The sequence below is a fragment of the Streptomyces sp. NPDC002790 genome (genome assembly GCF_040295505.1).
In the GTDB taxonomy this organism is placed as follows: domain Bacteria; phylum Actinomycetota; class Actinomycetes; order Streptomycetales; family Streptomycetaceae; genus Streptomyces.
In genome coordinates this window covers 1-44,387 of the sequence record NZ_JBEOVM010000050.1, presented here as the reverse complement: position 1 = coordinate 44,387, position 44,387 = coordinate 1, and the positions used below count along the sequence as shown (strand labels likewise).

Sequence of the window (44,387 nt, the reverse complement as noted above, 5' to 3'; positions counted from 1 at the left end):
CCCCCGTGGCCGTAACCACGTCCGCCTCGCCGATCACGATCGCGTCACGACCGCCTCCCGCCCCTTGCCTCCGTCCCGTGTAATCGATTCCAATCCTCCGTGTAATCGATTCCACGTAGCCACAAGGAGGTGGCGCGATGGCCGGTATCAAGGATGTCGCGGCCGCGGCCGGCGTCTCCGTCGCCACGGTGTCTCGCGTTCTGAACAGCCATCCGTCCGTGAGCCCGGACGCCCGCACCCGCGTGCTGGCCGCCGTGGAGTCGCTCGGCTACCGGCCCAACGCGGTGGCCCGCTCACTGCGCACCGCGCAGACCCGCACGCTCGGCCTGGTCATCAGCGACGTGCTGAACCCGTACTTCGGCGAGCTCGCCCGCTCCGTCGAGGAGGAGGCCCGCGGGCTCGGCTACAGCGTGATCATCGGCAACGCCGACGAACGGCCCGAGCTCCAGGACCACCACGTAAGGACCTTGCTCGACCGCCGCATCGACGGGCTGCTCGTCTCCCCCACCGACGGCGCCTCGCCGCTGATGCTCGACGCCGCCCGCGCGGGCACGCCGATGGTCTTCGTCGACCGGTGGATTCCGGGCGTGGACGTCCCCGTCGTGCGGTCCGACGGCCGCGGCGCCGTGCGCGACCTCGTCGCCCACCTGCACGCACTCGGCCACCGCCGGCTCGCCATCATCGCGGGCCCCGCCGTCACCACGACCGGCAGCGAGCGCGTCGACGCCTTCCGTGAGGCCCTCGCCACGTACGCCCTGGAACTCCCCGACGCCTACATAGGGCAGGGCGACTTCCAGGCGGACAGCGGGCGCCGGGTGACCGAGGCCTTCCTCGACCTCGACGAACCGCCACAGGCGGTCTTCGCGGCCGACAACCTCATGGCCCTCGGCGCGCTCGACGCCATCCGCGCGCGCGGCCTGCGCGTCCCGGACGACATCGCGGTCGCCGCGTTCGACGACATCCCGTGGTTCGTGCACACCGATCCGCCCATCACGGCGATCGCCCAGCCGACCAAGGACCTCGGCCGGGCCGCCGTGCGCGCCCTGGTCGACCGCATCGAGGGGCGGGTGCCCGAGTCGGTCACCCTCCCCGCCCACCTCGTCGTACGGCGCTCCTGCGGCGAGACCGGCGAAGCCCCCCACACGCCCACCTCAATGGAGAGGAGCAACGGATGAGCAGCTCCGAAGAGTTGCTGCGTATCGAAGGGATACGGAAGACCTTCCCCGGCGTGGTCGCGCTCGACAGCGTCGACTTCGACCTGTGTCGCGGGGAGGTGCACGTCCTGCTCGGTGAGAACGGGGCCGGAAAGAGCACGCTGATCAAGATGCTCTCCGGTGCCTACACGCCCGACGAGGGCCGTATCACCGTCGGCGGCGAGCAGGTCCGCATCCACGGTGCGCAGGACGCCGAACGGCTCGGGATCGCGACGATCTATCAGGAGTTCAATCTCGTTCCCGATCTGACCGTCGCCGAGAACATCTTCCTGGGGCGCCAGCCGCGCCGCTTCGGTCTCATCGACCGCAAGACGATGGAGAGCGACGCCGAGAAGCTCCTCGCGCGCGTGGGCGTGAATGTCTCGCCACGCGCGCGGGTGCGCGAACTGGGCATCGCCCGGCTCCAGATGGTGGAGATCGCGAAGGCGCTCAGCCTGAACGCGCGCGTGCTCATCATGGACGAGCCGACCGCCGTGCTGACCTCGGAGGAGGTCGAGAAGCTGTTCGTCATCGTGCGGCAGCTGCGCGAGGACGGCGTCGGGGTCGTCTTCATCACGCATCACCTGGAGGAGATCGCCGCTCTCGGTGACCGCGTGACCGTCATCCGGGACGGGCGGAGTGTGGGCCAGGTGCCCGCCTCCACCTCCGAGGACGAGCTCGTCCGCCTCATGGTGGGCCGCTCCATCGACCAGCAGTACCCGCGCGAACGCCCGGCCGGACAGGACACGGCCGGCGCGCTGCTGAAGGTCGAGGGGATGACGCGGGACGGCGTCTTCCACGACGTGAGCTTCGAGGTGCGGGCCGGCGAGGTCGTCGGCATCGCAGGCCTCGTGGGCGCGGGACGCACCGAGGTCGTACGCGCCGTCTTCGGCGCCGATCCGTACGACGCCGGGACCGTCGAGGTCGCCGGGTCGAAGCTCCCCCGGCACGACGTGATCGCCGCGATGGCGGCGGGCGTGGGCCTCGTCCCCGAGGACCGCAAGGGGCAGGGGCTCGTCCTCGACCAGTCGGTGGAGGAGAACCTCGGGCTCGTCACCATGCGGACCGCGACCCGCGCCGGGTTCGTCGACCGGCAGGGCCAGCACGACGCCGCCGAGCGCATCGCGGAGCAACTGGGCGTCCGGATGGCCGGGTTGGGTCAGCACGTGCGCACCCTGTCCGGTGGCAACCAGCAGAAGGTCGTCATCGGCAAATGGCTCCTCGCGGACATCAAGGTGCTGATCCTCGACGAGCCGACGCGCGGCATCGACGTCGGCGCGAAGGTCGAGATCTACCAGCTCATCAACGAGTTGACCGCCGCCGGGCACGCCGTCCTCATGATCTCCAGTGACCTTCCCGAGGTGCTCGGCATGAGCGATCGGGTCCTGGTGATGGCCGGGGGACGTATCGCCGGTGAACTCGCCGCCGACGAAGCAACCCAGGACTCCGTGATGGCGCTCGCCGTCAGCAACCAGCAGCACAGCGCCTTCGAGGAGGAGGGCTCCCGTGACCTCAACAAGCACTGACACGCTCAAGAAGAACCAGGCCAAGAACAGCGGCGGGGGCCTGCTGCGGCTGCTCCTCGACAACGGCGCGCTGACCGCGCTCGTCGTCCTGGTCATCGCCATGTCGCTGATGTCCGGCGACTTCCTGACCACCCAGAACCTGCTGAACGTCGGCGTCCAGGCGGCCGTCACCGCGATCCTCGCGTTCGGTGTCACCTTCGTCATCGTCTCGGCGGGCATCGACCTGTCGGTCGGCTCCGTGGCAGCGCTCTCCGCGACCGTCCTCGCCTGGGCGGCCACCAGCGAGGGCGTGCCGGTCGCGATAGCCGTGCTGCTCGCCGTCGTCACGGGTGTCGCCTGCGGTTTCGTCAACGGACTGCTCATCTCGTACGGCAAGCTCCCGCCGTTCATCGCCACGCTGGCGATGCTGTCGGTCGGTCGCGGTCTGTCGCTGGTGATCTCGCAGGGCTCGCCGATCCCGTTCCCCGGTTCGATCTCCAAGCTCGGTGACACGCTCGGCGGCTGGCTGCCCGTGCCGGTCATCGTGATGATCGTGATCGGGCTGATCACGGCGGTCGTCCTCGGCCGTACGTTCATCGGCCGGTCCATGTACGCGATCGGCGGCAACGAGGAGGCGGCCCGCCTCTCCGGTCTGCGCGTCAAGCGGCAGAAGCTCGTCATCTACGGCCTGTCGGGCCTGTTCGCGGCCGTCGCCGGCATCGTGCTCGCCTCCCGTCTCGCCTCCGCGCAGCCGCAGGCCGCGAACGGCTACGAGCTGGACGCCATCGCCGCCGTCGTCATCGGCGGCGCCTCGCTCGCCGGTGGTACGGGCAAGGCGTCGGGCACGTTCATCGGCGCGCTGATCCTCGCCGTGCTCCGCAACGGCCTCAACCTCCTCTCGGTGTCCGCGTTCTGGCAGCAGGTCGTCATCGGTGTCGTCATCGCGCTCGCCGTGCTGCTCGACACCGCGCGCCGCAAGGCCGGTGCGCAGCCGGCCGCCGCGGGTGCCGGGGCCGGCGGTCCCAAGCAGCGGATGCAGTACGTACTCGCGGCCGTCGTCGCCATCGCGATCGTCGGTGGCCTCGCGGTGTGGAACAACACCGGGGGCTCCGGCGGCAAGAAGGACCTCAAGCTCGGCATGGCCGTGTCCACGCTCAACAACCCGTTCTTCACGGAGATGCGGGCGGGCGCGCAGGCCGAGGCCAAGAAGCAGGGCGTCGAGCTGACCGTCACGGACGCGCAGAACGACGCCTCGCAGCAGGCCAACCAGATGCAGAACTTCACGAGCGAGGGACTCAGCGCCGTCATCGTGAACCCGGTCGACTCCGACGCCGTCGGCCCGTCCGTGCGCACCGCCAACAAGGCCGACATCCCCGTCGTCGCCGCCGACCGCGGCGTCAACAAGGCGAAGGCCGCGACCCTCGTCGCCTCCGACAACGTCGCGGGCGGCAAGCAGGCCGCGAAGGTCATGGCCGACAAGCTGGGCGGCAAGGGGAAGATCGCGGTCCTTCAGGGCCAGGCCGGTACGTCGGCGAGCCGTGAACGCGGGGCCGGCTTCGCCGCCGGGCTCAAGAACTACCCGGGTATCGAGGTCGTCGCCAAGCAGCCCGCGGACTTCGACCGCACCAAGGGCCTGGACGTCATGACGAACATGCTCCAGTCGCACCCCGACGTCGAAGGAGTCTTCGCCGAGAACGACGAGATGGCGCTCGGCGCGATCAAGGCCCTCGGCTCGAAGGCCGGCAAGTCCGTCCCGGTCATCGGCTTCGACGGCACCCCCGACGGCTTCAAGGCCGTCAAGGCGGGCACCCTGTACGCCTCCGTGGCCCAGCAGCCGCGCGAGCTCGGCAGGATGGCCGTGCAGAACGCGATCTCCGCGGCGAAGGACAAGAAGATCTCCTCGGCCGTGAAGGTGCCGGTGAAGGTCGTCACGGCGAAGAACGTCGCCGACTTCAAGTGACGCGAACCACGAGGCGCGCCTCGTACCCTTTGCCGTGATGTACGAAGAAAGGCACAGCATGAACACGTACGACCTCCTTGTCGTGGGGTCGGCCAATGCCGACCTGGTGGTGGGCGTCGACCGGCGGCCGGCCGCGGGCGAGACCGTGCTCGGCTCCGACCTGCGGACCCACCCCGGCGGCAAGGGCGCCAACCAGGCCGTCGCCGCCGCCAAGCTGGGGGCGCGCACGGCGCTGCTCGCGCGCGTCGGCGACGACGGGCACGGCAGGCTGCTGCGCGACTCGATGGAGGCGGCGGGCGTGGACACGTCCGGCCTGCTGGTCGGCGGGGCGCCCACGGGGGTCGCGCTGATCACCGTCGACCCGTCCGGCGACAACTCGATCGTGGTCTCACCGGGCGCGAACGGGCGGCTCACACCCGAGGACGTACGGGCTTCGGGCGGGCTGTTCGCGGGCGCGCGGGTCGTGTCGATGATGCTGGAGATCCCGCTGGACACGGTCGCGGAGGTGGTCCGCAACCTGGCGGACGGCGCCCGCCTCGTCCTCAACCCCTCGCCGCCCGCCGCACTCCCGGACGAGGTGCTCGCGGCCTGCGACCCGCTGATCGTCAACGAGCACGAGGCAAAGGTCATCGCGGGCGAGGACCTCGGCGACGACCCCGAGGACTGGGCGCGGCAGCTGCTCGCGCTCGGCCCGCGCTCGGTCGTCGTCACGCTCGGCTCCGAGGGCGCGCTCGTCGCGGACGCGGCGGGCTCGACGCGGGTCGCCGCGGTGAAGGTGAAGGCCGTCGACACGACCGGCGCCGGTGACGCGTTCACGGCGGCGCTCGCGTGGCGGCTCGGCGCCGGCGAATCGCTCGCCGAGGCCGCCGCCTACGCCGCCAAGGTCGGCGCCACGGCCGTCACCAAGGAGGGCGCACAGGCCTCGTACCCGACGGCGGAGGAGGTCGCCGCGCTGTGAAGAAGGCAGGCATACTCAACCGCCATCTGGCGGGCGCCCTCGCGGAGTTGGGGCACGGCGACGGGGTGCTGATCTGCGACGCGGGCATGCCGATCCCGGCGGGCCCGCGCGTCGTCGACCTCGCCTTCCGGGCCGGTGTCCCGGCCTTCGCGGAGGTGCTCGACGGGCTGCTCGACGAGCTGGTGGTGGAGGCGGCCACGGCGGCCCGCGAGGTCCGGGACGCGAATCCGGACACCGCGGAACTCCTCCAGGACCGGCTGGAGCCCCTCGGCTTCGTCACGCACGAGGAGCTGAAGGCGCTGTCGGCGCACGCGCGCCTCGTGGTCCGCACGGGAGAGGCACGTCCGTACGCGAACGTGCTGCTGCGCTGCGGGGTCTTCTTCTGACGACGAGGGCCATTTGGTCGTGATGCGCTCTTGGCCGTGAAGCGCTGCGAGGGGCCCGGTCCGCGGACCGGGCCCCTCGGGCTTTCCCCCTCCTGCGCCGGAACCTCGATCCCCCCAGATCGCCCCCCCAGGGTGTTCCGACACCCAATACGACACGCGGACCGCGCGAAGGGTTGTACGTGGTTGCGGAGAAAACTTTCTACGCGGCGTGAGCCGTGAACCGCTCCGCCGTCTCCGCCAGCACCTCGCGCCCGTCGCGGGCCCACAGACCGTCGTTGAACAGCTCGACCTCGATGGGCCCCGTGTACCCCTGCGCCTCGACGAGACCGCGCCAGTACCGCATGTCGATCGCGCCGTCGCCGATCTGACCGCGCCCGTTGAGCACGCCCTCCGGCAACGGGGTGGTCCAGTCGGCGAGTTGGAACGTCGCGATACGCCCCTGCGCCCCGGCCCGCGCGATCTGCGCGGGCGCCCGGTCGTCCCACCAGATGTGGTACGTGTCCACGCAGACGCCGACCTGCTCCGCCGGGAAGCGTTCGGCGATGTCCAGGGCCTGCGCGAGCGTCGAGACGACGCAGCGATCGGACGCGTACATCGGGTGCAGCGGCTCGATCGCGAGCCGCACACCGCGCTCGGCCGCGTACGGGGCGAGTTCGACGAGCGCGTCACCGATCCGCTCCCGGGCGCCCACCAGGTCGTACGAACCGGCCGGGAGGCCGCCCGAGACGAGCACCAGGACGTTCGTGCCGAGCGTCACGCACTCGTCGACGGCCCGCTTGTTGTCCTCGATCGCGGCCTTGCGTTCCGTCTCGTCGACCGCGGTGAGGAAGCCGCCGCGGCAGTGTGTGGTGACGTTCAGACCGGCGTCGCGCAGCAGCTTCGCCGCGGCCTCGACGCCGTACTCCTGGACGGGCGCGCGCCAGGTGCCGAGGTTCCGGACACCCAACTCGCCGCAGACAGCGGCCAGTTCAGAGATAGACAGCTGCTTCACCGTCATCTGATTGATGGAGAATCGGGGATCGGCGGTGAAGGGGGTCGGGCCGCTCAAGAGGTCACTCCGTACAGGGCGAGCAGGTTCTTCATTCGGGCCTCGGCGAGTTCCGGCTTCGGGAACAGGCCCAGTTCGTCGGCGAGTTGGTAGGCGCGCGCGAAGTGCGGCAGTGAGCGCGAGGACTGCTGCCCGCCGACCATCGCGAAGTGGTCCTGGTGACCGGAGAGCCAGGCGAGGAACACGACGCCGGTCTTGTAGAAGCGGGTCGGCGCCTGGAACAGATGGCGCGACAACTCGACGGTCGGATGCAGGAGTTGACGGAACCCGTCCACGTCTCCGGTGTCGAGGGTGCGTACCGCCTTCGCGGCGAGCGGGCCCAGCGGGTCGAAGATGCCGAGCAGTGCGTGGCTGAAGCCGCGGTCGTCGCCGGCGATCAGCTCCGGGTAGTTGAAGTCGTCGCCGGTGTAGCAGCGCACGCCGTTCGGGAGGCGGCGGCGGATGTCGATCTCGCGCCGGGCCTCCAGGAGGGAGACCTTGATGCCGTCGACCTTGTCGGAGTGCGCCTTGATGATGTCGACGAAGGTGTCGGTGGCGGTGTCGAGGTCGGACGAGCCCCAGTAGCCCTCCAGGGCAGGGTCGAACATCGGGCCGAGCCAGTGCAGGACGACGGGCTCGGTGGCCTGCCGGAGAAGGTGGCCGTAGACCTCGGCGTACTCCTCGGGCCCGGAGGCCGCGGCGGCGAGCGCCCGTGAGGCCATGAGGATGACCTGGGCGCCGGCCTCTTCGGCGACCGCGAGCTGCTCCTCGTACGCCCTGCGGACCTCGTCGAGACCGGCGCCGGGCGCGAGCTGGTCGGTGCCGACGCCGACCGCGATCCGGCCGCCGACGGTCTTCGCCTCGGCGGCCGAGCGGCGGATCAGCTCGGCGGCGCCCGCCCAGTCCAGGCCCATGCCGCGCTGCGCGGTGTCCATGGCCTCCGCGACGCCGAGGCCGTGCGACCACAGGTGGCGGCGGAAGGCGAGGGTGGCGTCCCAGTCGACGGCGGCCGGGGAGTCCGGGGTGGTGTCGGCGAGCGGGTCGGCGACGACGTGCGCCGCCGAGAACACGACGCGGGACGCGAGCGCGGCGCCGGTGTCGAAGGTGAGGGGCTCGGCGCGCGGCTCGTAGGTCTTCAACTGCCCCGCTGCATCAGGGAGATGGATGGTCACAGCGAGATCTCCGGAACGTCGAGGCGACGGCCCTCAGCCGAGGACTTGAGCCCCAGCTCGGCCATCTGCACGCCGCGCGCGCCGGCCAGCAGGTCCCAGTGGTAGTCGGCGCCCGCGTAGACGTGCCGGAGGAACAGCTCCCACTGGACCTTGAAGCCGTTGTCGAACTCGGTGTTGTCCGGCACTTCCTGCCACTGGTCGCGGAAGGAGTAGGTGGCGGGCAGGTCCGGGTTCCACACGGGCTTGGGGGTCGCGGACCGGTGCTGCACACGGCAGTTGCGAAGCCCCGCGACGGCGGAACCCTCGGTCCCGTCGACCTGGAACTCGACCAGCTCGTCGCGGTTGACGCGCACGTCCCAGCTCGAGTTGATCTGCGCGACGATGCCGCCCTCGATCTCGAAGATGCCGTACGCGGAGTCGTCGGCGGTGGCCTCGTAGGGTTTGCCGTTCTCGTCCCAGCGGGTCGGGACGTGCGTGGCGGCAAGGGCGTTGACGGAGGTCACGCGGCCGAACAGCCCGTTCAGCACGTACTCCCAGTGCGGGAACATGTCGACGACGATGCCGCCGCCGTCCTCCGAGCGGTAGTTCCAGGACGGCCGCTGGGCCTCCTGCCAGTCCCCTTCGAACACCCAGTACCCGAATTCACCCCGCACGGAGAGAATCCGCCCGAAGAACCCGCCGTCGATCAGCCGCTTCAGCTTCAGCAGCCCCGGCAGGAACAACTTGTCCTGCACGACACCGGACTTGACGCCCGCCGCGCGCGCGAGCCGCGCCAGCTCGATGGCGCCCTCCAGGCCCGTGGCGGTCGGCTTCTCGGTGTAGATGTGCTTTCCGGCGGCGATCGCCTTCTTGAGGAAGTCCTCACGCGTGTGGGTCATCGCGGCGTCGAAGAAGATCTCGATGCTGTCGTCGGCGAGCACGGCGTCCACATCGGTGGAGATGTTCGCCGGGTCGAGGCCGTGCTGCTCGGCGATCGCCTTCAGGGCGTGCTCGCGGCGCCCGACGAGGACCGGCTCGGGCCACAGCACCGTGCCGTCACCGAGGTCGAGTCCGCCCTGCTCGCGCAGCGCGAGGATGGAGCGGACGAGGTGCTGGCGGTAGCCCATGCGCCCCGTCACACCGTTCATGGCGATGCGCACCGTCTTGCGTGTCACGTGAGTCCCTTCCTCCGGCCGGCCGGCCACTCGTGCCCCGGTATGGCCGCATACGCGGGGCGGCGCCTGCCGAATCCTTCGTAGCAAGCGCTTTCTATACAAGGAGAAGCTAGCCTCTGGACTGCCGCTCGGACAAGAGCGGATACGAGACCGGGGCCTCGGGAGTGCTACCGCGGGCCCGGGACCCTTCACGGAGGCAGACTCGATGACCGTGACCCTGGCGGATGTGGCCGCCCGCGCGCAGGTGTCCCCCGCCACCGTCTCGCGCGTGCTGAACGGGAACTATCCCGTCGCCACGAGTACGCGCGAGCGGGTGCTCAAGGCCGTGGACGACCTGGACTATGTGCTCAACGGGCCGGCCAGCGCCCTCGCCGCCGCCACCTCCGACCTGGTCGGAGTCCTGGTCAACGACATCGCCGACCCGTTCTTCGGGATCATGGCCTCCGCGGTGCAGTCGGAGATCGTCGGGCCCGGTGGCCGGGCGGGCGGCGAGCGGCTCGCGGTGGTCTGCAACACGGGCGGCGAACCGGAACGCGAACTCACCTACCTGACCCTCCTCCAACGCCAGCGCGCTGCGGCGGTCGTCCTCACCGGCGGGGCGATCGAGAACGAGGCCCATGTCGCGGCCGTGGCAGCCAAGTTGCGACGACTCGCGGAGGCAGGGACGCGGGTGGTGCTGTGCGGCCGACCGCCGGTGCCGGACACCGACGCGGTGGCGCTGACCTTCGACAACCGGGGCGGGGCGCGGGAGTTGACGGAGCATCTGTTGGGGCTGGGCCACCGCAGGATCGGCTACGTCGGCGGCCCCGAGGAACGCACGACGACCCGCCACCGCCTGGAGGGCCACCGCGCGGCCCTCGCCGCGGCGGGGGTGCGCGAGTCGGACGGCCTAGTGGCCCACGGCTCGTACGACCGTACGTCGGGCTACGAGGCGACGGCCGAACTCCTCGCCCGCGAACCAGACTTGACAGCCGTGGTGGCGGCGAACGACAGCGTGGCGCTCGGCGCGTGCGCGGCCCTGCGGGAGGCGGGCCTGCGCATCCCGCAGGACGTCTCGGTGGTCGGCTTCGACGACCTCCCCTTCAGCATCGACGCGGCCCCTCCCCTGACGACCTTCCACCTCCCCCTGGCCGAGGCGGCGGCCCGAGCGGGCCGCATCGCGATGGGCCGCGAGGCGGCGCCCAAGGGGCGGATCGTGGAGGTGGGCGGGGAACTGGTGGTGCGGGGGTCGACGGGTAAGCCGCGTATGTAGGCACGGGCGAGGTGCGAGGGCGTAACGCGCTCCGTACGCCGCCCCCGCGACTGTGTGACTGTGACGGCAAAGCGCGGACATACCGGAGTTCGGCGTCACAGTCGGGTTCGTGGACGGGCGGGCCGCCCCGTCCGGGCGGCGCGGCGCGCGTCGGGCTACCGAGCCGACCGCCGCTCAGGCCACCTTGACGGACACGTCGCCGCGCTGGACGAACACCGCGACCTCGCCGCCGAGCGCCCCGGCGTAGGCGCGCAGCACCTCCAGGCTCTCGACCTGCCCGTGTTGCGTTCCTTGCGCGTCGCCCTCACCGACGGTGAGCGCCCCATCGAGGCGACGGTCATGGTGAAGGCCGGCCATCTCTACGAGGTGCAGTACGAGTTCACCGCGGGGTGGCCCGGTCGCGGCGGCCCGCCAGGCGGCAGCCGAGGCAGTTCGGGTGGCCAGTACGGGCGGTCAAGTCCCGCCGGGTCAAAGGGTGTTGGTCGGCCGGGCGTGGTGTCGGCGGTTTGCCCCAGCCGGTCAGGTGCAGGGCCCACACCGTCAGTGCCGCCAGCGGCAGGGCGGCGAGGCCCAGCCAGATTCCGGGGCGCCAGCCGACGACGCCCGCACCAATGATGGCCGAGCCGAGGGTGGCCACGGCGCAGCCGGTCCAGCCGGCGAGGGTGTGGCCTTCGTCCGTCGTCGCCATGTGTCATGCCTCCAATTCCGCGATCATCGGTATTTATTGAGCGATGACTCAAGAAGAACTCGGGTGGACCGTAGCACTCTTCTTGAGCGCTCGCTCAAGAAGAGCCGATACAGTGGCGGCATGACTGGCGGTACGACTGAGGGCAAGGCCCGGCCGCGCGGACGGCCGCGCACGTTCGATCGCGACGCGGCGCTGGCCGTGGCCGTGCGGCTGTTCTGGGAGCGGGGCTACGAGGCGACCTCGGTGGGCGAACTGACCGCCGCCATGGGCATCCGCCCAGCCAGCCTGTACGCCGCGTTCGGGGACAAGAAGACGCTGTTCAGGGAGGCCGTCGAGGTCTACGGGCGGTCCCCCGTCGGCGCGTTCGTCGGTGTGGCGCTCGCCGAGGAGGCTACGGCGTACGCGGCGTTCGCCCGCATCCTGCGCGAGGCCGCCCGCGTCTACGCGGACCCCTCGCACCCCGCGGGCTGCCTGGCCAACAGCGCCGCGACCAACGTGACGGAGCAGGACGCGGAGGTCGCCGCGTTCCTGCGCGACGTGCGCAACGCCGGAGTCGCCTCCTTCGAGGAGCGGCTGCGCCAGGCACGGGCGGCGGGCGAACTGCCGAAGGACACGGACACGACCGCCCTCGCCTCGTACTTCGCCGCCGTGGTGCAGGGCCTGTCGCAGCGCGCACGGGACGGCGCCGACGCGCGGGAGCTGGCGGGGGCGGCCGAGTTCGCACTGGCGGCGTGGCCGGGAGGCCGGGGCGGCGCCTGACACCGGCCCCGCCACGGCCCCGGCCGCCCCGCGCGGCAGCGTCACACGTGGGGCCTGCCACCCCTCTCCTGCTCCGGGAAGGACTGGTCCGCGCCCGGCAGCGTCGGCTTCGGCAGGGTGGCCACGTCGCCCTTCGCCCGCTCCCACTGCCGCGCCGTGTCGTCGGGGAGTCCGGGAGGCGTGGGGCGGGCGTGAGAGAAGCGGAAGGCGGAGGTGAGGTCGCCGAACGTGTCGCGTCGCCAGTCGGTGACGTTCGGCTCCCGCACACCCGTGAACCGCTCCAGGAACTGCAGCGCCGACGTGTGGTCGAAGGCCTCCGAGGCCACCCAGCCGCCCACCGTCCAGGGCGAGACGATGATCGCGGGGACCCGGAAGCCGCCACCGATGGGCAGGCCCTGGACGAACTCGCCCGCCGTGCCGGCCGGGGGCGTGGGCGGGGCCACGTGGTCGAACAGGCCGTCGTTCTCGTCGTAGTTGAGGATGAAGGCGGTCTTCGCCCAGACCTTCGGATTACTGGCTATCGCCTCTATCTTGCGGGCGACGAAGTCGGCCCCGGCCGCCGGCAGATAGTCCGGGTGCTCGGACTCGTAGGACGTCGGCATGATCCAGCTGACCGCCGGGAGCCGGTCGTTCCGGGCATCGTCCTCAAAGGTCCCCTCGGGTTGCGGGCGCATCCCGCGCTCGTAGAGATCGGAGCCGGGCTTCGCGTCCTTGAAGCTCGCGAACTGCTCCAGCATGTTGCAGCCGTAGTCGTCGTCCTGCTGGTAGACCTTCCAGCTGACACCGGCGGCCTGGAGGCGTTCGGCGTACGTCGTCCAGCGGTAGGGCTGCGGCGCCGTGTTGTTGAGGACCGGGCCGCCCTGCGTCCCGCCCGGGTCGATCGAACCGGTCATCCAGTAGAGGCGATTGGGCCACGTCGGGCCGAAGACGGAACAGAAGTAGTTGTCGCAGATCGTGAACGTCTCCGCGAGCGCGAACTGGAACGGGATGTCCTTACGGGTGTAATAGCCCATCACATAGGGGCCGTTGACGCCGTCGGCCTTGCGGTGGGCCGGCAGCCACTGGTCCATGCTCCCGCCGTTCCAGGCCTCGTGCTGGACCGACCAGGCATGGCTGGTGGAGGGGATGGCCTGAGCGCTGGAGGTGTGCGTGTCCAGGTGGAACGGGAGCAGGTAGCCCTTCGGATTCTCGGCGTCGGGCTGATAGAAGACCGAGCGGCCGGTGCCCAGCTTCCGCGCCTCGGGGTCGTTGAAGCCGCGGACGCCCTTGAGCGTGCCGAAGTAGTGGTCGAAGGAGCGGTTCTCCTGCATCAGCATCACGACGTGCTCGATGTCGCGCAGCGAGCCCTTGCGGGGCGGGCCCGCGGCGACCGCCTTCTGGACGCTGGGCGGAAGGAGGGAGAGTGCGGCGGCGCCGCCGACGGCGCCTGCCGCGGAGCCGAGGAGTCTACGTCGGGTGAGTTCGGCCATGAGTGTCCCCTGGGGTGTGGTGCCGGAAGTCCGGGCATGCCAACGGCCCGCGTGCGACGGGCCGTTGGACCACTGTGCGGCGCGTGGGATGTGGCGCGGAGGAGGCCCGCGATGAACTCGGGGACAACGCCACGGGTGGGCTTGGCCAACCCATGGGCCGTCCTTGAACCGCTATACCTGCCGCATGCACGGACTTGACCGGGAGCCGCCTTCGCGGGGCGCCGCGGACGCCCGGCGCGTGGACGCCTCCCCGCCCCCGGCGTACTGTGGTCAGCACCCCGAACCTCTGACTGAGTCAACTGTCCGAGCAGCGAGGTCGATGACCATGACCGTGCACGACATCCGGTCCTTCAACCGCTTCTACACGAACGTGATCGGCGCGCTCGACTACAGCCGCCATCTGTACGCCCCGTACACCCTCACCGAGTCCCGCGTGCTGTACGAGCTGGCGCACACGGAGAGGGTCGACGTAGCCGATCTGCGCGTCCGACTGAGCCTGGACGCCGGGTACTTGAGCCGCATCCTCAACAAGTTCGAGCGGGACGGGCTCGTCGAGCGCGGCTCGTCCGAGCGGGACTCGCGGCGGCGCCGCATCACCCTCACCGCGCGCGGCCGGAGCACCTCCGAGCTGCTGGAGGAGCGCTCGCGGGAAACCGTGGGCGCGCTCCTCGACACCGTCCCCGCCACCGACCGCGACCGCCTCTCCGACGCGCTGCGCACCGTGCGCGAGGTGCTCGGCGACGGCCGCGCGGCCCCGCACCCCGAGAACGTCCTGCTGCGCGATCCCGGCCCCGGAGACCTGGGCTGGATCGTGGCGCGCAACGGGGCCTTGTACGCCGCCGAGTTCGGCTGGAACGCGGACTACGAGGGCCTGGTCGCCCGCATCGTCGCCGACTTCGCGCAGGACCACGACCCGCACCTGGAGCGGGTGTGGATCGCCGAGCTGGACGGCCGTCCGGTGGGCTGCGTGATGTGCGTACGGGACGAGGCGCCGGGTACCGCGCGGTTGCGGTTGCTGCTCGTCGAGCCGGAGGCGCGGGGGCTCGGCATCGGCGACCGGCTGGTGCGGGCGGTCGCCGATTTCGCGCGGGGCGTCGGCTACCGGGAGCTGGTGCTGTGGACGAACGACGTGCTGAAGTCGGCCCGTTCGATCTACCAGCGGCACGGGTTCGTACTCGTCGGCGAGAAGCCGCACCGCTCGTTCGGAGCGGATCTGATCGGCCAGGACTGGAAAATGACCCTCCATAGGACGGCGGACTGACGGGTAGGGTCCCGCCCATGAAACTGGCGTTCTCCACCCTCGGTGTCCCTGGTCTCCCCCTCGACGACGTGCTCGCGCTCGCCACCGCGCACGGATATCACGGCGTCGAACTGCGCGCGCACCCCGAGGAGCCGGTGCATCCTGGGATCGACCGTGAGCAACGGGCGGACGCCGCCGCCCGGTTCAAGGCCGCCGGGGTGGAGGTCCTGGGTGTGGCCGGGTACGCGCGCGTGGCGGCGCCGAGCGAGGACGGTCCGGTGCTCGACGAGGTGCGGGCCCTGGTGGACCTCGCGCACGACCTGGGCGCCCGGTACGTACGCGTCTTCCCGGGCGGGGGCGATGAGCAGGGACCCGAGGAGGCGGATGCCACGGCGGCGCGGCGGCTGGGCGTGGCCGCCGAGTATGCGGCGGACCGTGGGGTGCAGGTGCTGCTCGAGACGCACGACTCGCATCGCACGGGGGCGGCGGCGTCCCGCGTCCTCGGCCTTGTCGGGCACCGCAACGTGGGGGCGTTGTGGGACGTGATGCACACGTGGCTCGGCGGCGAGCAGCCGGCCTCCTCGTACGCGGCGCTTTCTCCGTACCTCGGATACGTGCAGGTCAAGGACATCGCGGGGCCCGACGACACGGTTCCGCTGGCGCTGGGGGCGGGGGTGCTGCCGCTGGCGGAGTGTGTGGAGGTGCTGAGTCGGGAGGGGTGGGACGGGTGGTTGTGCTGGGAGTACGAGGCGCGGTGGTATCCGGCGGCGGTTCCTCTGTCGGGGTTGCTGGGGGCGGGGCGGGAGCACGTTGCGCGGTTGCTGAACGAGTCGGCCTAGCCCGGGTGTTCATGGCGGCCCCTGTCGCCGACGCCACGGGGCTCCGCCCCGGACCCCGCGCCTCAATCGCCGGCGGGGCTCAAAAGATCGGGGCTCCGCCCCGCACCCCGCTGCTCAATCGCCGCAGGGGCTTAAATTGCCCACCCGGCGCAGGGGAAGGATGTTGCACGGTCGGCGTGAGGGCAGGATGTTGCACGGTCGGCGTGAGGGCAGGGTTTTCCCCGTCTGCCGCAGGGGCTCCATGTGACCCGATTCACCGCCGGGCACGGGTGGCAAAATCAAGCCCCGCCGGCGCTTGAGGCGCGGGGTCCGGGGCGGAGCCCCGTGCGGGTGGGCGGGCCGTGCGGTGGGCCCGACCACGGCAACCCCGTTCACCACCTGCGCACCGATTTCACGAAATCCCCGAATTCCGGGAACCCGGACCCGCATGCTTCCGTCAGAAGGACACGCTGCCGGAGAGTCACCGCAGTGCGGTGTCGGCATCGCTGCTGGCTGCGAACGCTGACGAACCCTCTCCGCCGCCTGCGGCCGGCAGTGTCGCCGCCACCGGTGCGCCCCCTCCAAAGTGCCGGTGGCGGCCCCCTCCCCAAGGGCCCGCCACCCAACTCCCGCACCTACACAGCCTCTTGACTGGCAGTAATTTTCCGGATACTCGTTGCGCGCGGAAGTTATTTTCAGGGTCCGCGCCTCCTCCGGAAGGAGCGATCGTGCCACTGTCCAGACGTACCGTGCTCGCCGCCGCCACCATCGGCACCACGGCGGTCGGCCTCAGCGCCACCACTGCACGGGCCGCGGGTGCCGCGGGGGCCACCCCCGCCTCCGAGCAGGCCCTCAGGAAGATCATCTCCGGGATGTCCCTGGAGGAGAAGGTCGGCCAGCTCTTCGTGATGCGGGTGTACGGCCACTCGGCCACCGCCCCCGACCAGGCCGACATCGACGCCAACCTCGAGGAGATCGGCGTCCGCACCGCCGCCGAGCTCATCGACACGTACAAGCTCGGCGGCATCATCTACTTCGCGTGGGCGCACAACGTCCGCGACCCGCACCAGATAGCCGACCTCAGCAACGGGATACAGAAGGTGGGGCTCCAACAGCCGTCCCGTATACCGCTGTTGATCTCCACCGACCAGGAGCACGGCATCGTCGCCCGCGTCGGCAAGCCCGCCACCCTGCTCCCCGGCGCGATGGCGTTCGGCGCGAGCGGCTCCCGGGAGGACGCGCGCAGGGCAGGGCAGATCGCGGGCGCCGAGCTGCGCGCCATCGGCATCCGGCAGGACTACGCGCCCGACGCCGACGTCAACGTCAACCCGGCCAACCCCGTCATCGGCGTACGCTCCTTCGGCGCGGACCCGAAGGCCGTCGCGGGCCTCGTGGCGGCGCAGGTCAAGGGCTACCAGTCGTCGCACATCGCCTCGACCGCCAAGCACTTCCCCGGACACGGGGACACAGCGACGGACAGCCACACCGGGATCCCGTACATCAGCCACACCCGTGAGCAGTGGGAGCAGTTGGACGCGCCGCCGTTCAAGGCGGCGATCGCGGCCGGCATCGACTCGATCATGACGGCCCACATCGTCGTCCCGGCGCTCGACCCGAGCGAGGACCCGGCGACGCTCTCCCGCCCCATCCTCACCGGCATCCTGCGCGAGCAACTCGGCTACGACGGCGTCGTGGTGACCGACTCGCTCGGCATGCAGGGCGTCCGCGACAAGTACGGCGACGACCGCGTGCCCGTACTGGCCCTCAAGGCCGGCGTCGACCAGCTGCTCAACCCGCCGACGCTGTCCGTCGCCTGGAACGGGGTCCTCGACGCCGTCAGGAGCGGCGAGCTGACCGAGGCGCGGCTCGACGAGTCGATCCTGCGCGTGCTGCGTCTGAAGTCGAAGCTGGGGCTCTTCAAGGAGCCCTACGTCCCTCAGTCGGGCGTCGACCGCACCGTCGGCACCCCCGCGCACCTCGCCACGGCCGACCGGATCGCCGAGCGCACGACGACGCTCCTGGTCAACAAGAAGGGGCTGCTGCCGCTGTCCCGGCGTACGCACAAGAACGTGCTCGTACTCGGCGCCAACCCCGCCTCCCCGTCCCTCAGCGACGGCCCGCCGACCACCGCGATCGGCTCGGCGTTCACCGAACTGGGCTTCACCGCAACGGTGTTGGCGACCGGCACGACGCCCACCCAGGCGACGATCGCGCAGGCCGTCGCGGCGGCGAAGGGCAAGGACGCCGTGGTCATCGGCACGTACAACGTCGCCGCGGGCAGCGCGCAGCAGTCGCTGGTGAACGCGGTGGCGGAGACCGGGGTGCCGGTCGTGACGCTGTCCATGCGCAACCCGTACGACGTCGCCCAACTGGCCGCCGCCGACGCGCATGTGGCGGCGTACTCGTGGATCGATGTCGAACTGCGGGCCGCCGTACGGGTGTTGGCGGGGAAGGCGGACCCGCGCGGGAAGCTGCCGGTGCCCGTACAGAAGGCCGACGACCCTGCGCAGGTCCTCTACCCGATCGGCTACGGGCTGTCGTACTGACCCGTCCGTAGCGGGCGTACGCCGCGATCGGCGCACGCCACCGCCAACTGGCGCAAAGCCCCCCGCACACCTGGCGTGCGCCCGTCGCCACGGGCCACGCTGGGCGGGGACGTCGGGGGGTTTTGCCATGTTTGGGCGGTGGGTCGGTGGGGTGTGCGCGGTGCCGGTACTGGCGCTCACGCTCGTACTCGCGCTCGCCGGGTGTCAGGGCTCCCCGGGCGCTTCCGTTGACCGGCCGTCCTCGCGCGCGTCCTCCGGGTACGGGGCGGTGTTCCTCGCCGTGGACGAGTGCAGTTCGCGCGGGCGCGCGTCGTTCAACGAGGTGCCGTGCCGCAGCGAGCGGGCCGTGGCACGGGTCGTCGCCCGGCACGACGGGGAGACGTCGGACGGGCCCGCGTGCCCCGCCCGCACCGACTTCGTGCTGCACATCAGCGAGAGGCGGCCCGCGGCCGACGAGAACGGCGACGGGGCCGTGGACCGCGGCTACGCCTGCATGCGCAATCTGGCTCCCCCGCACCCCGGCGACCCGGGTCGCGGCGGCGGCCCCCGCACGATCGTCGGCGACTGCCTCACGGCGGCGGGCAAGGGCCAGGTCCGCGAGACGGCCTGCGCAGGCACGGACCGGGACGCCCCGCGGTACCGGGTGCTCACGGCAGTCCTGTCCCGCTCGGCGTGCCCGCCGTCGACCTCGCTCTACGTGACCCTGGGCGGCAGCAAACCGGTGGGCTGCGCGGTCACGGTGTGAGGGCCGCGGCCGAACACCGCAACCGCACCCGGAGCCCCGTTCAGCACAGGATCCAGCCGCTGCGCACCGACTTCGCGCCCACGGAGCCCTTCACTCGGACGCAGCGGTGCCCTGCGTGCACGGTGATCGGGCCCGCGTGCCGGCTGTAGCGGCCCTTGTCGACGACGGCCCGGTTGCCGCGGGCCTGGACGCTCACGGACATGGTGCGGCGGGCGCCGGTGCGCTTGGCGTAGGTGACGGCGCAGACGTAGCCGCTGTTCTTGTAGACGACCGTGCGGCCCGTCTCGAAGTGCAGCGTGCGCGCATTGTGTCCCCCGCACAGCGAGGCGGCCTGAACGCCGGTGACCGTGGGGCCCGCGAGGACCAGCAGGGCCGCGGCGACCAGTACGGACAGGGCCGGCGCGAGCACCCCGCGGGGCGCGCGCGGCGTACGTATGCCGCCTTCACCGAGCCCTCGTCCGCGCACCACAGCCCCTCCCGTCACATCCGCACCAGCGTACTGGTGAACTGACGCACCAGACCGGCCGGCGGTTGCGTGCCTCACGTCGAAGAGCTGACCTCGTCGGCCGCCACCGGCTCCCCCAGGAACGTCCGCCACAGCGCCGCGTACTTCCCGTCCAGTTGCAGCAGTTCGTCGTGCGTGCCGTCCTCCGCGACCCGGCCGTCGTCCATGACGACCACCCGGTCCGCGCGGGCCGCCGTCGTCAGGCGGTGGGCGACGACCAGGGTGGTGCGCTTTCCGGAGATGCGGTCCGTGGCCTGGTTGACCTGGGCCTCGGTGGCGAGGTCGAGGGCGGCGGTCGCCTCGTCGAGCAGGAGGATGTCCGGGTCGACGAGTTCGGCGCGGGCCAGGGCGATCAACTGCCGCTGCCCGGCGGAGAGGTTGCGGCCCCGCTCCGCGACCTCGTGGAGGTAGCCGCCGTCGAGCGTCGCGATCATCTCGTGCGCGCCGACGGCCCGCGCCGCCGCCTCCACCTCGGCGTCGCTCGCGCCGGGCCGGCCGTAGGCGATCGCGTCGCGGACCGTGCCGGGGAAGAGGTAGGCCTCCTGCGGGACGACGCCGAGCCGGTGCCGGTAGCCGGTGAGGTCGAGTTCGCGCAGGTCGATGCCGTCGGCGGTGACCCGGCCCCCCGTCGGGTCGTAGAACCGGGCGACGAGCTTGACGAGGGTCGACTTGCCCGCGCCGGTCTCGCCGACGAACGCGACGGTCTGCCCGGCGGGGATGCGCAGGTCCACATCGCTCAGGGCGACCTCCGGCTTGTCGGCGGACCCGTACGCGAAGTCCACGTCCTCGAAGGCGATCTCGCCGCGCAGCGACGGCACCTCGCGGGGGCGTTCGGCGTTCTTCGTCGACGTCGGCTCGCGCAGCAGTTCCTGGATGCGGCCGAGCGAGACGGTGGCCTGCTGGTAGCCGTCGAAGACCTGGGAGAGCTGCTGCACGGGCGCGAAGAACAGGTCGATGTAGAGGAGATACGCGACCAGTGCGCCCGTCGTCAGGGTGCCCGCGTCGACCCGGTGCGCGCCCACCGCGAGGACGGCCGCGGTCGCCACCGCCGACAGGAGCTGCACGAACGGGAAGTACACGGAGATCAGCCACTGGCCGCGGATCCGCGCCTTGCGGTAACTGGCGCTGCCCGCGGCGAACTTCGCGCTGCCGTCCCGCTCACGCCGGAAGGCCTGCACGATCCGCAGCCCGGCCACCGTCTCCTGGAGGTCGGCGTTCACGACGGAGATCCGCTCGCGCGCCAGCTCGTACGCCTTGACGCTGGAGCGCCGGAAGAAGAACGTCCCGACGATCAGCGGCGGCAGCGTCGCGAAGACGACCAGCGCGAGCTGTACGTCGATCACGAGGAGCGCGACCATGATGCCGAAGAACGTGACGAGGGAGACGAACGCGGTGACGAGCCCGGTTTGCAGGAACGTCGAGAGCGCGTCGACGTCGGTGGTCATGCGGGTCATGATGCGACCCGTCAACTCCCGCTCGTAGAAGTCGAGTCCGAGCCGCTGGAGCTGGGAGAAGATCTTGAGCCGGAGCGAGTAGAGCACTCGCTCGCCGGTACGTCCCGTCATCCGCGTCTCGCCGAACTGCGCGGCCCACTGCACGAGCACGGCGACGAGGCCGAGCCCGGCCGCCGCCCACACCGCGCCGATCGCGAGCTGCGAGACGCCCTCGTCGATGCCGTGCCGGATGAGGATCGGCAGCAGCAGGCCCATGCCCGCGTCGACGGCGACGAGCGCGAGGCTGATCAGCAGCGGCGCCCGGAATCCGCGCAGCAGGCGACGAAGCCCGTACGACTCCTCGGCCGTGACGGCCCGCGTCTCGTCGACGTCGGGGGTGTCGGTGGCCGGTGGCAGCGCGTCGACCTGCGCGAGGAGTTCCGGCGTCGCGGGCGACCCGGCGAGCGCGGCGTCCCGCGGCTCGCGGTCGCCCGTCCACAGCCTGGGGGTGACGCCGCGCTCGGCGTCGAACTCGGCGTCGAGTTCGTCCCGTACGGAGGTGTCCTCCACCGGCTCCCCCGCGACGGGCGGGGTGTGTCCCGGTGACACTCCGCCCAACTCGTCGGGGTCGGTGAGCAGGCGCCGGTACAGCGGCGATCCTGCCTCCAGCTCCTCGTGCGTGCCGATCGCGGCGAGCCGCCCGCCGTCGAGGACGGCGATCCGGTCGGCGAGGCCGAGGGTGGAGCGGCGGTGCGCGATGAGCAGCGTCGTACGGCCCGCCATCACGTGCGCGAGCGCCTCGTGGATCTCGTGCTCGACGCGGGCGTCGACGGCGGACGTCGCGTCGTCGAGGACGAGGAGGCGGGGGTCGGTGAGGATGGCGCGGGCGAGCGCGACGCGCTGGCGCTGGCCGCCGGAGAGGGTGAGGCCGTGTTCGCCGACCGTGGTGTCGTAGCCGTCGGGCAGCGCGCTGATGAAGCCGTGGGCCTGCGCGGCGCGCGCGGCCGTCTCGATCTGCTCCTGCGTCGCGTCCGGGAAGCCGTACGCGATGTTGGCGCCGACGGTGTCGGAGAACAGGAACGAGTCCTCCGGGACGAGCCCGATCGCGGCGCGCAGCGACGCCGTCGTCAGCTCGCGCACGTCGTGCCCGCCGACGAGGACGGCGCCGTGCGTGACGTCGTAGAAGCGCGGGAGCAGCAGCGAGACGGTGGACTTGCCGGAGCCGGACGAGCCGACGACGGCGAGGGTCTCACCGGCCCTGATCCCGAAGGAGAGGCCGTTGAGGACGGGGCGGTCCTCGGCGTCCGCGTACGCGAAGGACACGTCGTCGAACTCGACGGTCGCGGGGGCGTCCGCGGGAAGCTCCTTCGTGCCGTCGGTCAGCGAGGGCTCGGTGTCGATGAGTTCGAGGACGCGCTCGACACCCGCCCGCGCCTGCTGCCCGACGGTGAGGACGACCGCGAGCATCCGTACGGGACCGACGAGCTGGGCGAGGTACGAGGAGAACGCGACGAACGTGCCGAGCGTGACCTCTCCGTGCACGGCGAGCCAGCCGCCGAGGGCCAGCATCGCGACCTGCCCGAGGGCGGGCACGGCCTGGAGCGCGGGGGTGTACTTCGAGTTCAGCCGGACGGTGCGGAGCCGTCCCGCGAAGAGCCTGCGGCCGACCGTCTTGAGCTTCCCGGTCTCCTGCTCCTCCTGCCCGAACCCCTTCACGACGCGGACGCCACTGACGGACCCGTCGACGACCCCGGCCACGGCGGCGGCCTGCGCCTGCGCGTACCAGGTGGCGGGGTGCAGCCGGGTGCGGCTGCGCTTGGCGATGAACCAGATGGCGGGGGCGACGGCGAGCGCGACCAGGGTCAGCGGCGGCGACAGCCACGCCATGATCACCAGGGAGATGAGGAAGAGCAGGACGTTCCCGATGGTCATCGGGAGCATGAAGAGCAGGCCCTGGATCAGCTGGAGGTCACTGGTGGCGCGCCCCACGACCTGCCCGGTCGACAGCTCGTCCTGGCGCCGGCCGTCGAGCCGGGTGATCGACCCGTACATCTCCGTACGCAGGTCGTGCTGGACGTCGAGGGCGAGCCGGCCCCCGTAGTAGCGGCGGACGAACGCGAGGACGTAGACGACGACGGCCGCGCCGATGAGCACGCCCGCCCACGTCGCCATGGACCGGGAGTGGTTCCCGATCACGTCGTCGATGATCACCTTCGTGATCAGCGGGACGAGCGCCATGACGCCCATGCCGCCGAGCGAGGCCCCGAGCGCGAGGACGACGTCCTTGGGATGACGCCATGCGTACCCCGCGAGTCGTTTCGCCCAGCCCCGTTGTTCCGCCACGCTTTCGCCTCCACGTCTCACCTGCTGCTCTGCCGTGAGGGCCAACGCGACCGGGAGCGGATTTCATCCCGCCGCAACAATCCGCGGCGCGATCCGCAGCGAGTAGAACCGGGTGATCTGGTTCGCGCTCTGGTTGTCGTCGCTGGCGAGGAGCAGGCGGAGGGCGCCGTGCGGCCCGCGGCCCGTCACGGTCATCGCCTCGATGTTGTCGAGCAGCGGGTTGGTCTGGGGCTGGTGGGAGGGCGCGCCGAGGGACGGGCAGTCCGCCAGGTCGGCAAGGAGCCTCTTGTGGGCGAGGCGGGTGTCGTCGCCGATGGTGTCGAGGTCCGAGGTGTCGGTGGCGCCGCGGAGATCGGCTTCGTACAGCCGGATCGTGTTGCCGACGCCGCTGGTGAAGCCGCGTTCCAGGACGAGGAGGCGGCCGTCGGGGGCGGCGGTGACCTCGGAGATGCCGAGGTTCGCGTCGGCGCGGTAGCCGTACTGGGCGGCGGGGGTGAAGTGGCCTGTGGGCGTGCGCCGCCAGGTCTGGAGCCGGTTGACGGTGTCGCCGGTGAGCGGGGACTCCATGGAGGCGAGGAGGGTGCGGCCGCCGGGCAGCAGGGTCAGTCCCTCGAACGTGGCGTTGGCGCGGGCCCGGCTCAGCAGCGCGGCCGGGACGGGCAGCCGGTCGAGGATGTGGGCGCCCGAGCGGTCGTAGCGGCGGATCGAGGGCTCGGTCTCGGACGTGACGAGGTACGTGCCGTCACGGTCGACGGCCAGGCCCTCGGAGTCGAGCGCGGCGCCCTTCTCGTCGGCGAGCGGCGCGACGGAGCGGGGCGCGAGCGTCCGCCCGTCCAGGGTGAACAGGGACGAGCGGTCGGAGAGCGCGGCGATCCTTCCGCCCCGGTCGGTGGCGAGCGCGGAGATGTTGCCGACGAAGGTGCCGTCGTACGTCGTCTTGTCGAGGGCGTCGGAGTAGCCGGTGACCGTCACGGACGGGGCGCAATTCCCCGTCGGGGCGGGCGAGTCGGCGTGTGCCGGGGCCGGGAGAGCCGTCAGGGAGGCGGCGGCGGAGAGGGCGACGGTGGCGAGTACGGAGCGTGCTGATCTGCGCGACATGGGGGCACGGTATGGCGTGGGCGGCGACGGCCGGGCGGACTTTCCGTGAACGATGCGGGCATCGGTGCGGGCGTCCCTCGCTGAACGACGAGGTGCTCGGTGACATGCACAGGTGACGCCCAGCCTCATCACAGCCCGCCCCCACCGTGGCCGTGCACCGTGCACTGGTGACCTCCATGACCGATACGCATTCCGACGCACCCGCACCCCCGCCACCGGTGGATCCGCCGGCCGAGCGCCGCACGCCGCGCTGGTCGCTGCCTGCGCTGCTCGCGATCCTCGTGGTCGCCGGGGTGCTGTACTCCTGGAACCTCTCGTCGAACAGCCTCAACAGCTTCTACAGCGCCGCGATCTACAGCGGCACGCAGAGCTGGAAGGCCTGGTTCTTCGGATCCATCGACGCCGGCAACTTCATGACCGTGGACAAGCCGCCGTTCGCCACGATGGTGATGAGCCTGTCCAGCCGGATCTTCGGCTTCGGCACCTGGCAGATGATGCTGCCGCAGGTCGCGGCCGGGCTCGGCTCGATCTGGGTCCTGCACTCCTCCGTGAAGCGGGTGTGGGGCCACGTGGCGGCGACCGTCGCCGCCCTGGTCCTCGCCCTCACCCCGATCACCGTCGCCATCAACCGGGACAACAACCCGGACACCATCCTGGTGCTCCTGATGGTCAGTGGCGCGGCCCTCGCGCTGCGCGCCACCCGCAACGGCAAGCTGCTCCCGCTGCTCGGCTCGGCGGTCTGCTTCGGGCTCGCGTTCAACACCAAGATGCTCCAGGGCTACATCGCGCTGCCGGTCGTCTTCGCCGTGTACCTGTACGCGTCGCAGCTGGGCTGGGCGAAGAAGGCCCGGAACCTGGTGCTCGCGGCGCTCGTCCTCGCGGTCTCCAGCTTCTGGTGGGCGACGGCCGTCTCCCTGATCCCCGCGTCCGAGCGCCCGTACATCGGCGGCTCGACGGACGGCACCGCCTGGGACCTGATCATGGGCTACAACGGCTTCGGCCGGATCCTCGGCGGCGAGGGCAACGGCGGGGGCGGTGGCGGAGGCGGCGGCTTCTCCGGCACAGCGGGCCTTGGCCGGCTCTTCAACGACACGCTCGGCGGCCAGATCTCCTGGCTGATCCCCTTCGCGGCGATCGCGCTGGTCGGCGGCCTGGTGCTGCGCGGCCGCGCCCCGCGCACCGACCTCACCCGCGCGGCTCTCGTGCTGTGGGGCGGCTGGCTGCTCCTGCACTACGTCACCTTCGCCACGGCCGAAGGCACCATGCACCCGTACTACACGACCGCGGTAGCCCCCGGCATCGCGGCGCTGTGCGGCGGTGGCGGCGTGATGCTGTGGCGCGCCTTCCGCGACGACAAGCGGTGGGCGTGGGTGCTGCCGGTCGCGCTCGCGGTGACCGGGATCTGGTCGGCGGTGCTGCTGCGCCGTGCGTCCGGCTGGAACGGCTGGCTGTGGCCGGTGATCGCGCTCGTCATGGCGCTCGCGATCGCGGGTCTGCTCGTCTTCCGTACGTCGACGGGGAGGCGGCTGCGGCTGCTCGCGGTGGCCGTGGCGGCGGCGGTCGTCGCGTCGGTGGCGGGCCCCGCGGCGTACGCCTTCTCGGTGCCGTTCGGGTCCGGAGCGGGCGGCGGCATGGGCGGGTCCAACCCGACGGCCGGGCCTTCGACGGGCGGCGGCATGGGCGGTCCCGGTGGGGGCGGTGGCGGCGGCCGGGGCGGGTTCCCCGGGGGCGGCGAGATGCCCAGCGGCGGCAAGCAAGGCAGCGGTTCGGGCCAGGGCAACGGCGAGATGCCGGGCGGCGGTTCGGGCCAGGGCCGCGGCGAGATGCCGGGCGGCGGCACGCCCCCGCGCGGCAGCGGCGACAGCGGCGGCCCCGGCGGCGGTCAGATGCCCGGCGGTGGCAAGTCCGGCAGCGGCTCGCAGAAGAGCGACGGCACGTCCAGCGGCAAGGGCGGTTCCTCCGGTACCAAGGGCGGCATGCCCGGCGGCGGTGGTGGCGGCATGGGCGGCAATGTCGACAGCTCCATGATCAAGTACCTGGAGAAGCACCAGGACGGCGCCAAGTGGCTGCTCGCGGTGTCCAATTCGCAGTCCGCCGCGTCGGTCATCCTGAGCACCAAGAAGCCCGTCATCTCCATGTGGGGCTTCACGGGCTCCGACGGCGGCATGACCGTCGCCAAGCTCAAGAAGCTGGTCAAGAGCGGTCAGCTGCACTACATCCAGGTCAGCGGAAGCGGCATGGGCGGCGGTGGCATGGGCGGCGGCAACGAAGCCAGCACCGCGGTCAACGCCTGGGTGAAGAAGCACGGCACGGCGGTGAAGTCGAGCGAGTACAGCAAGAGCTCGTCCGACTCCTCCAAGTCCTCCGACTCCCAGTCGCTGTACCGCCTGGACCCGTCCGACGTGAACTGACCCCGCAACTCCACCCACAGCAAGGGCCCCTGACAACCAGTCAGGGGCCCTTGTCGTCACACGATCGACGCTTCGCATTCACCCAATCCATACGTGTTCATGTCACGCTCCGTTCCACCAATCAACCCGCGTAGAACGGACGGACACCCCACATGCCCGGAATCCACATACGCACCGTCGCCCTCACCACCGCGGCCGTACTCGCCGCTTTCGCCCTCCCCGCGGCGACAGCGACGGCGACCCCACCCGCTGCCTCCACCTCCACCGCGTACGACGACACGTACTACCAGGACGCGGAAGGCAAGACCGGCACCGAGCTCAAGAGCGCGCTGCACACGATCATCAGCGACCAGACGAAGCTCTCCTACGACGCCGTCTGGGACGCCCTGAAGACCACCGACCAGGACCCGGCCAACAGCTCCAACGTGATCCTGCTGTACAGCGGCACCTCCCGCGCGAAGTCCGCCAACGGCGGCGACAGCGGCGACTGGAACCGCGAGCACGTCTGGGCCAAGTCGCACGGCGACTTCGGCACCGCGACGGGCCCCGGCACGGATCTGCACCACCTCCGCCCGGAGGACGTCACGGTCAACTCGATCCGCGGCAACAAGGACTTCGACGACGGCGGCAGCGCAGTCGACAACGGCGGCGGCAGCCTCACCGACGACGACTCGTTCGAGCCGCGCGACGCCGTCAAGGGCGACGTGGCGCGCATGATCCTCTACATGGCGGTCCGTTACGAAGGCGACGACTCCTTCGCCGACCTCGAACCCAACGACTCCGTGGACAACGGCAGCGCACCCAACATCGGCAAACTGTCCGTCCTGAAGACCTGGAGCGACGAGGACCCGCCGGACGCCTTCGAGCAGAACCGCAACGAGGTCATCTACGACTCGTACCAGCACAACCGCAACCCGTTCATCGACCACCCGGAGTGGGTCGGGTCGATCTGGTAGGCGCGGTCGTCCGCGTCAGCCCAGATGCGTAGGCGCGAACATCCGCAGCACCGCCGGGAGCACCACCACGCGCGGCCCCGGCGCCGCGAACGCCTCCGCCAGGTCGGCGCCGAGTGTCTCCGGGGTGGTGCGCACCCCGGGGACGCCGAAGGACTCGGCGAGGGCCACGAAGTCGGGGCGGGTCAGTTCCGTCGCGGTGGGCTCGCCGAAGGCGTCCGTCATGTATTCGCGGAGGATGCCGTAGCCGCCGTCGTCGACGATGAGCCAGGTGACGTCGAGGTCGTGCTGGCGGGCCGTGGCGAGTTCCGCGATGGAGTACAGCGCGCCGCCGTCTCCCGACACCGCGAGGACCGGTGTCGTCGGGTCGGCCACCGCCGCGCCGAGCGCCGCCGGGAACCCGTAGCCGAGGCCGCCCGCGCCCTGCGCCGAGTGCATGGCTCCCGGCCACGCGGACCACGCCCAGTACGCGAGGATCGTCATGTCCCAGAAGGACGGGGACGCGGCCGGGAGCGCCTCGCGGACGGACGCCAACACCTGTTGTTCCAGGGTGAGTTCCTGCGCGTCGATACGTTCCCGTACGGCCGCGAGGACCTTGGCCACCCGCTGCGGAGCAGAGTCGTCCGGGCGCTCCGCCACCGTCTCGACCAGCGCCTGGAGCGCGAGCCTGGCATCCGCGTGGATGCCGAGGGCCGGGTGGTTGGACTCCAGCTTTCCGGGGTCGGCCTCGATCTGGATGACGCGGCCGCGGGGCTTGAACGTGTGGTAGTTCGAGGAGAGTTCACCTAGGCCCGAGCCGACGACCAGCAGGACGTCCGCGTCCTCCAGGAAGTCCGTCGTGTGCCGGTCCTCCATCCAGGACTGGAGGGAGAGGGCGTGCTCCCAGGGGAAGGCGCCCTTGCCGCCGAAGGTGGAGACGACGGGGGCGTTGACGCGTTCGGCGAGCGCGCGGAGCTTGCCGGTCGCGTCGGCGCGGACGACGCCGCCGCCCGCGATGATCGCCGGGCGTTCGGCGCGCGCGAGCAGGTCGGCGGCCACGGCGGTGAGTTCGGGCCGCGGGACGAGTTCGCGCGGGGTGGCGTCCACCGCCGTGACGACCGGAAGCGTCGTCTCCGCGAGGAGCACGTCCTGCGGGATCTCCACCCACACCGGGCCGTGCGGGGCGCTCAGCGCCGATTCCCAGGCCGCGGCGATCGCCGACGGGATCTGGGACTGCGTACGCACGGTGTGGACGGACTTGACCACGTCGCGGAACGAGGCCTGCTGGTAACGGAGTTCGTGCAGGTAGCCGTGGCGACCGCCGCCGAGGCCCGCGACCGGGATCTGGCTGCCGATGGCGAGCACGGGGGCCGAGGCGGCCGCCGCCTCCTGGAGCGCGGCGAGCGACATCAGCGAACCGGGCCCGGTGGAGAGGAGCAGCGGCGCCACCTCTCCCGTGACCCGGCCGTACGCGTCCGCCGCGAACCCGGCGTTGTTCTCGACGCGCAGCCCCACGTACCTGAGCGACGACCGGCGCAGCGCGTCGAACATGCCGAGCGCGTGCTGCCCCGGCAGCCCGAAGACGGTCGCCGCGCCGAGACCGTGCAGGGTCTCGACGACGAGGTCACCGCCGTTGCGCCCGGCGGGCGGGTTGAGCGCCGCCGCGATCTGCTCGGGGGTGGGCGTCAGCTCAAGGTCGTGGTCGTGCGTCATGTGTCCAGTGTCTCCGCGGTCCGTGCCGGTATGGTCCGGGTCCTCTGCGTCAGCGACGACTCAAGACCGGCCGGCCTGCTTGTCCGGCTGGGGGTCCGGGGGTTATCCCCCGGGGGAATGCAGCAGGTCGTGGTCGTGCGTCACTTGGTGCCCGTCTCCTTCTGAGCGCGTATGTCTTACGCGCGTGCTTCCGCGATCTGGCGGGACATGATCGTCGTCAGCTCGTACGCGGTGTGCGAGGCGGCGACGGACGTGATCTCCGCGTGGTCGTACGCGGGCGCCACCTCGACGACGTCCGCGGATACCAGGTTGCACGAAGAAAGGCCGCGGAGGATCTCCAGGAGCTCGCGGGAGGTCATGCCGCCCGCCTCCGGCGTACCCGTGCCGGGCGCGTGGGCCGGGTCGAGGCAGTCGATGTCGATGGAGATGTACAGCGGGCGGTCGCCGATGCGCTGGCGGAGCTGGTCGGCGACCTCGTCGGCGCCGCGCCGGTAGACGTCGGCGGAAGTGACGATGCCGAAGCCGAGCTTCTCGTCCTCCGTGAGGTCGGAGCGGCCGTAGAGCGGGCCGCGCGTGCCGACGTGGCTGAGGGCGGAGGTGTCGAGGATGCCCTCTTCCACAGCGCGGCGGAACGGCGTGCCGTGCGTGTACTCGGCGCCGAAGTACGTGTCCCACGTGTCGAGGTGCGCGTCGAAGTGGAGCAGGGCGACCGGGCCGTGCTTCTTCGCGACCGAGCGGAGCAGCGGCAGCGCGATGGTGTGGTCGCCGCCCAGGGTCATCATCCGCGCGCCCGACCCCAGAAGATCATCGGCGGCGGCCTCGATCGTGTCGACGGCCTCGTTGATGTTGAACGGGTTGGCGGCGATGTCACCGGCGTCCGCGACCTGCGCGAGCGCGAACGGGGACGCGTCCTGCGCCGGGTTGTAGGGGCGCAGGAGGCGGGAGGCCTCGCGGATCGCGTTGCCGCCGAAGCGGGCGCCGGGCCGGTAGGAGACTCCGGTGTCGAAGGGGACGCCGACGACCGCCACGTCGGCGGCGTCCACCTCGTCGAGCCGGGGCAGGCGGGCGAACGTCGCCGGGCCCGCGTAGCGCGGGACGCGGGAGGAGTCGACCGGTCCGACGGCTCCGGCGGGGCCGTTGGGTACGCGGGGCGTCTCGTTGCTGTTCATTGCGCGCATGCCTTCTTTCCTACGAGTGCGTACAGGGTTCGTACGGGATTACTGCGCCGCGGCGGCGGGAGCCGGCTCGGGCTCCTCGGCGCCGCGTCCGGCAAGCCGCTCGCGCCAGTTGGCGAGGACGGCGGCGTCGGTGGGCCGAGTGGCCAGGGACCCGATCACGTAGACGACGAGCGACGCGACCAGGCCGTAGTACACGGGCTCGTTGGCGAGGATGCCGTAGCGCCACATCCCGCCGATGACGGTGAGGCCGCCGACGGTGACGGAGGCGAGGGCGCCGCTGACGTTGCCGCGCTTCCAGAGCAGTCCGCCGAGGATGGGCACGAGCAGCCCGCCGACGAGCAGGTTGTAGGCGACGGTCAGCGCCTCGACGACGTTGTTGAGGAGGATCGAGATGACGATCGCGACGATGCCGAGGCCGAGGATGAACATCCGGTTGCCCTTGACCTCGTCGTGTTCGTCCGCCCCGGACGATTCGGCCTTGACGCCGCGCAACCGCTTCCAGATGTCGTTGTTGGCGACGGTGGCGCAGGCGATGAGCGCTCCGGAGGACGTCGACATGACGGCGGCGAGCGCGGCGGCGAGGACGAGTCCGCGGACACCGACGGGCAGTTCGTCCTTGACGATCCGGGCGAACGCCTCGTCGGCGGTCCCGAGACCGGTCGGGTAGAGAACCTTGGCGGCGGTGCCGATCACCGCGCCGGCGATCGCGTAGACCAGGCAGTAGGCGCCGGAGAAGGTGCCGCCCCAGCGGGCCACCTTGTCGCCCCGGGCGGTGAAGACGCGCTGCCAGATGTCCTGACCGATGAGCATGCCGAACGTGTAGATCAGCACGTACGTGAAGATCGTCTCGCCTCCGATGCCCAGCGGGTCGAAGTACTCGGTGGGCAACTGCGCCTTCATCTCGCTGAAGCCGCCGGCCTTGACGATCGCAACCGGCAGCAGGATCAGCAGCACACCGATCGTCTTCACGACGAACTGCACCATGTCGGTGATCGTGATCGACCACATGCCGCCGAGCGTCGAGTAGGCGACGACGATGGTGCCGCCGACGACGATGGCGAGGGTGCGCGGCACGTCGAAGAGGACGTCGAAGATCGTCGCGTACGCGATGGTGGACGTGACGACGAGCATCAGCGTGTACGCCCACATCACGATGCCGGAGATCATCCCGGCGCGGCCGCCGCCGTAGCGCAGGTCGAGCATCTCGGAGACCGTGTAGACCTTCAGGCGGGCGATGCGCGCCGAGAAGAAGAGCGACAGGGCGAGGATGCCGAGGCCGATGGTGAACACCATCCAGGCGCCCGACAGGCCGTACTGGTAGCCGAGGCCGACGCCACCGATGGTGGAGGCGCCACCGAGCACGACAGCGGCCATGGTCCCGGAGTACATGGCGGGACCGAGGCGCCGCCCTGCGACCAGGAAGTCGCTCTTGGACTTGGCGCGGCGCATGCCCCACCAGCCCATCGCGAGCATTCCGGCCAGGTATACGACGATCACTACGTAGTCGACGGCCATGGGGCGTCCTCCTTTGGTCCACCTCGGTGGCGTGTCGTGCAGGGGGTGTCCGGCTGCGGAGCCCTGTCGGACCGTTTGGGTCCGTCGGGGCTCCTGGGGTGTCGGGGACATCCGCCCGTACCCGCACCCACCGGTCGGAAGAAATCTAGGTGGCCGAAAAGCGGTGCTGAAGTGTACGTTCCGTTCATCGATCTGGATTTGAGCAGAGGAATCGTCCACCCATGACCGTGACCGCGCCGCCCACGCAGGGCGTTCCGCTCGCCGCGGTGCTCGCCCGCGCCGACCTGGGCCTTCGCCAGATCGCGGGGCCCCCGGCCGCGGACGTCCTGGTGCACGGCGCGCACACCTCCGAGCTGACGGACCCGGAGCCGTACCTGCTGGGCGGCGAGCTGCTGCTGACGGCGGGCGTGCACGCGCCGGCGGCGCCCGACGACGGCTACTTCGAGGAGTACGCGGAGCGGCTCGCGCGGGGCGGCGCGGTGGCGCTCGGCTTCGGTGTGACGCCGGTCTTCGACACGGTTCCGCCGGAGCTGGTCACGGCCTGCGAGCGGCGCGGGATCCCGCTCCTGGAGGTCCCGCCACGGACCACGTTCAGCGGGATCGCGCGCGCCGTGTGGGAGCTGATGGCGCAGGCCAGGAACGCGGAACTGCGGCGGGTCACGGAGGCCCAGCAGGCGCTGGCCTCGGCGGCGGCCCGGCCCGACCCGCTCCCCTCCGTGCTGCGCCAACTCGCCCAGCGCACCGGCGGGTTCGCGGTGGTCGTCACCCCGGAGGGCGATGAGCCGCACCACGCGGGGAAGCGCCCCGCGCGCGCCGCGAGCGAGGCCCTCGCCGAGCTGACGGCGGTGGTCCGCCCGCACGCCACGCGCCTCTTCCCCACCCCGTCGTCGGCGGCGGACACGGTGGGCGGCACGCACCTGTCGGCGTACGCGCTTCAGCCGGGCGGCGCGCTCGGTCTCGCGACGCAGGCCCGCTCGCCGGGCGACCACACGATCGCGGGAGCGGCGGTGGTCCTGCTCTCACTCCTCACCGGCGAACACCGCTCGACGGGTGCTACGCGCCGCGCGGCGGCCCTGGTCGACCTCCTCCTCGGCGCGGACCGCGCGCAGGCGGCGACGGACCTGCTGGGCGCGGACACCACTTGGCGGGTGATCCACGCCCACCCCCTCGCGTCCCGCCCGGCCCCGGACCTGGCGACGCCGCTGACCTCCACGTCCTCCGGGGGTGATCCGCTCACCCGTGCCCTGGTCCCGGCCGACCAGGACGTCACGGCGCACACGGGCCACGTGCTCGGGGTCAGCGCCCCGGCCCTCGCCCGTGACCTGCCGCTCGCCGACGCCCAGGCGGCCCACGCCCTCACCCGCGCACGGGCCACCCGCAGCCCGCTGGCCCACCACCGCCCGGACGACGCCCCCGCGCCGACGCTGGCCGCGCTGTCGGACAAGCCGGCGCTCCTGGAAACCCTGCGCACCTGGCTCTCCCTGCACGGCAGTTGGGAGAGCACGGCCCTCGCCCTGACCATCCACCGCAACACGGTCCGCCAGCGCATCGCCCGATGCGCGACGCTCCTGGAATCCGACCTCGACGACCCGGACACCCGCATGGAACTCTGGTTCGCGCTCCGCGGGGCGAGGTGACGGTCCCGTTCCACTCCCCGGAACCGATCAACGGCCCGCCGCGGCCCCCGGCACAATGGGCGTATGCCGATACCCGGACTGCCCAGCGATACTCCGACCCGTGCCGCCCTCGTCGACCACCTCGTCCGCACCCGGATCGCGGGCGACGTGGCCACCCCACGCGAGAACAACCTTTCGCACTACCGAAGGCTCGCGAACGGCGACCGCCACTATTGGCTGGGCCTGGAACTCGGTGACCGCTGGACCGATGAGCAGGACGTGCTCGCCGTCATGGCCGAACGCTGCGGAGTCGTCCCCGACGCGGGGCACCGCTCCGGCCAGGACACCATCGACCCGGAACTGACGGTCGACGCGCTGGACCGCATGGCGACGCGCCTGCGCAAGGCGGCGGAGGATCGCCAGCGCGTGCTGTTCGCCACGGGGCACCCGGGCGGGCTCCTCGACGTCCACCGTGCGACGGCGACGGCGTTGCGCGCGGCGGGCTGCGAGATCGTGGTCATCCCCGAGGGCCTCGCCACGGACGAGGGCATGGTCTTCCAGTTCGCGGACGTGGCGATGCTGGAGCGCGGTGCGACGCTGTGGCACACGCACTCCCCGGACCCCATGGCCGCGATCCTCGACGGTCTCGCCCGTGACGGCCGCCCGCTGCCCGACCTGGTCGTCGCCGACCACGGCTGGGCGGGCTGCGCGGCCCAGCGGGGTCTGGACTCCATCGGCTACGCGGACTGCAACGACCCGGCCCTCTTCGTCGCCGAATCCGAGGGCACGATGCAGGTCACGATCCCCTTGGACGACCACGTCACAAGCCCGAGGCACTACGACCCGATGACGGCGTACCTCTTGGACACGGCGGGCCTGAGCTAAGCCCCTGCGCAATTTAAGCCCCTCCGGCGATTGAGGAGCGGGGTATGGGGCAGAGCCCCAATCTTTTGAGCGCGGCGCCGTGGTCGACGCCTCGGGGCTCCGCCCCGGACCCCGCTGCTCAATCGCCGCAGGGGCTTAAAAGGCTCGACCGCCGCAGGGGAAGGAACTCACCACGGGTTGAGCCCCTCCGTGCGGCGCGCCGCGAACCCCGGGGTCGGGTCCAAGAAGACTCGCCGCACCGCAGGAAACCGCTCCCGAATCCTCCGCGCCGCGTCTTCACACGCCCACTCGATCTGCGCCGCGGTGGACGCATCCCGAAAGTCGACCTTCGCCGCGACAAGCGCCTCCCGCGGCCCCTGCACCAGCGTCGTCAGCTCAAGCACGGCCTCGACGTGCTCGACCCCGAGCACGATCTGCCGGATCTCGTCCCGGAAGGGCTTCGGCAACGGCCGCCCCACCAACAGCTCCGCGTTGGACCGCCCGAGCACCCACGCGACCCCCAGCAGCAGCACGCCGATGCACAGGGACGCCACCCCGTCCCACACCCCAGAGCCGGTGAGCTGGCCGCCGAGCAGCCCGCCGGCCGCGAACACCAGACCGGCCAGCGCCGCACTGTCCTCCAGGACGACCGCCTTCACCGCCGTGTCGGGCGTGTGCCGCAGATACGTACCGAAGGGCACCCGAACCCGGGCCGCCTCGCCCCGCGCCTGCTTCACTGCGGTCCGCAGCGAGAACCCCTCCAGTACGAAGGCGACACCCAGCACCACGTACGACACGAGCGGATCGCCCAGCTCCTCGCCCGCGACGAGCGTGTGGATCCCGTCGTACAGGGAGAAGACGGCGCCGCCGACGAACGTGGCGACGGCCGCGAGCAGCGACCACACGTACCGCTCGCCGCCGTAGCCGAGCGGATGCTCCTCGTCGGCGGGCTTGTCGCTGCGCTTCAGGGAGGTGAGCAGCAGCAGTTCCGTGACAGTGTCGGCGAAGGAGTGCGCGGCCTCGGAGAGCATCGCGCTGGAGCCGCTGATGACGCCGGCGACGGCCTTCGCGAGGGCGATGCCCAGGTTGGCCGCCGCGGCGACGAGCACCGTGAAGACGCTCTCCCCGCCCGCTTCTTCCGTTCCGCTCGCGCCATCGTCCGCCCGTACATCCATGTACGGGACGTTATGTCCGATCAACGCGGAACGCGAACGACACCCTCCTGGATGACGGTGATCGCGAGCCGCCCGTCCTGCGTGTAGATCCGGGCCTGCCCGAGCCCGCGCCCGCCGGACGTGGACGGCGACTCCTGGTCGTACAGCAGCCATTCGTCGGCCCGGAACGGCCGGTGGAACCACATCGCGTGGTCCAGGGACGCGCCCACGACGTCGCCGACGGCCCAGCCGCCCCGCCCGTGGGCGAGCAGCACGGAGTCGAGGAGCGTCATGTCGGAGACGTACGTCGCGAGGCACACGTGCAGCAGCGGGTCGTCCGCGAGCTTGTCCCGCGCGCGGAACCAGACCTGGGAGCGCGGGGGCTGCGGATCGCCGACGAAGGCGAACGGCGGCGCGTCCACGTACCGCAGGTCGACGGCCTCCCGGGCCTCGAGGAGGCGCTGTACGACGTCGGGTTTCAGGACTCCGTCGACGTAGCGCGGGAGCATCTCCTCCGCGGTCGGCAACGACTCCGGGTCGGGCGCGGGCGGCATGTCCGCCTGGTGCTCGAGACCTTCCTCGTACGTCTGGAAGGACGCGGAGAGGTGGAAGATCGGCTGCCCGTGCTGGACGGCGACGACGCGGCGCGTGGTGAAGGAGCGGCCGTCGCGGATCCGGTCGACGGTGTAGACGATGGGCGCGCCGGGGTCGCCCGCGACGAGGAAGTAGGCGTGGAGCGAGTGGGCGTGCCGGTCGGCGGGAACGGTGCGACCGGCCGCGACCAGCGCCTGGGCCGCCACCTGCCCGCCGAATACGCGGGGGACGACGGAGGACCGGGACTGGCCGCGGAAGATGTCCTCCTCGATCTGCTCGAGGTCGAGCAGATCGAGGAGGGATTCGAGTGCGTGGTGCATGAGGTCAGTTGTACCGAGGAGACATTCTCGCCGGGTTACAGGCCCATGTTCTTCGCGATGATCGACTTCATGATCTCGCTGGTGCCGCCGTAGATGCGGTTCACGCGGTTGTCCGCGTACAGGCGGGCGATCGGGTACTCGTTCATGAACCCGTAGCCACCGTGCAGCTGGAGGCAGCGGTCGATGACGCGGTGCGCAACCTCGGTGCAGAACAGCTTCGCGGAGGCGGCCTCGGCAGCGCTCAGCTCACCGGCGTCGAGCGCTTCGAGGGCGCGGTCGGCGACGGCCTCGGCGGCGTCCACCTCGGCCTGGCAGGCGGCCAGTTCGAACTTGGTGTTCTGGAACGACGCCACGGTCTTGCCGAAGACGGTGCGGTCCTGGACGTACTCCTTGGCGAACCGCACGGCGGCCTTGGCCTGCGCGTACGCGCCGTAGGCGATGCCCCAGCGCTCGGAGGGGAGGTTCTTGCCGAGGTAGTAGAAGCCCTTGTTCTCCTCGCCGAGGAGGTCCTCGACGGGGACCTTCACGTCGACGAACGCCAGCTCGGCGGTGTCGGAGGTGCGCAGGCCGAGCTTGTCCAGCTTGCGGCCGATCGAGTAGCCCTCGGACTTGGTGTCGACGGCGAACAGGGAGATGCCGTGGCGGCGGTCCTCGGCGGTCGCCGCGTCGGTGCGGGCACAGACGATGACGCGGTCGGCGTGCACGCCACCGGTGATGAAGGTCTTCGAGCCGTTGAGCACGTAGTGCGTGCCGTCGTCGGAGAGCTTGGCCGTGGTCTTCATGCCGGCCAGGTCGGAGCCGGTGCCCGGCTCGGTCATCGCGAGGGCCCACATCTCCTCGGCGGTGACGAACTTCTCCAGGTAGCGCTTCTTCTGCTCGTCGGTGGCGAGCATCTTGATGTACGGCAGGGCGAGCAGGACGTGCACGCCGGAGCCGCCGAACGAGACGCCCGCGCGGGCGCACTCCTCGTTCTGGATGGCCTCGAACTTGTGGGTGTCCAGGCCCGCGCCGCCGAACTCCTCGGGCACGTTGATGCCGAACAGACCCAGGTCGGCCAGCTTGGAGTAGAGCTCGCGCGGCACGATGCCCTGCTGGAACCACTCGTCGTAATGGGGGACGACCTCGGCCTCGATGAAGGCGCGCAGGGTCTCCCGGAACGCCTCGTGGTCCTCATCAAAAACGGTACGGCGCACGGAGAACTCTCCCTCTACGACGAGTGTGCGGACGGCAACCAAGCGACTAAGCGCTTGCTCAGGGGCAGGTTACCCGCGAGTTGCAAGGAGCGTCCAGAGATACAGGTCACTCCGCGGCAGCCGTCGGCCTCACTCTGCGACAGTCGCCGCGAACGCGCCACGCGCCAGCTTGTGCAGCATCCGCGCGGTGACCGTCCGGCCGGGCAGCGAGCTCGGGCGGCTCAGGTGCGGGGTCGAGTTCAGCAGCCCGAACACCGCGTGCACGGCTACGCGCGCGTGCGCCTCCACCAGCTCGGGGTAGACCTTCCGCACCGCCTCCACCCACAACTCCACGTACTGGCGCTGCAACTGCCGCACCAGCTTGCGGTCGCTGTCGCGCAGCCGGTCGAGCTCCCGGTCGTGCAGCGTGATCAGGTCGCGGTCGTCCAGCGCGAAGTCGATGTGCCCCTCGATGAGCGAGTCGAGCAGCGCCTCGGGCCCGTGCTCGGCCTCGGCGACCCGCCGCTTGCCACCGGTGAGCAGCTGCCCGCTGATTCCGACGAGCAGCTCGGCGAGCATCGCGTCCTTGCCGGCGAAGTGCCGGTACAGGCCGGGGCCGCTGATGCCGACCGCCGCCCCTATCTCGTCCACGCCCACGCCGTGGAAGCCGCGGTCGGCGAAGAGCCGCGCGGCCTCGCTGAGGATCTGCTCGCGGCGGGTGGGGGCGTCGGTTCTCGTGGCCATGAAGCAATTCTAGACAGGGACGTTAGCGAGCGTTAACCTGATGGAAATCGGTTAACGCTCATTAACAAGCATGAGGGGCCGCCAGATGCAGGAAGCACCGGAGCTGACGAGTGCGGCGGAGCCCGCGTCGGAGGCCTGGCGGGCCAACGAAGCGGCGCACCGGGCACTCGGCGAGGAGCTGCGCGCCAAGCTCGCCGCGGCCCGGCTCGGCGGCGGCGAGAAGGCGCGGGCCCGGCACACGGCGCGCGGCAAGCTGCTGCCGCGCGACCGGGTGGACGCGCTGCTCGACCCGGGCTCCCCGTTCCTGGAGCTGGCCCCGCTGGCGGCGGACGGAATGTACGAGGGGCAGGCGCCGGCCGCGGGTGTGATCGCCGGGATCGGCCGGGTCAGTGGCCGCGAGTGCGTGATCGTCGCCAATGACGCGACGGTCAAGGGCGGCACGTACTACCCGATGACGGTGAAGAAGCACCTGCGCGCGCAGGAGGTGGCCCTGGAGAACCGGCTGCCGTGCGTCTACCTGGTGGACTCCGGCGGCGCGTTCCTGCCGATGCAGGACGACGTGTTCCCGGACCGCGAGCACTTCGGGCGGATCTTCTACAACCAGGCGCGGATGTCCGGCGCGGGCATCCCGCAGGTCGCGGCGGTCCTCGGCTCGTGCACGGCGGGCGGGGCATACGTCCCGGCGATGAGCGACGAGGCGGTGATCGTCCGCAACCAGGGCACGATCTTCCTGGGCGGCCCGCCGCTGGTGAAGGCGGCCACGGGCGAGGTGGTGACGGCCGAGGAGCTGGGCGGCGGCGAGGTCCACTCGCGGGTGTCGGGCGTGACGGACCACCTGGCGGAGGACGACGCGCACGCGCTGCGGATCGTCCGCACCATCGTCTCCACGCTGCCGGAGCGCGGCCCGCTGCCGTGGTCGGTGAAGGCCGCGATCGAGCCGAAAGTGGACCCGGCGGGGCTCTACGGGGCGGTGCCGGTCGACTCCCGGACTCCGTACGACGTACGCGAGGTCATCGCGCGCGTGGTGGACGGCTCCGCATTCGCCGAGTTCAAGGCCGAGTACGGGCAGACGCTGATCACCGGGTTCGCGCGGATCCACGGGCACCCGGTCGGCATCGTCGCGAACAACGGGATCCTGTTCGCCGAATCCGCCCAGAAGGGCGCCCACTTCATCGAGCTGTGCGATCAGCGCGGCATCCCACTGCTGTTCCTGCAGAACATCTCGGGCTTCATGGTCGGCAAGGACTACGAGGCGGGCGGGATCGCCAAGCACGGCGCCAAGATGGTCACGGCGGTGGCCTGTACGCGCGTGCCGAAGCTGACGGTGGTGATCGGCGGCTCGTACGGCGCGGGCAACTACTCGATGTGCGGCCGGGCGTACTCCCCCCGCTTCCTGTGGATGTGGCCCGGCGCGAAGATCTCCGTGATGGGCGGCGAGCAGGCCGCATCGGTGCTCGCGACCGTGAAGCGCGACCAGTTGGAGGCGCGCGGCGAGCAGTGGCCCGCCGAGGACGAGGACGCGTTCAAGGCCCCGATCCGCGCCCAGTACGAGTCGCAGGGGAACGCCTACTACGCGACGGCCCGGCTGTGGGACGACGGCGTGATCGACCCGATGGAGACCCGCCAGGTCCTCGGCCTGGCCCTGACCGCTTGTGCCAACGCGCCGCTGCCGGAGAAGTCCGCCGGCTTCGGTGTCTTCCGGATGTGAGGGGCGGACCAGACGTGTTCGAGACGGTACTTGTGGCCAACCGGGGCGAGATCGCGGTGCGCGTCATCCGTACGCTGCGGGCGCTCGGCATCCGCTCGGTGGCGGTGTACAGCGACGCCGACGCGGACGCGCGGCATGTGCGCGAGGCGGACGAGGCGGTGCGGATCGGCCCTCCGGCGGCCACCGAGAGCTACTTGGTGGCGGAACGGCTGATCGAGGCCGCGGCGGCGACCGGGGCGCAGGCAGTGCACCCGGGCTACGGATTCCTTGCGGAGAACGCGGCGTTCGCGCGGGCCTGCGAGGAGGCGGGGCTCGTCTTCATCGGCCCGTCCGCCGAGGCGATCGCGCTGATGGGCGACAAGATCCGCGCCAAGGAGACGGTGAGCGCGGCCGGAGTTCCGGTGGTGCCCGGCGGCCGCGACCCGGAACTGGCCGAAGCGGCCCGCAAATTGGGCGCGCCCGTCCTCCTCAAGCCGAGCGCGGGCGGCGGCGGCAAGGGCATGCGGCTCGTCCGCGATCTGACGACCCTGGAGGAGGAGATCGCGGCCGCCCGGCGCGAGGCCCGCACCTCCTTCGGGGACGACACGCTTCTCGTGGAGCGCTGGATCGACCGGCCACGCCACATCGAGATCCAGGTCCTGGCGGACGGCCACGGGAACGTGGTGCACCTCGGAGAGCGCGAGTGCTCCCTCCAGCGCCGCCACCAGAAGATCGTCGAGGAGGCGCCCTCCGTGCTCCTCGACGAGGCCACGCGCGCGGCGATGGGCGCCGCGGCGGTGGAGGCAGCGCGCTCCTGCGGCTACCGGGGCGCGGGCACGGTGGAGTTCATCGTGCCGGGCGACGACCCAGCTTCGTACTGCTTCATGGAGATGAACACGCGCCTCCAGGTCGAGCACCCGGTGACCGAGCTCGTCACAGGCGTCGACCTGGTGGAGTGGCAGGTACGGTCGGCGGCGGGCGAGCAACTCCCTTTCACGCAGGACGACATCACGCTCACCGGGCATGCGGTGGAGGCCCGCCTGTGCGCGGAGGACCCCGCGCGGGGCTTCCTCCCCTCCGGCGGCACGGTGCTGGCGCTGCGCGAACCCGAGGGCGAAGGCGTCCGGGTCGACTCCGGCCTCACCGAAGGCACCGAGGTCTCCAGCCTCTACGACCCGATGCTCGCGAAGATCATCGCGTACGGCCCCGACCGGGACACGGCGCTGCGCAGGCTGCGGGCCGCGCTCGCCCGCACGGTGACGCTCGGCGTGCCGACGAACGCCGGTTACCTGCGGCGCCTGCTCGCCCATCCGGACGTCGTGGCGGGCCATTTGGACACGGGGTTGGTGGAGCGTGCGACGGACGAGCTGGTCGACGCGGAGGTCCCGGCGGGGATCTACGCGGCGGCGGGCGCTCTGCGCCAGGAGCGGCTGGCCCCGGCCGTCAAGGAGGGCTGGACGGACCCGTTCGACCGGCCCACCGGCTGGCGGCTCGGCGGCGAACCGGCGTGGACCGTGCACCCCTTGCGGGTCCCGGGCCACGACCCGGTCGAGGTCCGGGTGCGCGGAGCGGAGGTTCTGGTCGACGGCGCGCCGACCACGCCCGCCCGCCTCACCGCGACCGCGGGCGGCTGGCTGGCGCGCGACGGCGACGCCTGGCACGTGCAGGACCACGACCCGGTGGCGGCGAACCTGACCGGGGCGGGGGCCGGCGGTGCGGGCTCCCTGACGGCGCCGATGCCCGGCACGGTGACCGTGGTGAAGGTGGCGGTGGGCGACCAAGTGACGGCAGGGCAGAGCCTGTTGGTGGTGGAGGCGATGAAGATGGAACACGTGATCACGTCCCCGCACGCGGGCACGGTGAGCGAGCTGGACGTATCGCCCGGGACGACGGTGGCGATGGACCAGGTACTGGCGGTCGTCGACCCGGCGGACACGGAGGCCGCGCGATGACCCCGACCCCCACGCCCCCGCTCCCCATGGTCGTCCCCGTCCAGGGCCTCCCGGCCCGCGTCCGGATCCACGAGGTGGGGGCGCGCGACGGGCTGCAGAACGAGAAGAAGGCCGTGCCCACGGAGGTGAAGGCGGAGTTCATCCACCGCCTGGCACAGGCCGGCCTCACCACCATCGAGGCCACGAGCTTCGTGCACCCCAAGTGGGTGCCCCAACTCGCGGACGCGGAAGCCCTGTTCCCACAGCTTCAGGAGCTCGGGGCCGACGGCGTCCACCTCCCCGTCCTCGTACCGAACGCGCGCGGCCTCGACCGGGCCCTGGCCCTCGGCGCGCACCGTGTCGCCGTGTTCGCCAGCGCCACCGAGTCCTTCGCCAAGGCGAACCTGAACCGGACCGTGGCGGAGTCCCTGGCGATGTTCGAGCCAGTGGTGACGCAGGCCAAGGGGCACCGGGCGCACGTCCGCGGCTACCTCTCCATGTGCTTCGGCGACCCGTGGGAGGGCCCGGTCCCCGTCCACCAAGTCGTTTCCGTCGCCAAGTCCCTGATGGACATGGGCTGCGACGAGCTGAGCCTCGGCGACACCATCGGCGTGGCCACCCCCGGACACGTACAGGCGCTCCTGTCGGAGCTGAACGAGGAGGGCGTGCCGACGAACGCGATCGGCGTGCACTTCCACGACACGTACGGCCAGGCGCTCGCCAACACCCTGGCGGCGCTGCAGCACGGCGTGACGACGGTGGACGCCTCAGCGGGCGGTCTCGGCGGCTGCCCGTACGCGAAGAGCGCCACCGGCAACCTCGCCACGGAAGACCTCGTCTGGATGCTGCGCGGACTCGGCATCGAGACCGGGGTCGACCTCGGCCGTCTCACCGACACCAGCAGGTGGATGGCCGGACACCTGGGCCGACCCAGCCCGTCCCGCACCGTTCGCGCTCTCGCACCCGAGGCCGACGCCGATGCCGACCAGGAGCAGTGAGGCAGCCATGGATCACCACCTCTCCCCCGAGCACGAGGAACTCCGCCGCACCGTCGAGGAGTTCGCGCACGAGGTCGTCGCCCCGAAGATCGGCGATCTCTACGAGCGGCACGAGTTCCCGTACGAGATCGTCCGAGAGATGGGCCGCATGGGCCTGTTCGGGCTGCCGTTCCCCGAGGAGTACGGCGGCATGGGCGGCGACTACCTGGCGCTCGGCATCGCCCTGGAGGAGCTGGCGCGCGTCGACTCCTCGGTGGCGATCACCCTGGAGGCCGGGGTCTCGCTCGGCGCGATGCCGATCCACCTCTTCGGTACGGAGGAGCAGAAGCGGGAGTGGCTGCCGAAGCTGTGCGCGGGCGAGGTCCTCGGCGCGTTCGGGCTCACGGAACCCGAGGCGGGCTCGGACGCGGGCGGCACCCGCACCACGGCCGTGCGGGACGAGGAGACCGGTGACTGGATCATCAACGGCACGAAGTGCTTCATCACCAACTCGGGCACGGACATCACGGGCCTGGTGACGGTGACGGCGGTGACCGACCGTACGGCGGACGGACGCCCGGCGATCTCATCGATCATCGTGCCGTCCGGGACGCCCGGCTTCACGGTGGCGGCGCCCTACTCGAAGGTGGGGTGGAACGCGTCGGACACCCGTGAGCTGCACTTCGACGACGTACGGGTACCGGCCGCGAACCTGCTCGGCGCGGAGGGCCGGGGCTTCGCCCAGTTCCTGCGGATCCTCGACGAGGGGCGGGTCGCGATCTCGGCGCTGGCCACGGGGCTCGCGCAGGGCTGCGTCGACGAGTCGGTGAAGTACGCCAAGGAGCGCCGGGCCTTCGGGCGCACGATCGGCGGCTACCAGGCGATCCAGTTCAAGATCGCCGACATGGAGATGAAGGCGCACACGTCCCGTCTGGCCTGGCGGGACGCGGCGTCCCGGCTGGTCTGCGGGGAGCCGTTCAAGAAGGAGGCGGCGCTCGCGAAGCTGTACTCGTCGACGGTGGCGGTGGACAACGCGCGGGAGGCGACGCAGATTCACGGTGGGTACGGCTTCATGAACGAGTACCCGGTCGCCCGGATGTGGCGGGACTCCAAGATCTTGGAGATCGGGGAGGGCACGAGTGAGGTACAGCGGATGCTCATCGCGCGGGAACTCGGCCTGACCAGCTAGCGCCGGTGCGGCCATTCAAGCCCCTGCGGCGATTGAGCAGCGGGGTCCGGGGCGGATCCCCGAGTCCGGAGGACGGCCCCCGTGCTCAAAAGATTGGGGCTCTGCCCCATACCCCGCTGCTCAATCGCCGCAGGGGCTT

34 protein-coding genes and 1 pseudogene are annotated in these 44,387 nt (G+C 71.4%); 20 read left to right on the top strand and 15 right to left on the bottom strand.

Annotated features, from left to right (window positions below; translation table 11 throughout):
- Window positions 1–137: 137 nt before the first annotated feature.
- Genes ABT004_RS21975 through rbsD form a run of 5 tightly spaced genes read left to right on the top strand, consistent with a single transcriptional unit; the run spans window position 138 to window position 6,002 of the window.
- Complete coding sequence (locus ABT004_RS21975; RefSeq protein ID WP_351339432.1) at window positions 138–1,175, top strand: LacI family DNA-binding transcriptional regulator; 1,038 nt, start codon at window positions 138–140, stop codon at window positions 1,173–1,175.
- Entirely contained in the window at window positions 1,172–2,719 is a 1,548-nt protein-coding gene (locus ABT004_RS21970) for a sugar ABC transporter ATP-binding protein (protein WP_351339430.1), read from the top strand. The genes ABT004_RS21975 and ABT004_RS21970 overlap by 4 nt, the downstream gene beginning before the upstream one ends.
- Window positions 2,700–4,658: an ABC transporter permease/substrate-binding protein gene (locus tag ABT004_RS21965; RefSeq protein WP_451191495.1), complete on the top strand. Its 1,959-nt coding sequence runs from the start codon at window positions 2,700–2,702 to the stop codon at window positions 4,656–4,658. Before ABT004_RS21970 ends, ABT004_RS21965 begins: the two co-directional genes overlap by 20 nt.
- Before the next feature lie 58 nt (window positions 4,659–4,716).
- Window positions 4,717–5,616, top strand: a complete 900-nt coding sequence (locus tag ABT004_RS21960; RefSeq protein WP_351339428.1) for a ribokinase — start codon at window positions 4,717–4,719, stop codon at window positions 5,614–5,616.
- Window positions 5,613–6,002 carry a D-ribose pyranase gene (rbsD, locus tag ABT004_RS21955; protein WP_351339426.1) on the top strand — a complete coding sequence of 130 codons (390 nt, stop codon included), beginning with the start codon at window positions 5,613–5,615 and terminating at the stop codon, window positions 6,000–6,002. Before ABT004_RS21960 ends, rbsD begins: the two co-directional genes overlap by 4 nt.
- Before the next feature lie 199 nt (window positions 6,003–6,201).
- On the opposite strand, the gene ABT004_RS21950 is transcribed toward rbsD, so the two are convergent.
- Genes ABT004_RS21950 through ABT004_RS21940 form a run of 3 tightly spaced genes read right to left on the bottom strand, consistent with a single transcriptional unit; the run spans window position 6,202 to window position 9,355 of the window.
- Window positions 6,202–6,999 carry a sugar phosphate isomerase/epimerase family protein gene (locus ABT004_RS21950; RefSeq protein ID WP_351339441.1) on the bottom strand — a complete coding sequence of 266 codons (798 nt, stop codon included), beginning with the start codon at window positions 6,997–6,999 and terminating at the stop codon, window positions 6,202–6,204.
- 47 nt (window positions 7,000–7,046) lie between these two features.
- Window positions 7,047–8,201: a dihydrodipicolinate synthase family protein gene (locus tag ABT004_RS21945; RefSeq protein ID WP_351339423.1), complete on the bottom strand. Its 1,155-nt coding sequence runs from the start codon at window positions 8,199–8,201 to the stop codon at window positions 7,047–7,049.
- A complete protein-coding gene (locus ABT004_RS21940; RefSeq protein WP_351339421.1) occupies window positions 8,198–9,355 on the bottom strand; it encodes a Gfo/Idh/MocA family protein in 1,158 nt (385 codons plus the stop codon). Before ABT004_RS21940 ends, ABT004_RS21945 begins: the two co-directional genes overlap by 4 nt.
- Window positions 9,356–9,560: 205 nt before the next feature.
- Between ABT004_RS21940 and ABT004_RS21935 the strand changes: the two genes are divergently transcribed.
- On the top strand, window positions 9,561–10,607 hold the full coding sequence (locus ABT004_RS21935; RefSeq protein ID WP_351339418.1) for a LacI family DNA-binding transcriptional regulator: 1,047 nt from the start codon (window positions 9,561–9,563) through the stop codon (window positions 10,605–10,607).
- Between the two features lie 270 nt (window positions 10,608–10,877).
- Window positions 10,878–10,991: pseudogene (locus tag ABT004_RS21930) on the top strand (GntR family transcriptional regulator); the annotation flags it as partial.
- Here the strand turns inward: ABT004_RS21930 and ABT004_RS21925 are convergent.
- Window positions 10,987–11,295: an HGxxPAAW family protein gene (locus ABT004_RS21925; protein ID WP_351339415.1), complete on the bottom strand. Its 309-nt coding sequence runs from the start codon at window positions 11,293–11,295 to the stop codon at window positions 10,987–10,989. The pseudogene ABT004_RS21930 and the gene ABT004_RS21925 sit on opposite strands and share 5 nt — an antisense overlap.
- Window positions 11,296–11,415: 120 nt before the next feature.
- Between ABT004_RS21925 and ABT004_RS21920 the strand changes: the two genes are divergently transcribed.
- Entirely contained in the window at window positions 11,416–12,054 is a 639-nt protein-coding gene (locus ABT004_RS21920) for a TetR/AcrR family transcriptional regulator (protein ID WP_351339412.1), read from the top strand.
- 41 nt (window positions 12,055–12,095) lie between these two features.
- Here the strand turns inward: ABT004_RS21920 and ABT004_RS21915 are convergent, their stop codons facing one another.
- A complete protein-coding gene (locus ABT004_RS21915; RefSeq protein WP_351339409.1) occupies window positions 12,096–13,523 on the bottom strand; it encodes an alkaline phosphatase family protein in 1,428 nt (475 codons plus the stop codon).
- Between the two features lie 325 nt (window positions 13,524–13,848).
- On the opposite strand from ABT004_RS21915, the gene ABT004_RS21910 reads away from it, so the two are divergent.
- From ABT004_RS21910 to ABT004_RS21895, 4 genes are all read left to right on the top strand, one after another.
- A complete protein-coding gene (locus ABT004_RS21910) occupies window positions 13,849–14,784 on the top strand; it encodes a bifunctional helix-turn-helix transcriptional regulator/GNAT family N-acetyltransferase (RefSeq protein WP_351339407.1) in 936 nt (311 codons plus the stop codon).
- A gap of 17 nt (window positions 14,785–14,801) precedes the next feature.
- Window positions 14,802–15,602: a sugar phosphate isomerase/epimerase family protein gene (locus tag ABT004_RS21905; protein ID WP_351339405.1), complete on the top strand. Its 801-nt coding sequence runs from the start codon at window positions 14,802–14,804 to the stop codon at window positions 15,600–15,602.
- 704 nt (window positions 15,603–16,306) lie between these two features.
- Window positions 16,307–18,127, top strand: a complete 1,821-nt coding sequence (locus tag ABT004_RS21900) for a glycoside hydrolase family 3 protein (protein WP_451191559.1) — start codon at window positions 16,307–16,309, stop codon at window positions 18,125–18,127.
- Window positions 18,128–18,254: 127 nt separating this feature from the next.
- Window positions 18,255–18,872 (top strand): hypothetical protein, encoded by a 618-nt coding sequence (locus ABT004_RS21895; protein ID WP_351339402.1) that lies wholly within the window; start codon window positions 18,255–18,257, stop codon window positions 18,870–18,872.
- A 40-nt stretch (window positions 18,873–18,912) separates the two neighbouring features.
- On the opposite strand, the gene ABT004_RS21890 is transcribed toward ABT004_RS21895, so the two are convergent.
- From ABT004_RS21890 to ABT004_RS21880, 3 genes are all read right to left on the bottom strand, one after another.
- On the bottom strand, window positions 18,913–19,338 hold the full coding sequence (locus tag ABT004_RS21890; RefSeq protein WP_351339436.1) for a hypothetical protein: 426 nt from the start codon (window positions 19,336–19,338) through the stop codon (window positions 18,913–18,915).
- Between the two features lie 74 nt (window positions 19,339–19,412).
- Window positions 19,413–23,153 carry an ABC transporter ATP-binding protein gene (locus tag ABT004_RS21885; protein WP_351339400.1) on the bottom strand — a complete coding sequence of 1,247 codons (3,741 nt, stop codon included), beginning with the start codon at window positions 23,151–23,153 and terminating at the stop codon, window positions 19,413–19,415.
- Between the two features lie 63 nt (window positions 23,154–23,216).
- Window positions 23,217–24,251, bottom strand: coding sequence for an esterase-like activity of phytase family protein (locus ABT004_RS21880; protein WP_351339397.1), 1,035 nt, complete (start codon window positions 24,249–24,251; stop codon window positions 23,217–23,219).
- 167 nt (window positions 24,252–24,418) lie between these two features.
- Here ABT004_RS21880 and ABT004_RS21875 point away from each other — a divergent pair, with 167 nt between their 5' ends.
- A complete protein-coding gene (locus tag ABT004_RS21875) occupies window positions 24,419–26,662 on the top strand; it encodes an ArnT family glycosyltransferase (protein WP_451191504.1) in 2,244 nt (747 codons plus the stop codon).
- A gap of 152 nt (window positions 26,663–26,814) precedes the next feature.
- On the top strand, window positions 26,815–27,618 hold the full coding sequence (locus tag ABT004_RS21870; protein WP_351339392.1) for an endonuclease I family protein: 804 nt from the start codon (window positions 26,815–26,817) through the stop codon (window positions 27,616–27,618).
- 15 nt (window positions 27,619–27,633) lie between these two features.
- On the opposite strand, the gene ABT004_RS21865 is transcribed toward ABT004_RS21870, so the two are convergent.
- From ABT004_RS21865 to ABT004_RS21855, 3 genes are all read right to left on the bottom strand, one after another.
- Window positions 27,634–29,307, bottom strand: coding sequence for a thiamine pyrophosphate-binding protein (locus tag ABT004_RS21865; RefSeq protein WP_351339390.1), 1,674 nt, complete (start codon window positions 29,305–29,307; stop codon window positions 27,634–27,636).
- A 176-nt stretch (window positions 29,308–29,483) separates the two neighbouring features.
- Complete coding sequence (gene speB, locus ABT004_RS21860; RefSeq protein WP_351339434.1) at window positions 29,484–30,476, bottom strand: agmatinase; 993 nt, start codon at window positions 30,474–30,476, stop codon at window positions 29,484–29,486.
- Window positions 30,477–30,524: 48 nt separating this feature from the next.
- Window positions 30,525–32,000 carry a sodium:solute symporter family protein gene (locus ABT004_RS21855; protein WP_351339387.1) on the bottom strand — a complete coding sequence of 492 codons (1,476 nt, stop codon included), beginning with the start codon at window positions 31,998–32,000 and terminating at the stop codon, window positions 30,525–30,527.
- A gap of 221 nt (window positions 32,001–32,221) precedes the next feature.
- Here ABT004_RS21855 and ABT004_RS21850 point away from each other — a divergent pair, with 221 nt between their 5' ends.
- Together ABT004_RS21850 and ABT004_RS21845 are read left to right on the top strand one after the other, a co-directional pair.
- Window positions 32,222–33,637 carry a PucR family transcriptional regulator ligand-binding domain-containing protein gene (locus ABT004_RS21850; protein ID WP_351339385.1) on the top strand — a complete coding sequence of 472 codons (1,416 nt, stop codon included), beginning with the start codon at window positions 32,222–32,224 and terminating at the stop codon, window positions 33,635–33,637.
- Window positions 33,638–33,700: 63 nt separating this feature from the next.
- Window positions 33,701–34,501, top strand: a complete 801-nt coding sequence (locus ABT004_RS21845; RefSeq protein WP_351339382.1) for a phosphatase — start codon at window positions 33,701–33,703, stop codon at window positions 34,499–34,501.
- Window positions 34,502–34,668: 167 nt separating this feature from the next.
- Here ABT004_RS21845 and ABT004_RS21840 read toward each other — a convergent pair whose 3' ends face one another.
- The 4 genes from ABT004_RS21840 to ABT004_RS21825 form a co-directional block, all read right to left on the bottom strand.
- The gene (locus ABT004_RS21840; protein ID WP_351339380.1) at window positions 34,669–35,655 is read right to left on the bottom strand and encodes a cation diffusion facilitator family transporter; all 987 of its coding nucleotides are present in this window, start codon (window positions 35,653–35,655) and stop codon (window positions 34,669–34,671) included.
- A gap of 20 nt (window positions 35,656–35,675) precedes the next feature.
- Window positions 35,676–36,548 (bottom strand): acyl-CoA thioesterase, encoded by an 873-nt coding sequence (locus tag ABT004_RS21835; RefSeq protein ID WP_351339377.1) that lies wholly within the window; start codon window positions 36,546–36,548, stop codon window positions 35,676–35,678.
- Between the two features lie 35 nt (window positions 36,549–36,583).
- The gene (locus ABT004_RS21830) at window positions 36,584–37,741 is read right to left on the bottom strand and encodes an acyl-CoA dehydrogenase family protein (protein WP_351339374.1); all 1,158 of its coding nucleotides are present in this window, start codon (window positions 37,739–37,741) and stop codon (window positions 36,584–36,586) included.
- A gap of 129 nt (window positions 37,742–37,870) precedes the next feature.
- Window positions 37,871–38,464, bottom strand: a complete 594-nt coding sequence (locus tag ABT004_RS21825; protein WP_351339371.1) for an SACE_7040 family transcriptional regulator — start codon at window positions 38,462–38,464, stop codon at window positions 37,871–37,873.
- 85 nt (window positions 38,465–38,549) lie between these two features.
- Here ABT004_RS21825 and ABT004_RS21820 point away from each other — a divergent pair, with 85 nt between their 5' ends.
- Genes ABT004_RS21820 through ABT004_RS21805 form a run of 4 tightly spaced genes read left to right on the top strand, consistent with a single transcriptional unit; the run spans window position 38,550 to window position 44,248 of the window.
- Window positions 38,550–40,172, top strand: coding sequence for a carboxyl transferase domain-containing protein (locus ABT004_RS21820; RefSeq protein WP_351339368.1), 1,623 nt, complete (start codon window positions 38,550–38,552; stop codon window positions 40,170–40,172).
- A 14-nt stretch (window positions 40,173–40,186) separates the two neighbouring features.
- A complete protein-coding gene (locus ABT004_RS21815; protein WP_351339366.1) occupies window positions 40,187–42,103 on the top strand; it encodes an acetyl/propionyl/methylcrotonyl-CoA carboxylase subunit alpha in 1,917 nt (638 codons plus the stop codon).
- The gene (locus tag ABT004_RS21810) at window positions 42,100–43,080 is read left to right on the top strand and encodes a hydroxymethylglutaryl-CoA lyase (protein WP_351339363.1); all 981 of its coding nucleotides are present in this window, start codon (window positions 42,100–42,102) and stop codon (window positions 43,078–43,080) included. The genes ABT004_RS21815 and ABT004_RS21810 overlap by 4 nt, the downstream gene beginning before the upstream one ends.
- 7 nt (window positions 43,081–43,087) lie before the next feature.
- Window positions 43,088–44,248 (top strand): acyl-CoA dehydrogenase family protein, encoded by a 1,161-nt coding sequence (locus ABT004_RS21805; protein WP_351339360.1) that lies wholly within the window; start codon window positions 43,088–43,090, stop codon window positions 44,246–44,248.
- Window positions 44,249–44,387 lie beyond the last annotated feature (139 nt).

Excerpts from the sequence above, each read along its gene's own strand:
- ABT004_RS21975 (WP_351339432.1), top strand. The coding sequence starts at position 138 with ATGGCCGGTATCAAGGATGTCGCGGCCGCGGCCGGCGTCTCCGTCGCC.
- ABT004_RS21855 (WP_351339387.1), bottom strand. The coding sequence starts at position 32,000 with ATGGCCGTCGACTACGTAGTGATCGTCGTATACCTGGCCGGAATGCTC.
- ABT004_RS21925 (WP_351339415.1), bottom strand. The coding sequence starts at position 11,295 with ATGGCGACGACGGACGAAGGCCACACCCTCGCCGGCTGGACCGGCTGC.
- ABT004_RS21970 (WP_351339430.1), top strand. The coding sequence starts at position 1,172 with ATGAGCAGCTCCGAAGAGTTGCTGCGTATCGAAGGGATACGGAAGACC.
- ABT004_RS21905 (WP_351339405.1), top strand. The coding sequence starts at position 14,802 with ATGAAACTGGCGTTCTCCACCCTCGGTGTCCCTGGTCTCCCCCTCGAC.
- ABT004_RS21825 (WP_351339371.1), bottom strand. The coding sequence starts at position 38,464 with ATGGCCACGAGAACCGACGCCCCCACCCGCCGCGAGCAGATCCTCAGC.
- speB (WP_351339434.1), bottom strand. The coding sequence starts at position 30,476 with ATGAACAGCAACGAGACGCCCCGCGTACCCAACGGCCCCGCCGGAGCC.
- ABT004_RS21805 (WP_351339360.1), top strand. The coding sequence starts at position 43,088 with ATGGATCACCACCTCTCCCCCGAGCACGAGGAACTCCGCCGCACCGTC.
- ABT004_RS21845 (WP_351339382.1), top strand. The coding sequence starts at position 33,701 with ATGCCGATACCCGGACTGCCCAGCGATACTCCGACCCGTGCCGCCCTC.
- ABT004_RS21935 (WP_351339418.1), top strand. The coding sequence starts at position 9,561 with ATGACCGTGACCCTGGCGGATGTGGCCGCCCGCGCGCAGGTGTCCCCC.
- ABT004_RS21910 (WP_351339407.1), top strand. The coding sequence starts at position 13,849 with ATGACCGTGCACGACATCCGGTCCTTCAACCGCTTCTACACGAACGTG.
- ABT004_RS21915 (WP_351339409.1), bottom strand. The coding sequence starts at position 13,523 with ATGGCCGAACTCACCCGACGTAGACTCCTCGGCTCCGCGGCAGGCGCC.
- ABT004_RS21895 (WP_351339402.1), top strand. The coding sequence starts at position 18,255 with ATGTTTGGGCGGTGGGTCGGTGGGGTGTGCGCGGTGCCGGTACTGGCG.
- ABT004_RS21850 (WP_351339385.1), top strand. The coding sequence starts at position 32,222 with ATGACCGTGACCGCGCCGCCCACGCAGGGCGTTCCGCTCGCCGCGGTG.
- ABT004_RS21920 (WP_351339412.1), top strand. The coding sequence starts at position 11,416 with ATGACTGGCGGTACGACTGAGGGCAAGGCCCGGCCGCGCGGACGGCCG.
- ABT004_RS21810 (WP_351339363.1), top strand. The coding sequence starts at position 42,100 with ATGACCCCGACCCCCACGCCCCCGCTCCCCATGGTCGTCCCCGTCCAG.
- ABT004_RS21950 (WP_351339441.1), bottom strand. The coding sequence starts at position 6,999 with ATGACGGTGAAGCAGCTGTCTATCTCTGAACTGGCCGCTGTCTGCGGC.
- ABT004_RS21840 (WP_351339380.1), bottom strand. The coding sequence starts at position 35,655 with ATGGATGTACGGGCGGACGATGGCGCGAGCGGAACGGAAGAAGCGGGC.
- ABT004_RS21865 (WP_351339390.1), bottom strand. The coding sequence starts at position 29,307 with ATGACGCACGACCACGACCTTGAGCTGACGCCCACCCCCGAGCAGATC.
- ABT004_RS21880 (WP_351339397.1), bottom strand. The coding sequence starts at position 24,251 with ATGTCGCGCAGATCAGCACGCTCCGTACTCGCCACCGTCGCCCTCTCC.
- ABT004_RS21835 (WP_351339377.1), bottom strand. The coding sequence starts at position 36,548 with ATGCACCACGCACTCGAATCCCTCCTCGATCTGCTCGACCTCGAGCAG.
- ABT004_RS21870 (WP_351339392.1), top strand. The coding sequence starts at position 26,815 with ATGCCCGGAATCCACATACGCACCGTCGCCCTCACCACCGCGGCCGTA.
- ABT004_RS21960 (WP_351339428.1), top strand. The coding sequence starts at position 4,717 with ATGAACACGTACGACCTCCTTGTCGTGGGGTCGGCCAATGCCGACCTG.
- ABT004_RS21820 (WP_351339368.1), top strand. The coding sequence starts at position 38,550 with ATGCAGGAAGCACCGGAGCTGACGAGTGCGGCGGAGCCCGCGTCGGAG.